Below are 57,671 nucleotides of genomic sequence, written 5' to 3' on the forward strand. Positions count from 1 at the left end.
GACGCTGAAGAAAAAGAAATGGCTAAAAGAATTCAACGAATGGTACAATACACAGAAAAATATGAAAATAGTTTATTAATTCATCACAATAATATTTATAATCCTTCAACAGAAGATTTAAATCTAGATACAGGCAATATCTTAGTTATTAATGATAATTTTAAGCAACTTTATGGAGATGTTTTTAACCAATATCCTTTAAACTCAACAGGTAAAGATGAGGTGGATGTTCTACTACCCCCTGAAACGCTAGAAAGTCAAAATGATATAGAAAATAATATTAAAGAATGGATAAACATTCAACAAGATAATGGAACAGTATCTAAATCACTCAATGTCACACGGGCGAAAGAAGATTATTCTATTTATAATTATGATATAAGAACAGAATTAACAAATAGCTTTAGTCATAATCCTTTAGTGATCAAACTTAAAGCTGAAGATTTAGGTTATTATTTCCATTATGGTGCTGTTTCACAAGCTAAAGTTTTATTTAAAGATTTCCAAAAGGTAAAAGACAACTTAAAAGAATTTGATCTTGAAAATAGCGTGAGTGGCATTACTAATTATATAGATTATGTTAATAAAACATTCGAAGAATTGCGTACAAAGAGTATATATGTTTCTTTATCCATGTTTTTAGGTATTGCAACGTTGATATTCATGGTTTTATTCGATGTTCAACAGTACTTTGAGCAAAATAAGAAAAAATTATTAGTGCAAAAAATGCACGGATTTAGCATCATCAACAATCATATTTATTACTTACTGATTAGTAACGGATTAGTATCTGTAATCGGTATAATACTAACGATTATATTTCGTAATGAAATGTTAATTATGTTATTTTTAATCATTTTACTAGTACAGTTCATCCTTCAACTTATTTCGATATATTATATTGAGCAAAAATCATTAATTTCAATAAAGGAGACTGAATAATGAAAAAATTAGTAGCTGTTGTTACTGTAGGACTTTTAATATTAGTCATCATAGGCATCCTTACAGTAAATAAATTCTTCGTATTAGACTATTTCAACCCTGTATTGAAAGAAAAGGTTTCTTATGCGGTCGTAGACACTGGTACACAGCAATATGACGATGTTACAGTTTATTCTAAAGACGGAAAGAAACGTAACTATACTTTAACATTCGGAGGTTACGATCCTTCTAAAAAATATGTTGAAATTCATCATAAAGGTCAATACGTGAGACAAATTTATTATATAGACAAATCCAAGATGCCCAAAAATGTAGGTGATTGACATGATACAAATTGATAATTTAGCGATTAAAAAATCTGACAAGTTCATTTTTGAAGATTTTAGTTATACGTTTGAAAGTGGTAAATCGTATGCCTTGATGGGTCATAGTGGGTGTGGTAAATCAACGTTACTCAATGCGATTGCGGGTTTCGAGAAGTATCAACAAGGAGAGATTAAGGTTAATGGTAAAAAGCTTAAAGCCAATACCCAATATTATAGAAAAGTCTTAGGTTATTTATTCCAGAATTTTGCCCTTATTGATAACGAAACCGTCTCACATAATTTAGATATTGGACTAGCTTTTCAAAAAGGTTCCAAAGCTAAAAAAGAGGCTAAGAAAAAATCATATTTAGCAGCTTTAGGTTTAGCTGATATTGATTTAAAGAGAAAGGTTTCTACGTTAAGTGGTGGTGAACAACAACGACTGTCTCTCATTCGGATGCTGATGAAAGATCCTAAGATTATCTTAGCGGATGAGCCAACTGGTTCACTAGATAAAGACAATGGTGAGGTCATTTTACATCAATTACTTGATAGTTTAACTGATCAAAAAGTGATTATTATCGCAACTCACGATTTAGATATAGCCAAACAATGTGATACGATTGTAAACTTAGAACAACATGTCTCTACAAGATAACAATTGAATGCTTCGTTTTTAAACAAGACATCTGCTGATTACTTCGTCGTAATAAGCGATGTCTTATTTTTGCTTTCATTATTTTAATATTCGTATATGACTCACTAAACTCTTGTGAAAACGTATTCTTTCGCTGTATTGATTAAGCTAAGCTTTGGTATGTGATAAAATAGAAATAATTGATTTTAACCCATTGAGAACGGAGTGAGTTCAATGAGATTTTTAACGTCTGGTGAATCACATGGTCCACAATTAACCATTATTATTGAAGGTGTCCCAGCAAATGTTGCTTTAAAAGCGGAAGATATCAATAAAGAAATGTTTAAGCGCCAGGGTGGTTATGGTAGAGGACGTCGAATGCAAATTGAAAAAGACGCGGTAGAAATTGTATCAGGAGTACGTAACGGCTATACGTTAGGGAGTCCGATCACTTTGGTCGTAACAAATGATGATTTCGTACATTGGAAAAAAATTATGGGCATTGCGCCTATCAGCGAATCTGAACAAGAAAATATGAAACGGACAATCACTAAGCCTCGCCCTGGTCATGCTGATCTTGTCGGAGGAATGAAATACAATCATCGGGATTTACGCAATGTATTAGAACGCTCCTCAGCACGTGAAACGGCAGCACGTGTGGCAGTAGGTGCAGTATCTAAAATATTATTAGCACAATTGGGAATCCAATTTTACAGTCGAGTTGTTGAAATTGGAGGCGTGAAAGATCAAGATTTATATGATTTAGAAACGTTTAAAGCGAATGTTGATAAAAATGATGTCCGTGTCATCGATGAGCACATTGCACAACAAATGCGAGATAAAATCGATGAAGTAAAGCAAGCTGGAGATTCCGTTGGCGGCATCGTACAAGTCGCTGTTGAAGGTGTCCCAGTCGGTATTGGTAGTTATGTGCATTATGATCGAAAACTGGATGGACGTATCGCACGCGGTATTGTGAGTATCAATGCTTTCAAAGGAGCAAGTTTTGGTGAAGGATTTAAAGCTGCTGAAAAACCAGGTAGTCAAATCCAAGATGAAATTTTATATGATGAAGCTGAAGGTTATACACGTGGTTCTAACCATTTAGGTGGATTAGAAGGCGGCATGTCAAACGGTATGCCAATCATCGTTAACGGGGTTATGAAACCTATTCCTACACTTTATAAACCATTAAACTCTGTGGACATTAATACGAAAGAAACATTTAAAGCATCAGTGGAACGTTCTGATAGTTGTGCAGTACCCGCTGCAAGTGTTGTTGCAGAAAATGTAGTCGCATTTGAAATTGCCAGTGCATTATTAGAAGAATTTCAATCCAATCATTTAGAACAATTGCAACAGCAAGTTGAAGAACGTCGTCAACTCAATATCGAATTTTAACTGACGAATCAGTAAAGGTGATAACATGAAATTAGAAACCACATATACATCTGATAATTATCCGATTATCATAGAACATGGTGCAGTAAACTCTATCGTAGATAAAACAAAGTTTTACAAGCACGTCATTTTTGTCATAGATGAAACAGTCGCAAACTATTGGCAACAAAAGTTAGAACCTATCATTAATCAAGTAGATGGATACCAACTCGTTGTGCCACCAGGTGAACAAATTAAAACACTAGAATTTTACACACAAACTATCGAACATTTATTATCACTGCAGTTAACTCGCTCAACCTGCCTCGTAGCTGTCGGAGGTGGGGCGACTGGTGATTTCACAGGCTTTTTAGCAGCCACATTATTAAGAGGTGTAGATTTCATACAAGTTCCTACTACTATTTTGGCACATGACTCGAGTGTAGGTGGTAAAGTGGGTATCAACTCACAATATGGTAAGAACTTAATCGGAGCTTTTTACCGCCCAACTGCTGTGTATTATGACTTAGATTTCCTCAATTCACTATCTTATGAGCAAGTGCTTAGTGGTTATGCAGAGGTGTATAAACACGCGTTGTTGAATGGAGAAGCTGAAACCCAAGCAATAGAACAACACTTTGATAACCAACAGCGCCTTGCTTCACTACGAGGCTTAGATCATTATTTATTTAAAGGAATTGAAACGAAATTAGCTATCATCGTTCAAGATGAAACGGAGCAAAATCAACGTAAATATCTCAATCTAGGCCACACATTTGGACATGCCATTGAATATCATTACAAACTCCCACACGGACATGCGGTGGCAATCGGTATAGTTTATCAATTTATTGTAGCTAATCTAATGCTCGATAAGGATTACGACATTCATCATTACATTGATTATCTAGACGGATTAGGTTATCCACTCAAAAATATTCCAACGTATGATTTTAACACCATCTTATCCTTGATGATGAAAGATAAGAAAAATGATTATTATGGTGTCCAAATGGTATTGTTAAAAGCATTTGGAGAACCAGGTGTGTATCATGTTCCAAATCATATTTTACAACAGGCCTTTGAGCAATTTGCGCATGACTTAACAAGGTAGGTGCTACAAATGAACACAACTGAAACGATAGATTTAAAAGGGCCTTTAAAGGGAGAATTAACTGTCCCTGGCGATAAATCGATGACCCATCGTGCGATCATTTTAAGTGCATTGGCCAAAGGGACATCGACGATTTATGAACCCTTGTTAGGCCAAGATTGTTTACGTACGGTAGATATTTTCAGAACCTTAGGTGTAGATATAACGATTGAAAATCAAAAAATCATTGTGCGTTCACCAGGATACCAGCATTTTAAAACGCCTCATCAAGTGCTTTATACAGGTAACTCAGGAACGACAACACGTTTACTATCAGGTGTCTTGTCTGGCTTAGGTATCGAAAGTGTAATATCTGGAGATGCCTCTATTGGCACAAGACCTATGAATCGTGTTATTGAACCGTTAACTTTAATGAATGCCGATATTTCTGGTATTGAAGGTAACTATACGCCATTAATCATACGCCCTTCAAAAATTAAAGGCATCAATCATGAAATGAAAGTAGCGAGTGCACAAGTTAAGAGTGCGTTGTTATTTGCGGGTCTTTTTGCGGATGAAAATACGGTTATTAGAGAGAAGGAAACGACGCGTAATCACACTGAAACGATGTTGAAGCATTACCACGTACCGGTTCAAGTAGAAGGTAATCAAATCACGTTACCACCCAAAGCCATTCAACATATCAAGCCAGCTGATTTTTATGTACCAGGAGATATCTCTTCAGCGGCTTATTTTATCGTTGCTGCTTTAATTACGCCGGATAGCGACATTACAATACACAATGTTGGCATCAATCCAACTCGTTCAGGTATCATTGATATCGTAAAGCAAATGAATGGGAAGATTACGTTATTTAACGCATCGACAGGTGAAGAGCCGACTGCTTCTATTCGAGTCCAATACTCACCGCACTTAGTCGGTATGACGATAAAAGGGGAACTGATTCCTCGTGTGATCGATGAAATACCTGTCATTGCATTATTATGTACCCAAGGCAACTCTGATACGGCAATTCATGACGCAGAAGAATTGAAGATTAAAGAGACGAACCGCATTGATACAACTGCACAAATGTTGAATAAGCTCGGTTTCAAGTTAGAACCACTCCATGATGGTTTACACATTCAACCGTCAACATTGACTGAAACGACGACCGTTGATAGCTGTACAGATCACCGCATTGCTATGACGCTGGCGGTTGCTTCACTATTAACGACAGAAACAATTGATATTGAACGATTTGACGCAGTTGACGTTTCTTTTCCTGGATTCTTAAACACATTAAAACACTTAACAAATGAAGGAGATTAGTATGCAAGATATCTATAAATTAATAGATGATATAAAAATGCAAAAGCTACATCATCTAGATACAAGGGTGAATGATGTTTTAGACTCCTCAAATGACGATGCTTTATTCATACTTGGTGAAACGCTATATGATTTTGGCTTAACGCCGCAAGGGTTAGAAGTGTTCCGTACCCTTTACCAAAAATACCCTGATGAAAGTGAAGTGCTCATCTATTTCATTGAAGGTTTAGTGGCTGAAAATGAAACGGATGAAGCACTTGAATATTTAGCTGAAGTCGAGCTTTCACCAGAACGATTAATGTTAGAAGCTGATTTATATCAACAACTTAATATGTTAGAAGTTGCAGTTGATAAACTCGAAGAAGCGAAACAAATGGATCCTAGTGATCCGATTATTCATTTCGCCCTTGCTGAAATATTATATTATGATGGCCAGTATTTACGTGCGACACACGAATATGAAATCGTGTTAGATACTGGAGAATATGAAGTGAATGGTGTGAACTTATTCTCACGCATGGCAGATTGTAGTTTGCAAAGTGGGAATTATACAGATGCTGTTGAATGCTTCGATGAAATCAGTGAAGAAGAAATGACATCCGAAGATTATTTCAAAAAAGCCATCGCTTATGATAAAAACGATTTAACACAAGAAGCAATCAAATTACTAAGAACACTCTTATCTAAAGATCCTGACTTTATACAAGCTTATTATTACTTACAACAATTGTATGTGCATGAAAAAGAATACGATCAAGCGATTGAAATGGGTAATGAAGGCTTACGTTTAGACCAATTTTATAAAGAATTAATGACAAATACAGGAAGCATTGAGCTTGAACATGGAGATGCGAGTGATGGTGTGAAACACTTAATTCAAGCGTTAGAAGTCGATAATTCTTACCAACAACCTTTGCTTACATTAAGTGAATTTTATCGCGAACAAGAAGATTATGAATCACTCATCACACTTCTACAATATGTCGATGAAGAAGAGATTGATCCAGTGTTCGCTTGGCATCTCGCTTATGCATTTGGTCAAGAAGAACGAGACAAAGAGGCGCAACATTTCTTCGAACTCGCTTATCCAACGTTAAGTTCGCAATCTGCATTTTTAGCTGATTATTACTACTATTTAATTGAGATCGGACAAGTTGAACAAGCAGTCAAAATATTGAACCACTTACTTGAAATCGATCCAAGTAACGAAACTTGGCATGAGGAATATCAACGGATTCAAACGTTTTAATCTCGTTTTGTGGGAGGAACACGACATTGTCTAAGCATTTAATTAACGCAAAAATAAGCTTAATCGAATACTTATTATTTCATTACGAATTCAAGTCACGCATCAGTGTGTGGGTATTGAACTTATTAAAAGCTTCTCCAGACAAATTAGCACATCTCTATTTTGTGGACCATATTGTGCCTGAACACAATACGTTAGAAATTGCGACTCAATGGTCACATCATATTGGAATCGTATTTAAAATCAACGGAAACACTTTGATAGATAGTAATGAAATTTTTGAAGTAATAGCAAATGACAATGTCGATTTCGATATTAAAATACACTTTGAACGAGAAACACAACGGCCAATGCGCTATGACGAAGTGCTCATGAGCCAGTTGCTATATTCCCCAAGTTACAATGCTTATATTCAAGATATTAATGACTTAACATTCTCTCCACAACATGAAAAATTTATTATCAATTATCTCAAAGACAATATTGATCTCAGTTTACAATTGAATGATAGAGCCGTATTTTATCAACTAACGCATATCCTGAATCAATTTAAATTGAGAAATATGAATACATCGGATATTGGGGGTAACTATGACAATTAAATCCCTATGGCACATGTTACTTTATCATAAATGGGTTTTATGGTTTTTATTCATTTGTAATCTTATCGGCACAATTTATGGCTTCATTTGGTATGGGGGTCAATTAGAAAGAACGAGCTGGCAATTTTGGTTGTTCGTCCCTGATAGTCCAACGGCTTCATTATTTTTAACCATCGTTATTTTAAGTTATATTTTAAACAAACAATGGCCTGTGATTGAAGCACTAGCATTCGTTACTTTAGTGAAATATGGTGTATGGGCTGTGATTTTAAATATCTTGATGTTTATAAACATGGATCAAGTATCATTGTCAGGATTAATGTTAATTATGTCACACGGAATCATGGCCGTAGAAGCTTTTTTCTTCTATCCGAGATTCACATTTTCAATCATCGGTCTGATCGTAGCCATGTTATGGGTGTTCCATAACGATGTCATTGACTATGTTTTCCTTCAATATCCTTATTATCCAATCATTGAAGAAAATCTCGAAAGTATCGCTTATTTATCGTTTTGGTTGAGCGCCATTCCATTAATTCTTTATTATGCAATGGCACGATTAAATGTAAATAAAATATTTGACCCACGTTGAAGCACAGAGTAAAATGTAATAGTAAGGAGAGTGTTTTATGTCTTTAATATTTATGATTATATACTTTGTTATCCTGATGATTTTGCCTATGTGGGCACAACACAAAGTAAGATCTAACTACGAAAAATATTCACAAGTTAGATCTACAAGTGGAAAAACAGGTGAAGAAGTTGCCCTAGAAATTCTACATGCGAATGGTATTTATGATGTAGATGTTGTAGAAGGACGTGGTTTCTTAACAGACCACTACGACCCAAGTAAAAAAGTCCTTGTACTGTCACCGGCAAACTTTAACCGTCCATCTGTCGCTGGTACTGCAGTAGCAGCCCACGAGGTCGGACATGCGATCCAACATGCTGAAGGTTATTTCTTCTTAAGATTTAGAAATGCTCTTGTTCCATTAGCTAACTTAGGTAGTTCTCTAGGTTACATTGTCATTATGATTGGTATCATTACTACTGCAATGCAAATGGCAATCGGTTCAACAGCATTATGGATTGGTGCCGGATTAATTTCATTAGCTGTTCTTTTCTCTATCGTTACGCTACCTGTTGAATTTGATGCAAGTAGTAGAGCGATGAAACAAATCCAAAGCTTAAACATTGTAAACGAAAAAGAACACAAACACGCAAGAAAAGTATTATCTGCAGCTGCAATGACTTATGTCGCTTCTACAGCAGTTGCACTTGCAGAGCTTGCACGTATTATTCTTATCGCTAGATCAAGTGATAATTAATCAAAGGCGATGTTTAACCCTACCTTTTATGGTAGGGTTTTTTATTTATAGCAAATCATGGCATCATGAGACACGTGATTACGACAGGGCATAAACAAACCAGTTTGTTACAGTATTAATTTAAGCTATACTAAATGAGAAATCGGTTAAAGGAGTTTGGCACGAAATGGAACAAAAAACAAATAAATCGATGCTTGAAATGCAACAAGAAGTCGATGAATATATCAGTCAGTTTAAGGCGGGCTATTTTTCACCCTTGGCGAACTTAGCGAGATTAACTGAAGAAGTGGGCGAATTAGCAAGAGAAATTAACCACTATCATGGCGAGAAAAAGAAAAAAGACTCCGAGGCAGATAACACGATTAAAGCTGAATTAGGAGATAATTTATTTGTACTTTTGTGTATTGCAAATTCATTAGATATAGACATGACAGAAAGTTTTAATGAAACGATGCACAAGTTTAACACGAGAGATAAGCATCGTTTTGAACGTAAATAACTCACATCAATTTTTAGAAAGGTCTGATCACCTTATGAAAATAGGAATTACATGTTATCCATCAATGGGGGGGTCGGGTATTATCGCAACTGAACTAGGAATTAAGTTAGCTGAACGTGGACATGAAGTTCATTTTATCACCTCAAATCTTCCTTTTAGAATACGTAAACCGTTGCCGAATATCTTTTATCATCAAGTTGAAGTCAATCAGTACGCTGTCTTCCAATATCCGCCGTACGACATCACATTAAGTACGAAAATTGCAGAAGTCATCAATGAACATCAATTAGATATCTTACATATGCATTATGCGGTACCGCATGCGATTTGTGGTATTTTAGCAAAACAAATTTCTGGTAATGACGATATTAAAATAATGACGACACTACACGGTACAGATATCACTGTACTCGGCTATGACCACACGCTAAAAAACGCAATTAAATTTGGGATAGAACAAAGTGATATCGTCACAAGTGTCAGTCACTCATTAGCAAAACAAACAAATGAAATCATAGAAACATCTAAAGAAATCATCCCAATTTATAATTTTGTACGTGAACAAGAATTTCCGACAAAACGAAATGACAAACTGAAAGATACATATGGCATTAAACCCGAAGAAAAAGTCTTAATCCATGTTTCTAATTTCCGAGGGGTTAAACGTATTGATACGATCATAGATACGTTTGAAAAAGTTCAACAACAAATTCCTTCGAAACTGATTTTGCTTGGTGACGGTCCAGAGCTCATGGACATGAAACAAAAGGTGCGAGACTTAGATCTTGAGAATCATGTCTTATTCTTAGGTAAACAAGATTGGGTGAGTGAATTCTATCAAATGTCAGATCTCGTCTTATTGTTAAGTGAAAAAGAAAGTTTCGGCTTAACATTGATCGAAGCCATGAAATCTGGTGTTGTTCCTATCGGTTCCAATGCGGGTGGTATCAAAGAAGTGATACAACACGGTAAAACGGGTTATATCGTTGATGTTGGTGATAGTGATAAAGCAAGTGAATATGCAATTCGTTTACTGACAGACGACGCATTATACGAACGTTTTCGAGAAGCGATGTTAGAAGATATTGCCGAACGTTTTAATTCTGATCTCATCGCTGATCAATATGAATATTACTATAATAAACTCATTGAAGGTAATCATGATGAATACTCTATTTGAACAGGCAAAACCAGTGTTAGAGACAATTAAACAACACGGCCATGATGCTTATTTTGTAGGTGGGGCCGTCCGAGATTATCTCATGCAACGTGAGATACATGATGTAGATATTACAACAAGCGCTACACCAGATGAAATTGAACATATTTTCCCGAAAACGGTGCCTATAGGTAAAGAACATGGAACGATTAATGTCGTGATGGAAGACGGTCAATATGAGGTGACGACTTTTCGGGCAGAAGGTGATTATGATGATCATCGTCGCCCGAATGAAGTGTATTTTGTTCGTGATTTATATGAAGACGTAAAACGACGGGATTTTACAATGAATGCGATTGCGATGGACAGTGACTACCAATTACACGATTATTTTCACGGACAAAAAGACATTGAGCAAGGCGTGATTAGAACGGTAGGACCAGCGACAGAACGTTTCGATGAAGATGCACTTCGTATCTTACGTGGCTTGAGATTCCAGGCACAACTTGGATTTTCAATCGACCATGATACATATGAAGCGATGGAGGCGCTTATCAATCAACTCGCCTATTTATCTGTCGAACGCATCGTCGTTGAATTACAAAAGCTCATAGCGGGTAAACATGTAGGAGAAAGCTATCAATACATGCGTAAACTGAAAGCATTTAACTATATGCCATTTTTCGAACACTTCAATATGGACGCCTTCACGGTAGATCGTCCTATCGAGTTTAATGATTTTATTGCGCTTTTAATCGTACAACAATCACCATTAGCAGCAACTTCAGTGCTGAAATTAAGTAATAAAGATAAACAATATATCAGTCGTTTAAGTGAAGTGATGCATCAACTTCCTGAGATTTCTCAAAAAACGGTGTTCAGACGTTTGATTTATGATTACGGAGCAGACCTCATTCTCCATGCGCTCAGTTTAAATGACATGATGGAACGTAATGAGATTGCTACGCCAAATCCTCTCGTCATCAATACGCAAACGGTTGCTGAAACAGCACAACAGTTACCGATACGAAATCGTCAAGATTTAGCAGTGACGGGTAAAGATTTACTCGATCATACCGATAGAAAAGGTGGTCCTTGGGTCAACGAGGCATTGTACAAGTTAGAAAATGGTGTCATAAACAATCAAGTGCCCAATTCAAAAGATTTATTGTTAGAATGGATGGATAAACATGTCGAAATACAATAATAATGTGATACAAATGCTCTATCAATATGCGCCAGATTATGTTTCTGGAGAATTTATAGCAAATCAACTACATATTTCACGTACAACCGTGAAGAAAAATATCGATAAGCTGAAAGAAGAAGGCTGCGAGATTGAATCGCTCAACCAAAGAGGTCATAGACTATTATCACTACCTGATAAATGGTATCACGGCATCGTGACGTCTGTGTTACCTGAAGATATCTATTTCAATCATATTGAAGTGTTTGATACGATTGAATCGACACAGTTAGTCGCTAAGCAGAGACTCCTAGGTAACCAAGATCACTTTTTAATTTTAAGTAATGAACAGTCTAAAGGAAAGGGTCGCTTTAATCGACCGTGGAATTCGGCAAAAGGTAAAGGTTTATGGATGTCTTTAGTTGTGCGCCCTCACGTTTCGTTTGAAATGATTACAAAATTCAACTTGTTTATTGCCTTAGGTATCAGAGATGCCATCCAGCAATATTCAAATGATGAAGTCAGCGTAAAATGGCCAAACGATATCTACATTGGAGACCAAAAGGTTTGTGGCTTTCTATCTGAAATGGTCGCAAATAACGATGGTATTGAAGCCGTAATCTGTGGGATTGGTATCAACATGAATCATCAAGCTGACGACTTTGATGAAGCACTTCAATCTATCGCAACAAGTATACGTTTGCACGCTGATGAGAAGATCAATCGATACGCCTTTTTAGCTACACTGATAGAACAGTTTGATAAACGTTACCAACAATTTATGACACAGCCTTTTTCTACTATTAAAGAAGAATACAAAAAAGCTACAAACATGTGGCATAGAAAGCTTAGATTTACAGAAAACTGTACACAATTTGTAGGCCAAGCATTAGACATAGACGATTCCGGCTATCTTATCGTGGAAAACGAACAAACAGGTGAACTGAAGAAATTGATGAGTGCGGATATCGATTTATAGTACCAAAGGAGGGTAAGAAATGTCTAAACTTTGTTATGCAGTAGTGGACTTAGAAACGACAGGTAATCAAATCGATTATGACGAAATTATTCAAATTGGTATCACGTTTGTCCAAAATAACCAAATTATTGATTCTTACCATTCCATGATTAATACTGACGTTGAAATACCTCCATTTATTCAAGCTTTAACTTCAATCGAAGAAAATATGCTGACACAGGCTCCATATTTTCATGAAATTGCAGACGAAGTATACGACTTACTTAAAGACTGTATCTTCGTCGCCCATAATGTGGCATTTGATCTCAACTTTATCCAAAAAGCATTCGATAATTGTCACATTCGTTTTGAACCAAGAAAGGTTATCGATACACTCGAACTATTTAAAATCGCATTCCCAACAGACAAAAGTTATCAACTGAGTGAACTCGCAGCTACGCATCAAATTCCTTTAACTAATGCACATCGTGCGGATGAAGATGCGACGACGACAGCGAAACTCATGATTCTCGCTTTTGAAAAATTTAATGCGCTACCGTTAGATACATTAAAACAGTTATATTACTTAAGTAAAACACTTAAATATGATCTATCAGATGTACTCTTCGAAATGGTCCGTCTTTTCGATGGAGAGGCTATGCCTAAAAATTTCAGTCGCTTTGAACAGTTAATTTATAAAAAACAAAAAGATTTCAAAGCGCCGACATTAACATATGATGGAGACCTTAAAGATTTATATACTACGTTAACTGATGCACTCGATTTAACATATCGTCCTCAACAATTATATCTTGCTGAAATCATTCTTGAGCAATTAATGCACAGTGAGAAAGGGATGATTGAAGCTCCATTGGGTAGTGGGAAATCCATCTCTTATTTACTCGCAGCATTAATGTATAATATTGAAACTGGCAAACACGTGATGATTTCTACCAATACGAAATTGCTACAAAATCAATTATTGGAAAAAGATATTCCAGCTTTAAAATCAGCACTTAATATGAAAATCAATGCAGCATTAATCAAAAGTAAGAAAGATTACATATCATTAGGCCTCGTCAGTCAAATACTAAAAGAAGATGCGACGAATTATGAAGTCAATATTTTGAAAATGCAGTTACTCATCTGGCTTACTGAAACAGAAACAGGCGATATCCAAGAGCTTAACTTAAAAGGCGGGCAAAAAATGTACTTCGAACAAAAAAGTGAAACGTACGTGCCTGACCCTAATGACATTCATTATTACAATTTCTTAAAACGTAATGCGCAAAATATACAAATTGGTATTACTAACCATGCACATTTGATTCATTCTTCTAGCGATAGTTCCATTTATCAATTATTCGATGATTGTATTATTGATGAAGCACATCGATTACCTGATTATGCGTTAAACAGCGTGACAAACGAATTGAGCTATTCTGATATCAAGTACCAATTAGGCCTTATTGGAAAGACTGAAAATGAAAAACTGTTGAATGACATTGACCATCTTGAACAACAACGGATATTAGAACGTTTAGATATACCACCGATAGATGTCTTTGGTGTGAAAATCAGTGTGAACGAAATCCATGATGATGTTGAAAGACTGTTTAATACGATGTTTAATATCATCCATCATTCAACGATTCATGACGACGAAGTGAAGAAAATACATTTCGTATATCAATTTGAGACCGATGACATTATCGCAAACATTAAATCAATTATTCATAAACTCAACATCACATTAGAATATTTTAATGGCATGAGTCATAAAACAGTGAAAACGATTCGGAAACAATTGTTATATATCAATGATTCTTTTAAAGCGATCGAACAAAGCTTATTAGCCGGTCATATATGTTATCTATCTATTAAAAATTTAAATCAACAATCTACAATTAAACTACACGTCAAAGATTACGATGTAAAAGATGTATTGACAACACAAGTTCTTGATAAATTTAATGCACTGACATTTATTTCTGGTACATTGACCTTTAATCATTCCTTTGATTATTTCAAGAACTGGTTTAACAAAGATATTGAGTTCAACACGGTGAAAATTGATAGTCCGCCGATGTCTTCAAATCAAACGACGGTATTCACTCCAAATGATATCGAGACATATAATTATAAAAACATTACAGAATATGTAAACAGCATCGTTAATTATTTAATTGCATATATTAACGAAGTAGAATCCAAATGTTTAATGCTTTTCACAAGTTATAAAATGATGTACATGGTACAGGAATTAATCAACGATTTACCTGAATTTGAAGACTATGTTGTACTCACACAACAACAAAATCAAAACTATAAAATTGTGCAGCAATTTAATCATTTTGATAAAGCCATCTTACTCGGTACAGGTACATTCTTTGAAGGCTTTGACTTTCAATCGAATGGTATTAAATGTGTCATGATCGCAAAACTACCGTTCATGAATCAAAATAATACGAAATATTGCTTAATGCAGTCTGAATTCGAAAATCCTTTTAAAGAGTATGTATTACCAGATGCTGTGACACGTTTTAGACAAGGTTTAGGACGACTCATTCGAAATGAAAACGATAAAGGTATCATCGTTTCGTTCGATGATCGACTCATTCACAGTCAATATAAACAATTCTTCACACAAACATTAGAACAATTTAAACGACAAAAAGGGAATATCAAGCAATTTCGACATACGTTACAGAAATTAAAAAAAGATAAATGATCTTTTTGAAGAGGCAACACAACTGTGATGAATCTTTCTTAGTCTCTAGAAGTTAGGTCTCTAGTTTGTTAAAATAATAAGGGATTACATTACTATATAATAATTAATAGGAGTATGGTTATGAAAACAACGATAAAACAAGCAAAACAACATATTGGCCAAGAAGTCACTATTGGCGCTTGGTTACATAATAAACGTTCCAGCGGTAAAATTGCTTTCTTACAACTTAGAGATGGTACTGGATTTATGCAAGGGGTTGCTGTCAAATCAGAACTTGATGAAGAAACATTCCAACTTGCGAAAGATCTAACTCAAGAAACATCTTTTTATATTACCGGTACAATTACTGAAGATGACCGTTCAGATATCGGTTACGAAATGCAAGTTAAATCAATAGAAGTGATCAGTGAATCACATGATTATCCAATCACACCGAAAGATCATGGTACTGAATTTTTAATGGATCACCGTCACTTATGGCTTCGTTCTAGAAAACAACATGCCGTGATGATCATTAGAAATGAAATCATTCGTGCAACTTATGAATTCTTTAATGAACATGGTTTCACTAAAATCGATCCACCTATTTTAACTGCAAGTGCACCAGAAGGTACAAGTGAACTTTTCCAAACAAAATATTTTGATCAAGATGCTTACTTATCTCAAAGTGGTCAATTATACATGGAAGCAGCAGCGATGGCATATAATAAAGTATTCTCATTCGGACCTACTTTCCGTGCTGAAAAATCTAAAACACGTCGTCACTTGATCGAATTCTGGATGATTGAACCAGAAATGGCTTTCTGTAATCACGAAGAAAGCTTAGAAGTACAAGAGCAATATGTAACTCACATCGTACAGTCTGTACTTAAAAATTGTGAGTTAGAATTAAAAGCATTAGATAGAGATACGACGAACTTAGAAAAAGTTACGACACCATTCCCACGTATCACATATGATGATGCCGTTGAATTCTTAAAAGAACAAGGATTTGAAGATATTGAATGGGGCGAAGATTTTGGTGCACCACATGAAACTGCTATCGCAAATCACTTTGATTTACCAGTATTTATTACGAACTATCCAACTAAAATTAAACCATTCTATATGCAACCTAACCCAGACAATGAAGATACAGTACTTTGTGCTGATTTGATTGCGCCTGAAGGTTATGGTGAAATTATCGGTGGTTCTGAACGTATCAATGACTTATCACTACTTGAACAACGCATCGATGAATACGGTTTAGATGCTGATAGTTACGATTATTACTTAGATCTTCGTCGTTATGGTAGCGTACCTCATAGTGGTTTTGGTCTTGGATTAGAACGTACTGTGGCTTGGATTTCAGGGGTAGAACACGTACGTGAAACATCACCATTCCCACGTTTATTAAATCGTTTATATCCTTAATATCTTTAATAAAAAAGCACAAACGAAGGCTGAGGCGTCTTGATGTCTCAGCCTCTCTTTCATTTTAAAGAAATACGGTGGAGTGGCCACAAAATTGAAACCGTGAAACGTAGTGATGCAAGATTATGGTCTAAGCATGATAGAAAGTGTAAAATATTGAAAACGAGAATGCATGATTCAAAAAAGTAGGAGGCGAACACGTATGAATATCGAACAGTTAAAACAACGGCCAGTCGTACTACACAAATCTTTGTTAGATCATTATAGTGACTTATGCATCAATGAAACGGAACTGGTTATCTTAATTAAACTGATTTATGCCTCTGAACAATCTGACAAACAACCTTCAATAGAATCATTACAACAAGGAAGCACGTTAGATGCACGCGATATTTCAATCATTATTCAAAATTTAATCCAACGAGATTTACTTCATCTTCAAGTCAAAAAAGATGAAGAGGGGAAATTTACGGAATATATGGATTTAGATCCATTTTATGAGCAATTTAATGACATTCTCACACATTTAGATCAGCAAAACGATACAGAACAACAACAATTAGAATTTAAACAGTTATTTCAACAAATTGAACAGACATTTGGACGCACATTATCTCCATATGAAATTGAAACACTAAATCATTGGATAGATGTTGATCAACTTGATTTTTCACTGATACAAGCGGCGCTGAATGAAGCTGAAAGTAATGATAAACTCAGCATGAAATATATTGATCGCATTTTGCTCAACTGGAAAAAACACAATGTGAAAACAGTCGAAGAAGCAAAACCTATCCGTGAAAAATTTGATCATAAACAACCGAAAAAAACGCAACAAGTGACGCATGTCCCTAAAATCGATTGGTTAAATGGAGGTGACACGACAGATGGTAAGTAATAAAAAAGCGCTAGAAATGATTGACGTCATCGCGGATATGTTTCCAGATGCGCATTGCGAATTAACGCATGATAATCCGTTTGAACTGACAATCGCGGTATTACTCTCAGCGCAAACCACTGACCGTTCTGTAAATAAATTAACTAAACATTTATTTTCTAAATATAAAACGCCTGAAGATTATTTAGCAGTCTCACAAGAAGAACTAGAAACTGATATTAAACAAATTGGTCTCTATCGTAATAAAGCGAAAAATATCATGAAATTATGTCGTTCTCTGTTAGACAAGTTTGACGGACAAGTACCTTCTACTCATAAAGAATTAGAAAGTCTCGCAGGTGTAGGGCGTAAAACAGCTAATGTCGTGATGAGTGTCGCTTTCAATGAACCATCACTCGCTGTAGATACACACGTAGAACGTGTATCCAAACGTTTGGGTATTTGTCGCTGGAAAGATAACGTGGGACAAGTCGAAGATAAATTAAAAAAAGTGGTACCAAAAGAACGTTGGAGTAAAACACACCACCAACTTATATTCTTTGGTCGATATCACTGTTTAGCACGTTCGCCTAAGTGTGATGTGTGCCCGTTATTTGATGATTGTAGAGAAGGGCAAAAACGATATCGTGCTCAATTGAAAGAAGCGTGAGACAATGATTACAAAAGACACACTCAACGAATTAGAACAACAAATTATGCCATATGTTCATGACCGAAAGTTAAAATCAGCAGAAGCAAAAGCGCTGCTCGATCAATATTGGTCAGCAATTGAACAATTTTTTAAACAATGTAATCATCTTGAAGAGGAAACATTAAGTAGCATATCTGATGAAACACTAGATACGTTACCTGTTGTACCGATGAACTTTAAAGAACGGTATGACTATATCTTGCAGCAAAAATATCATTTTATGGGATTCAAACAAATGCAAACGATGAAAAATGAATTGATTAAAATGAACGCTGCTTATTTAATACGTACCAAACATCAACAAAAGCGTTCGTAAAATGAATAATTAGGAAAAGGTGACGCAATGTCATCTTTTTTTATATACAAATAGCCCTCTCAATAGCGTTGAATGCTATAGAGAGGGCTATGTTTGTGCTTATCATATTTAAGAAGCTTGTTGATCATCAAATATCATATTCACATTAAACAATCTACCTAATGTACCAGTGATGGAATTGCCATTTTGTTGTTGCTGCTGTTGCTGTTGTTGATTACCATTTTGTTGGCCTTGTCCATTTTGTTGATTATTTTGCTGTGTACCTTGTTGATTGTTATTGTTGTTGCTTGAAGATGAATTTGATGATGAACTACTATTTGATGAACTACTGCTTGGTTGACCATTTGGTGTACTTGTTGTTGTATTGTTATCTGAATGACCTGCAACAGATAAACTATCTTTGCTGCTACCATTTACAGAATCAGGTTTCTTGAAGTCTGCATTATCTCTAGGTGAAATTTCTGTCATGACGTCATCAAATAAGAATTGTGGGAAGTCTTGTTCTTGGTGACCTACGAATGAGTTTGTTCCGCCTTCTTTAACAGAACTGAAGCCCATCCATATTGCCATACTGTATTTAGGTGTGAAACCGCTAATCCAAACATCTTTGGCTGCACTATCTGGTAAGTTATATTCTTGGTAAGTTTCATCACCATAAGTACCTGTACCTGTTTTGGCTGCCACATTTACGCCATCAATGTCATGACCGTAAGCAGAACCATAAGGCTCAAATGTACCTTTTAAGATTTCAGCTAACATGTAAGCTGTATAATCTTCCATCGCTTTATGACTTGTATGGTCGTATTCGATTGTTTCACCATCATCTTTAACAACTTTTTTAATAGAATGTGCGTTGTTATATTCACCGCCGTTTGCGATAGCCGCAAATGCTGATGCTAATTGAGTAGGTGAGAATTCAGAAGATGAACCACCGAGTACTTCAGAAGGTCCAATATCTCCTTCATATTCTAAACCTACTTTTTTGGCGAAATCTTTCGGCGCGTCATTACCTGCGTTTTCACGTGTTTGTTGCCATGTTTTAAGTGCAGGGATATTGAAACTTTGACGTAAGGCATCATAAATTTTCACCGTACCGTGACCTTTTTGGTCATAGTTTCGGAATGTCACACCGTCGACTTGATAAGCAGATTCATCTTGAATGGCATGGTTTGTAGCCCATTGCATATTTTCAATTGCTGGTCCATATGCAAGGAATGGTTTTAATGTAGAACCTGTTGGATGTGGGTCAGTGGCTTGGTTACGCGTAACCACATCTTTATAATTTCTACCACCAGAAATTGCTGCAAGTGATCCTGACTTACTATCTACAATTGTCGCACCGACTTGTTGGTCATCATTTTTATAATAACTACCATTGTCTATACGATCTTGTAGTGTTTCTTGTACGTCTTTGTCCATGTTTGTATAAATCTTAATACCACTGTTAAGTACATCGGCTAAGTCTTGGCCTTTAAACTCTTTGTTGTTCATGAGTTCAGATTTTACAAAGTTGACATATGACGCATATTCAGGATTTTCATCTTCAGGTGAAATTTGTCGTTCTTCCTGAGTTCGATCAACAAGATTTTCTTCGATAGGTGTATCTTGCGCTTCTTTTTTCTGTTTGTCTGTGATTCTATCATGTTTATTCATTAAATATAGTACTGTATCCTTACGTGATTCTGCTTTTTCTGGGTTGTTATAAACATTGTTTACTTCAGGCACTTGTGGAAGTCCGGCTAAATAAGCACATTCGGCAAGATTTAAATCCTTAAGATCTTTATCGAAATAATATTTAGCTGCGGCTTTTACACCATAAACGCCATCAGAATAGTAAATTTTGTTGAGATACATTTCAAAGATTTCATCTTTACTATATTCTTGTTCTAAACGATATGATAGGTAAGCTTCTTGTGCTTTACGCGCTATCGATTTCTTGTCAGTTAAGAACGAACGTTTAACAACTTGTTGTGTCAGCGTTGATGCACCTTGTGAACCAAAACCACCAGTCACGTTTTTAACTACCGCACCGGCTAAACGTTTATAGTCCAGCGCACCGTGGTTATAGAAACCATTATCTTCTGTAGCTAAGACGGCTTCTTTCATCGTTTTAGGGACGTCGTCAATTTCTACGTGTTCCCGACGCTGTCCGTTATCCATTGTCTTAACTAGTTCTCCATCCTTGTCATATATCTTTGCTGGAATAGGGTCTTTTAATTTTGACTCATTAAATGCTGGTGCTTTCCACGCATAATATGCAAATAAGAGTATTCCTACCAAAGCTAAAATGATACAAGCGATTAAGATAAAGCCAATAATTTTAATTATTGTACGCTTGACATTTCTATTCTTTTTTTGATTGGACTTTCCGTTGTTATTACGAGAAGTCCCTTTACTTTCCGTCATACGCGGTCCTCACTTTCATCTAATATCAACTTATCAACGGCCTTGAGGTAATTCAATCGTGGTTGATATTGATAAGGAATATAGTAACCATTTTTTCTTAATTCTTCAACCGTAATTGATTTTTTAACATTATTTTTGTGTCTTTGCCAAAAATATTTGAAATTGGAATAAGGAAGTAAGTAAACCTCATCTAATGATTTAAGTCGTATCACAAGAAAAACGATACCTGCCTGTTCATAGCACGCATCCATGTGTTCCACTTGATGATCGTGAATATTATTTAAAGGAAAAGACGTCTTATTTTTCGTTTCTTTTGCCTCAAAATCAATGTAATACCCTTTATAAATTCCATTGTAATCAGTGGTTGAAGGTGTCCGAAAATAAGCCTCATTAATGACAGCTTTACTTCGTTTTGGATAATGCACATTCACGATTTGAACGGGCGTTGGTTTTTTATGTATAACCGCTATATTATTCCGTAAGTAGTGTGCATTAGACTGTTCTAAATCAGATTCTAGTGACATACCACGGCCACCATGATCTATCTTACTAGATTCATCATCCTTTGTACGTCGGACTTGAGACTTATTTCTTTTAAATGGTTTGCCATTTGGATAATTCATAAATGTCACCACTTTTGTTTGGATGTAAAAACCTCATTAATTATACCTAAAATGAGTAAAATTTCCAACCATCGATATCGGTTTTCTCATTTTAATCAAAGGAAAACGAATTCACCTTAACGCTATTTTAACGCGATTTGTGTAAATAAACAATGTTTCACATGCGTAAGCGCAAGTAGAAACAAGGTTCTTGAGTAATATAACATAAACATGCGTTGTGTGACCTTACAGTATTGTAATCTTGCATGTGCTCCATCTTTTACACAATACTAACATGATACCACTTTAAGCCCGATATTAACCAATCCCTCAACTTCAATTTTAGAACAAAACAATTTTGCTCGTTCATACATTGTGATACATTATGCATGGAGGTAAACTATGATTGAAACCTTAGATCAACTGCTCGCATTATTAACAACCATGTCCCATACGTATGAAAGAGCTAAAAAAGAGGGTGACTTTGATTTCTTTGAAGTCGTGCAACCCTTCGCTGAAAAAGTAGATCAAACCTTAGATCAGTTTAAAACATTTAATAAGGAAGTTGTTCGATTACCTTATATGAATCAGACCAAATTTGACCTTCTCATTGAAAATATCAAAGCACTTTCTGTAGAGTGTCATTTTCAACGCACGAGTAGAAAATTATTTACAGAAAAACTCAAAGCGACACATTATGATTTAAACTATATTAAAAGAAACGAGTTATAATATGGTAAAAACAATTTATATTACAGGCTATAAGTCATATGAATTGAATATTTTTAAAGACGATGCCCCTCAAGTCTACTATTTAAAACAATTTATGAAACATAAGATTGAACAACTCATCGATGAAGGATTAGAGTGGGTATTAATACAAGGTCAAATTGGCGTTGAAATGTGGGCTGGAGAAGTCGTAGTTGAACTAAAAACACAGTATCCTGATTTAAAATTCGGGATTATTACCCCATTTTTAAATCATACTGCGCGATGGAACGAAAACAACCAAGCTAAATACGTCTCGCTTGAAAAACAAGCTGATTTTGTGGACAGCGTGTATCACAGCGAATATCAAGGCCCATTCCAATTTCAACGTACTGACCAGTTTATGCTAGATCATACTGATATGACAATACTGATTTATGATGAAGAGCAAGAGGGTAGTCCCAAGTACTTCAAAAGGAAGTTAGTTGATTTTATGAATAAAACAAATTATACTTGTGACAATGTGGAATTTGATGAACTGACAGAATTCATCAATGATTTACAATGGTCTCAAGAACAAAGTTTCGAATGAGGTGAAAATAATGGCAGATGTTTCATTAAAATTATCAGCTAAAGAAATCTATGAAAAAGATTTTGAAAAGACCGTTGCGCGTGGCTATCGTAAAGAAGAAGTCGACGCATTTCTTGATGAAATTATAGCTGACTATCAAAAAATGGCAGATTTAAATAGTGAAGTTGTAAAACTCTCTGAAGAAAATAAAAAATTAAAAAAAGAAGTTGAAGATTTACGCTTACGTGTCGCATCATCACGCCCACAAGAAAACAAAAACTTCTCTTCTAATTCAAGCAATGTAGATATCTTGAAACGTATTTCAAATCTTGAAAAAGCAGTTTTCGGTAAACAACAATAATAAATACATTGCGTAAGTGAAATTTGTATATAATGAAAGCTCAAATACTTAATTAGGCTCAATGTTTATGATAAAAATCGTCGCATTGAGCTTATATTTGATTTGTACATGACGTAAAATAGTGCTATAATTTAAAAGATGGTGTTTTGGGTAATCGCTATAGCAATATAGAGGAAAGTCCATGCTCACACAGTCTGAGATGACTGTAGTGTTCGTGCTTGACGAAACAATAAGTCAAGGCATATTAATGACGGCAACGAAATAACCTAAGTTTAATTAATACGGTTAAAATAGTTTGAAAGTGCCACAGTGACGTAGCTTTTGCGGAAACGTAAAAGGTGGAACGCGGTAAACCCCTCGAGTGAGCAATCCAAATTAGGTAGGAGCACTTGTTTAGCGGAACTCAACGTATAAACAAGACGTTATTTTTACGTAACGAAATAACGTAGACAGATGATTACCACCAGCGTACGAGTGTAGCTAGGACACGTTCGCAGTACAATGGAACAGAACATGGCTTACATAAACATCATTACTAGTTACAAGCTCTCCTAAAATAGGAGAGCTTTTTTATTTGAATCAACGTATTACACTTTCAACCACAAATAGTAAAAAAGTATTTATGTGTTTTTCTAAAATTCTTCACATTTAAAGAGTAAAATTTAGTATTATAAATAAGTAAGTAGTAGTAATAAAAGGAGAAAGTTTAATGTTTCAATTATTAGCAGTATGCCCCATGGGTTTAGAAGCAGTCGTAGCAAAGGAAATCCAATCATTAGGTTATGAAACCACAATTGAAAACGGCAGAATTTTCTTTGAAGGTGATGAAACTGCCATTGCTAAAGCCAATTTATGGCTCAGAACGGCAGATCGAGTGAGAATCGTACTCGGGCAATTTCATACCACTTCATTTGATGATTTATTTGAGCAAACATTGGCCTTACCTTGGGAGACCATTATCTCTGAAGATGGCCAATTCCCTGTACAAGGTCGCAGCGTAAAATCAAAATTATATAGTGTGCCAGACTGTCAATCGATCGTCAAAAAAGCCATCGTAGAACGACTCAAACGTAACTATCAAGTGTCAGGTTGGTTAGAAGAAACAGGTGCTAAATATCCTGTTGAAGTTGCAATCCATAAAGATGAAGCGTTACTTACAATAGATACATCTGGCTCAGGCTTAAACAAAAGAGGCTATCGAATTGCACAAGGGGAAGCACCCATCAAAGAGACACTTGCAGCAAGTTTAATTCGCCTTGCAAACTGGAACGGCAATACACCATTGATTGATCCATTCTGTGGTTCAGGAACGATTGCAATCGAGGCTTGTCTCATCGCGCAAAATATTGCTCCTGGTTTTAATCGTGACTTTGTTTCAGAAGCGTGGGATATCATGCCAGACGATTTATATGAAAAATTAAGAGATGAAGCTGATCAACAAGCTGAATATGACAAACCGATTGAAGTTCATGCATCTGATATCGATCCAGAAATGGTAGAGATAGCTAAACGCAACGCAGCGGAAGTTGGCTTGTCCGATATCATACAATTTAGCGTTAAAGATGTTAACACGCTTTCACTGCCTGATGATCAAGCCATTGCGCTCGTCGGTAATCCGCCTTACGGTGAGCGGATTGGAGACCGTGAAGAAGTAAACGAAATGTATCGCTATATTGGTAAACTGATGAAACAACATCCTTATCTTTCTGCTTATATTTTAACGAGCAATAAGGAATTTGAGTATTTAGCAAATCGAAAGGCTACAAAACGAAGAAAATTATTTAATGGTTATATTGAATGTACGTACTATCAATATTGGGGAGAACGACCACAGTAATTTTGTGTTTTAAGACAATTTAAGGGGATGGGAAATATGCAACAAGAAACAAACGAAATGAAAGCTGGCATATTGTTTTCGATTATTGCCTATATTTTATGGGGAATTTTGCCTATTTATTGGGATCTCATTCATGGATTTGATGCGTTTGAAATTTTAGCCTATCGCATCATTTTATCTATGATATTTATGCTTATGGTCGTATCCATTGGTCATTATAGACGGCCATTTTTTGAAGATGTAAGATTTTTATTTACGACACCGACTAAACTGTTCGCATTAATTATTGCTGCCTATGTCATTACACTCAATTGGGGAACCTTTATTTGGGCTGTCACAAATGGTCACGTTCTTCAAACCAGTTTAGGATATTATATTAATCCTTTAGTCAATATCGTGCTGGCTTATATTTTCTTAAAGGAACGGTTTAATAAACCGGAATGGCTCGCAATCATCTTAGCTTTAATTGGCGTGCTTTATATGACAATTCAAGTCGGCGTGTTTCCGATCGTTTCACTATTACTCGCCTTTACATTTGGACTCTATGGGCTAATTAAAAAGCTTGTGCCCATTCATGCGATCAGTAGTATCACGATTGAGTGTATCGTAACAGCACCTGTGGCACTCATTTATATTGGTTATTTATTACAACAACATGAAAGTGCCGTCGGTCTAAATATATCTACGTTTTTACTCTTATTCTCTGGTGCGTTAACAGCGATACCACTCATTTTGTTTTCTGCTGGTGCACGGCGGATTCCATTATCATTAATGGGCTTCATCCAATACATAGGACCGACCATCATGTTCGTGCTTGGTATCTTCGTGTTCGGGGAGCCATTTGATATGAATCAATTGATTACATTTATCTTTATCTGGTTAGGCATTCTCATCTATAGTTTCTCTCAATATTTAAAATTGAAACACTATCGACGTGCGCTGATTAAATAAATAGAGGGTGTCATTTGTTATTATATTTTAAATTTATGTAAATACTGGGCAAATCTCATCATTGATAGGATAGAAATATGTTATCGTGAAGTAAATGGAGTCGAACATTTTCACCTTAAAAATGCGCTAAGTCATTCATACAATAAGATAGATAAATATTAAATATTGGAGTGATTATATGAGAAGAGTACTCATATTAGGAGCAAACGGAAACATATCTAAAGCGGCAATCAATTCATTTTTAGAAAATACCAACTACACACTACGTTTATTTTTAAGAGATGCCAATCGTTTACCTGATTATGCTTCAGACCGTATCCGTGTAAGAGAAGGAGATGCGACAAACATTGATGATGTGAACGATGCAATGCAAGACGTTGACATCGTCGTTGCAAGTCTTTCAGGTGAACTCGATAAAGAAGCAGAGATTATCGTGAAAGCAATGGAGCAAAATGAAGTAAAACGACTCATTTTTGTGACAGCATTAGGCATTTATAATGAAGTACCTGGCGCATTTGGTAAATGGGTAGAAGATAAATTAGGTGAAAAACTAGCTGTTTATAAATGTGCAGCAGATATAATTGAAGCATCTGATCTCGATTATACGTTATTGAGACCTGCTTGGTTAACTAACTTTAATGAAATTGATTTCGAAACAACAGAGAAAGATGAATCATTTAAAGGTACAGAGGTTTCACGTAAGAGTGTGGCAGCGGTCATTGTAAACATCGCGAAAGATCCAGAACTCTTTTTGCGTGAAAATATCGGCATTAACAAACCGAAAACAGATGGTCCAAAACCGAAACACGGTGAAAGAACATTTAATCATGAATAACAATTAAAATCGCATAACTCACAGCCTAAAAGTCATATTTTGATAACTTTTAGGCTTTTTTGTATGTGATGACTATTATTTTCTGAAAAATCTTAAGATATCCTTTTTCGTTAGGACAATTTATTATACAATTAGTTTTATTAATAACAATGCAATAAAAAAGGGGATTGCAGATTATGTCCAACACTGAACACCTTGATATTTTATATAAATTAAAAAAAGAAGTGGAAAAATCTAATAACCAAACTTTGGTCCACAGCATTAATCAAATGATTAAAAAGGTATACTTAAATCAATATACTGGCACATTTGTCGGTCATTTTTCAGCTGGGAAATCAACGCTAGTAAACTTTATTTTAGAACAAAATATTCTCCCAAGTTCACCTGTTCCTACTACGAGTAATACAGCAATCGTTTCTGTGGCAGATGAGCCTGGTATTGTTGCGAATTTAGATCATCAACGCTATACCTTATTGGATAACTACGAACAAGTAAAACAAATGAATCGAGAAAACGTCAATGTCGAATCTGTCGAGATTAAGTTTACTTCTGACAAATTCAATAAAGGGTTTACCCTCCAAGATACACCTGGCGTAGACTCGAACGTGTCGACACACCAATCGAGTACGGAACAATTTATGTATACGAGTAATATCATCTTTTATACTGTCGACTATAATCACGTGCAATCCGCACTGAATTTTCAATTTATGAAACGATTAAACCAAAACGGGATTCCAGTAGTATTTGTCATTAATCAAATCGACAAACACAGTGATGATGAGCTATCCTTTGAAGCGTTTCAACAAAGAGTCGAACATTCGATTCAAGAATGGGATTTGTCACTTGATCGTATATTTTATGTATCGAAATTTGATCATCCTCATAATGAAATCAATGCTTTATCTTCATACCTCATAGAAAGAGATCAAAATAGAGAAGCGATGGATGATTACGTTGCGCGCATGGTTCAATTTATTACGTCTTCCCAACTTGCATATATTCAAAATGAAATGCAACAATTACTTGATACACTAGATGTTGAAGCTTCAGATTTTAATCAAGCCTATTTGACATTTCAACAAAATCAACAAGTGAGTGAAGAAGCACAGTTACTCAATGACGAAGATAAGTTGGCTACTTTTTTAAAGAATAAACGCCAAGATATATTAGAAAATGCTTATGTGATGACACACGACATGCGCGAGCGATTACGTGTTTATTTAGAAAGTAGATCGCAGCAATTCAAAGTGAGCGGATTGTTTAATAAGAAGAAAAAATTACAAACTATCCAACATCAACGTTTAGATGACGCAGTCTCCTTATTACAAGAAAAGGTCGACCAACAAATACGTCAACCGTTAAGAGAAGACATGTCATTTTTAACGCGTTTCATTAATGACGCACGCACCACTGAAGCGATATTAAATCAACAATATGATATCGATCCAGCTATGATAGAAAATCGTTATCAACCACAAATTAGTATTTCTAACCAATATGTACTCACATTTTCAGATGATTTATTGAAAGCGGTCAAACAACAAATTAAAACTGAATCCGAACCACTTTTCGATGAAGCTGTCAAACACGCACAGGCAAAAGGGGTGCAGACAGAACAGGATCAAGATCAAGCACTATACGAACAATATGTTGAACTCAGAGATTTAAAACATTCTCTCACAACTGAAAATTATAGACACTATTATATTCATATAGATGATTCATTAGATAAACTGATCGACCGCACACCAATCACTTATACGCCTGCTCAAACACATACAAATAACCACTCTCATCAAGATAACGAGGAAACAACGAGCGAGGTTCAACAGTCAGGGCAATTAGATACAATTAAACATGCTCTGAACATGATTGATCCCGTCCCATTATTCGAACAAACGAAAATGGATATACGTGAAACACTTGATCGTCTAGACGAGAAAGTCATTAAAATAGGGGTATTCGGAACATTTAGTGCGGGTAAGAGCAGTCTCATCAATGCGCTACTGGGCGACCACTACTTAGTTAGCTCACCTAACCCTACAACTGCTGCGACCACTGAATTATCGTACGGCAATGAAAGTGCTATTACTTTGAAATCAGAAGCGCAACTACTAGAAGAATTAAACCATGTATTTGAAGTGCATAATGTATCATTTGATTCAATGACTCAATTTTTAACAAAAAATATCGATAAACTAAAAGCACAGTTAGAAAAAAATCAGCTCGCCTTTATACGTGCAATAGAAAAACACTACGATATGTATCAAGACATGTTAACGGAAGGGCAAACACACATCATTGACCAACAGGAAGTCAAAAAATGGAGTGCACAAGATGAGTATGCGACATTTGTGAAAACCGTACATCTCCAACTCCCATTAGATTGGTTGAAAGATAAAATTATCGTTGATTCACTCGGTTTGCACTCAAACAACCAACGTCATATAAACGAAACAGAAAAGATTCTCACATCTTCAGATTTAATCTTATATGTAAGCTATTTTAATCATTCATTTACAGATAATGATAAAAAGTTCATTGAGCACATGAAACAAATGAATCAATTAAATGAAAATCAGGCATTCAAAATGGTCGTGAATGCAGTAGATTTAGCAGAAAGTGATGAGGATAAAGCAGCTGTCATTGATTATGTTAAAGATGCACTGGATCAAGTGCAATTGCATTCAGACGTTTATGCTGTTTCTAGCCGCTCAGCCTTAGCTGCCTCTGATGAGGGTATCGATCAACTGCGAGAAAGCATCGATCATTTTGCAAATGTAACGTCAAAAGATATATTGCAGCAACAAATGATTCATCAATTGACACACATTAACCAAGCGTATGGTGATATGATTGAGGAATATCAAACAAATCGTGTACAAATTGAACAACGGAAGCAAAAATTAATGCACTATGCACAAAACGGAGTCATGTCTCTACAAACGATTCAAACAGTAGGCCAACGCAGTCAAAATGAAGTCGAAGATCAAATTTATCATTTAACTGAACGACTGAAATTATATTTACTCGACGATGCAAAGGCGTTTTATAATACGCAAATGACGCAAAATAGTGACTTTAACCAAGAGAAGAAATTGACGACGAAAGCGTACTTAGATCATATCCATCAACGTTTATACTTGGAACAGTCATTACTCGTCGAACGTACGAAAAAATATTTCACTTCAGAATTGAAAGATGAAATCGCGCCACTTAAACAAGCACTAGAACAGCTTCATGTATTTATTAATCCATCATTCAATGATTTGTCGTTAACACTGGATCGACCTTATGTGCATATCGAATTGAATGATTTATTGAGTCGCCTGCCAAAAGCACTTACTAAAAAGAATTTACTTAATAACAAAAAGCAACAAGCACTGCATGAAGAAATCGTACAGCACACTATGTTATTATTACAAGGTGGTATTGCACAATTAAGAACAGCATTAGTCAACGGGTTAACTTCCTTACAACAACAAAGTGAAGCATCCTTTGAAGCATTAGAACAAGATACACAATCACAAATCAAACAATTATTATCCGTAGATATTGATGCAACATTAATTACACAAATAGAATCGGCGCATCGCCAATTAAGCGAAACATTGCAAATATAGAAAGGTGTTTAACACATGACTGATAAATTATTACTCATCGATGGTATGGCGCTTTTATTCCGCCATTTTTACGCGACAAGCTTTCGCAATCAATTTATGCGTAATTCTGAAGGCATACCAACAAATGCCATACAAGGATTTGTTCGTCATGTTTATACGGCAATCAATGATATACAGCCGAGCCATGTCGCAATTTGTTGGGATATGGGACAAGCTACATTCCGCAATGACATGTTTAACGCATATAAACAACATCGTCCTGAACCGCCAGAAGAGTTGATTCCGCAATTTGATGATGTAAAAGACATTGCAGCTGAACTAGGTTTTCTTAATTTAGGTGTTAAAAATTACGAAGCTGATGATGTGATAGGTACGTTAGTCAAACAATTTTCAGAAGACATGCCTGTTTATGTCGTCACTGGAGATCGAGATATTTTACAGTGCCTCAATGAGAACACTGAAATTTGGCTTACTAAAAAAGGGTTCAGCACTTATAACCGTTATACAGAAGCTAAATTTGAAGATGAATACGGCTTGCACCCTGAACAATTGATCGACGTCAAAGCATTTATGGGCGACAGTGCAGATGGTTATCCAGGCGTTAAAGGTATCGGAGAGAAAACAGCGATTAAGCTCGTACAGCAACATGGTTCCGTAGAAGAAGTGGTCAATCATCTTGATGAACTGACACCTGCACAACAAAAGAAAATACAAGCCGATTACGATAACTTAATACTATCTAAACAACTCGCACGCATTTATACAGAAGTCCCACTCGAAACAGACAATCTGAAAGAACAAATGGCATATCAAGCAGAGCTATCACACATTTTATCTGTTTGTAATGAAAAAGAACTCTATGTATCAGCTAAATATCTAGTTACTCATTATAATAAATAAACGAAAAGGGCTATCCTTCTCACTCAGCTTAAATTGCGCATTTAGTCGCATGAAACTGGGCAAGGAGTTAGCCCTTTATTTATGTTTATGTTGTTTTGCTTGTTTGTACAACGCTTGTTGAGCGTGATGATTTGCCTCTTTATTTTGTGCACGTGGCACCCATTTTACAAACATGAGTGCAAACGCATCAGAGTAACTTAATGCCTTTTCAAGATAAGGTTTAAATCGATCATTTTTTACATTTTCTTGATTGATACTATCTTCAATTAGTTTAGAATCAGTAAAGATGAGCGCGTTGTCAACGTTCATTTCAGAAGCTAAGTCTAAAGCTCGCAGCAATGTTTCCCATTCTGCACTGTGATTATCTAAATAAGGTAAATCATACGTTTTAACTGTATGATTCTCTTCGGTAATGATGACCACTGCCCCAGAGCTTAAACCTGGATTACCTTGTGTTGCTGCATCAAAATATATTTTCGCCATATTTTCACCTTTCTCTTAAAACACATCCATCTTTGGCACTTTCTTCTATTATCATATAAACTGAAAAGTGGAAATTCAAGCGATGCTATTATAAACTGAACACAATACAGTGTATAAGGGAAAAGAATGAAATAGGTGATCTTACTATGAAAAAAATGTTTATCGTACATGGCTATCAAGCGACTTCAAGTAGTCATTGGTATCAGTGGCTCGCTGATGAAATGGAAGGGTATGGTTATGAAACTGAAGTAGTCGCATTACCAGACACAAACCAACCTGATTACAAGGCATGGTCAGCGACATTACAACATCTTATTCAAGAACAACTCGATAGCGAAACGATCATCGTTGCACATAGTCTAGGTGTTATAACGACGTTAGATTTTCTCACAAACTTACCAGAAATTCATCATATTAAAGGCTTATTTTTAGTCTCAGGCTTTGGCCAAACCTTGACCGATTTGCCAGAGTTAAACAGCTTTATCGATCAATGTCACATCCAATATCCTAGATTATCTGCTGAACGCATCATGTCTATCGCAGCCTCCGATGATCCAGTCGTAGATATCACTTATACAGATGAGTTATCACAATCATTAAAAGTTCCCACAAACATTATCGAACATAACGGTCACTTTCTAGCGCGTGATGGTTATGATCGATTCGATCGTTTAAAATCTTATATCGTCGGTTTTATTACACAAAATAACTCGGAAATTGGTAAATAAACCAATTCCCGAGCTTTTTTAATAATCTTCATCAATATGTTGAATTTTACCATTTCGGTAAAATGATTTGGCAATGTATCCAAATGGGACGTTAAAGATAGTAGAAATAATTTTAAGTACATAGGTTGTTATAAAGATTTCGAGTACTACGCCATTTGGCATCGTACCATAGAAAGCGATAAACACGAATAATGCGGTATCTAAAATATTACTTAAAATCGTACTTCCGTATGCACGGATAATAAACGTTTTATCTGAAGAGAAGATTTTCTTAATTGCTGAGAAGATAAGTACGTCAACTTGTTGCCCAATAATATAAGCGATAATAGAACCAAGTGCGATACGGGGAACAACACTAAATATCGTATCCATCGCATTTTGCGCTGTATCTTCTGCTGCTGGAATAAAGTGTAAGGACAACTGCATAACGATAATCATGATTAATGTCGAACTAAAACCAATCCAAATCGCGCGTTTTGCCATTTTTCGACCATAAATATCATTTAAAATATCAGTAGCAAGGTAGATTGAAGCGAACATCACGTTACCTAACGTGGCAGAAATCGTAAACAGATCAACTGTTTTTACAACTTGGATATTTGCGATAATCGTTCCAATTGCAACCCACGCAATGAGCCCGTGTTTACCAAACAGACGATACATGAGTATGAGTAAGATAAACGTTACAAAGAACGTTAATATACCAAATAAAATATTAAACATTGTTTTTCCTCCTAAATTTTGATCAAGCGGGTGTTTAGAAACCGCAATCATACAACTTATCTATTGTAATCCTAATGCATTTAAAATTCAATAAGGTAATTATCTTTTTAAAACGGCTGGTTAGATAGAACGTCATCAATTATGATACGATGATAAAGTTAAATCTTAAGGTTAAACAAGTCATAGATTCCATTGTGAAACATTACACATAAAACCCTCGTTTCACAATGGCTTCCACTAAGAGAAACGCTATGAAAATGTTATAATATAGTCATAGAAAAACCAACGAGCTAATGAGGAAGGTGAGTCAATGTTAACTTATTCTGAGAAAGCAGCATTAGCGCAAATCGATCATTTAATGAACACGTATTGCGATGACTGTTTATTAAAAGCGCACATCAGAAAAACACAAGGTAAAACACAAGCTCATCACTTTTGTATTAGTGAGTGTTCAGTTGGGAAACAAATCAAACAATTAGGAAATGAATTGCAATAAGGAGGACTTCACATGGAGATTTTGCGCGTTGAACCCACACCCAGTCCTAATACAATGAAAATTGTATTAACGGAAAAAAGAACGGATAATGCACCGAACACATATACTGAAATTAAAGACGATCAGCCTCAATTTATTAATGATGTTTTAAATGTTGAAGGTGTCAAATCGATATTCTACGTTATGGATTTCCTTGCTGTCGATAAGGAACCTAAAGCAGACTGGGAAGAAGTTTTACCTCATGTAACTGCAACACTCAATAATGAGTTACAAACAGATGAACCGTTACCAGATGAACACTACGGTGAAGTTAAAGCAGAAGTGCTCATGTTTAAAGGCATTCCTTATCAAATCAAATTAACTTCTGGGGATGAAGAAAAACGTAAACAATTACCAGAAGCCTATATAGATAGTATGTTAGCAGCACAAAAAGATGACGATAACATCGTCTTTCTACGTAAATGGGAAGACTTCGGTATTCGTTATGGTGAACTAGATGAAATTATGTCAGAGGTTTTCGAAGAAGTGACTGCACTTTACCCTGAATCACAACTCGAAAGTCAAGTTCAAGAAGCGTTGTCTACTGATATTGTAGTACCTGAGAAACATTATGAACGTGTGTCACTTGAAACGTATCAAGCAACAGATGATTGGAAGACACGTTTACGCATGCTCAAACAGTTCCCCACGCCGACTGAAGCAGATTTACCATTACTTGATACAGTATTGAGAGAAGAAACAAAAGTACCTTTGCGCCGTGAAGCCATTGTACTTATCGGTATGATAGAAGATGAGATTGCTTTACCTTACTTATATAAAGGCTTACATGATAAAGCACCGGCTGTAAGACGTACGGCAGGAGATTGCTTAAGCGATCTTGGCTTTAAACAAGCGCTACCTGAAATGGAACAAGCGTTAGATGATCCACAAAAAATAGTGAGATGGCGTGCTGCGATGTTCATCTTTGATGAAGGTGGACCTGAACAATTAGGTACATTGAAAGCACACGTCGATGATCCTGCTTACGAAGTCAAACTTCAAATTGAGATGGCGATTTCAAGAATAGAAAAAGGCGACGAAGCATTAGGATCAGTATGGAAACAAATTGCAAACCGAAACAACAAATAAACAATGGAGGTGGGAATACAAATGAACGCTTATGAAGCTTATATGAAAGAATTAGTCACTCAAATGCGCGATGAATTAACATCACACGGATTTGAAAGCTTAGAATCTGAAGATGCAGTGACACAATATATGGAAAATGTTAACGACGATGACACGACGTTTGTCGTCATTAATTCAACTTGTGGTTGTGCAGCTGGCCTTGCTCGTCCCGCTGCTGTAACGGTAGCAGAACAAAACGATGCAAAACCAACAAATAAAATCACTGTTTTTGCAGGACAAGATAAAGCAGCAACCGAACAAATGAGAGATTATATCCAACAAGTACCGTCTAGTCCTTCTTATGCTTTATTTAAAGGTAAAGAACTTAAACATTTCATGCCACGTGAACATATTGAAGGACGAGACGTTCAAGATATATGTATGGATATTAAAGATGTATTTGATGAACATTGCTCATAATGGCATATGTCTGACTCATTATGCATCATTTAATCTTAGCATCATCCACATACATTGAACTCAAAAATATAGAAACGGAGGTGGCATGATGCTCAATCCATTTGATCAATCATACCACGAATTATGTGAAGAAATACTAGCACATGGTCAGACACGTGATGACCGTACCCATACAGGAACTATTTCAAAGTTTGGTCATCAATTGCGCTTTGACCTAACAAAAGGCTTTCCACTTTTGACGACTAAAAAAGTCTCTTTTAAATTAATTGCGACAGAATTAATCTGGTTTATTCGAGGAGATACGAACATACGTTATTTACTACAATATAATAATAATATTTGGAACGAATGGGCCTTCGAAAATTACATCAATTCAGATGAGTATCATGGTCCAGATATGACAGACTTTGGTCATCGTTCACTAGAAGATGAAGAATTCAATGAACAGTATCAAGCTGAAATGAAAATATTCAAAACACGCATTTTAGAAGATGATGCGTTTGCGAAACGATTTGGTAATTTAGGCAAAGTATACGGTAAACAATGGAGAGACTGGGAAGATAAAGATGGCAATCACTTTGACCAACTTAAAACAGTGATTGAACAAATTAAAACGAATCCAAGTTCAAGACGTCATATTATCACCGCTTGGAACCCAGCAGAAATTGATGACATGGCATTACCTCCTTGTCACACGTTATTCCAATTTTACGTGCAAGATGGTAAATTAAGTTGCCAACTTTATCAAAGAAGCGCTGACATTTTCTTAGGTGTACCATTTAATATCGCAAGCTATAGTTTATTAACACATCTCATTGCGAAAGAATGTGGCTTAGAGGTAGGCGAATTTGTGCATACATTTGGTGATGCTCATATTTATAGTAATCATGTGGATGCGGTACGTAAACAACTCGAACGTGATAGCTACGAACCACCACAATTACGTATTAACTCTGACAAATCAATCTTTGATTTGGAATATGAAGATTTAGAAATTGTTGACTACCAATCTCATCCGGGTATTAAAGCACCCATTGCAGTATAAAATGATGCTTTAACTTAAGAAGTACAGTGATTTATTATATAATAGAGTATAAATAATGATAGGGGGTAATTTTATGACACTTTCCATTCTCGTTGCGCATGATCAGCAACGTGTGATTGGTGTAAATAATCAACTTCCATGGCATTTACCGAACGATATGAAGCATGTTAAACAATTATCAACTGGCAATACGCTTGTAATGGGTAGAGCTACTTATGAATCTATTGGTAAGCCATTACCCAATCGTCGTAACATCGTGTTAACCCGCAATGAATCATTTAATCCAGAAGGTGTAGATGTGATTCACTCACTCGATGAAATTTATGATCTACCAGGACAAGTATTCATCTTTGGTGGTCAATCTTTATTTGAAGCAATGATCGATGAGGTGGATGACATGTACATTACACTCATCGAAGATAAATACCAAGGCGATACATTCTTTCCACCTTATACATTTGAAGATTGGAAAGTTGAATCTGCAGTAGAAGGAACATTAGACGAAAAAAATACAATACCGCACACTTTTTTACATTTAGTTCGTAAGTAATCCTTATATTGAAGATAGAGAACAAGGGTGAATATGAAATCAATCGCAACTGCAACACGCAAGTTTAAGATTTTATTTTAAATTGTAAGCTCTAATGATTTATGGTACATTACTAAAAATGAAAAAAGGTTCAACCTGTAGAAGTTGTTTTAATATTGAAGAAGGGAGAAGCCTTTAGATTGAATTTATAATAACGTTCACCCACTTATGTTTTCAAAAATCTATCGGCATATAAACTATGACTAAATTTAAAATTGTTACAGATTCCACATCTGATTTATCGCATGAATATCTCGAGGAACATGATATCCACGTCATACCATTAAACTTAACCATAGATGGCAAGTCGTACGAAGATCAAGTTGACATAACTTCAAAAGCGTTCATCGAAATGATTGAAGCTGGCGCAGATGTTAAAACGAGTCAACCCGCGATTGGTAAATTTATTGAATTGTATGATAAGTTGGGTGCGGATGGTTCACATGTAATCAGCATACACTTAACTTCTGGGTTAAGTGGCACATACCAAACTGCTGTTCAAGCGAGTCAAATGACCGATAGCCATGTTACCGTATTTGATTCAAAATCAATTTCGTTTGGTCTTGGCTATCAGATTCAACACATTGTTCAGTGGGTTGAAGAAGGTCATGATATTGAAACGATTACGACAAAACTCGCTGACTTACGCAAAAATATTAAAGTATTTGTCGTGATCGGTCAGTTACAACAATTAATTAAAGGTGGCCGTATCGGAAAAGCAAAAGGCTTTATTGGTAACATGATGAAAATAAATCCAATTGGTACGCTTAAAAATGGTGAAATTGATCTCATGCACAATGTGCGCACACAGAATTCTGCAATCAAATTTCTCAAAAAAGAAATTGCTTCTTTTGTTGAAAACCATCGTATTCAATCGATTGGGCTCGCGCATGCGAATATCATCGAATTTATAGAGAAAGTTAAGAAACAGTTTTCAGAAGAATTTGATGTGCCTCATTTTGATATGAATGTAACGACGCCAATCATTTCGACGCACACAGGCCAAGGCGCAATCGGTGTCGTCATCTTACGATCTTGATTTGTTTTACCTCACACAAATATAAAAAACAAATCATTTCTATATAAAAGCTTATTTACTATATTGTTAAATCAAACATATTAATAGCAAATATAACCTCTAAGTGGTAAATTTGTTACAATAAATATGTAAGGAGAATAAAATATGGCTTATGCTACATTAGCTGGCGGTTGCTTTTGGTGTTTAGTTAAACCTTTTGCATCTTATCCAGGTATTCAAGATATTGTTTCTGGCTATAGTGGTGGTCACGTCGCTAATCCAACATACGAAGAAGTATGTTCAGATCAAACGGGCCATGTAGAAGCTGTCCAAATCACTTACGATGATCAAATTACATCGTTTGAAAATATTTTAGACGTCTATTTCAAAACGTTTGATCCTACAGATAACGGCGGCCAATTTTTCGATCGTGGTGAACATTACGAACCAGTTATTTTCTATCATGATGAAGAACAGAAAAAAGCGGCCGAGGTTAAGATACAAGAACTAAATGAACAAAATATTTTTGATAAACCAGTCATCACACCAATCAAACCGTATAAAAATTTTTATCCTGCTGAATCTTATCACCAAGACTTCTATAAAAAAAACCCTCATCATTATGAACAGTATCAACGCGGTTCTGGACGAAAAGCATTTATTGAAAAACACTGGGGGGAATCAAAATGATTAAAAGAGATAAAAACGAATTAAATGAAATGGAATATCTAGTTACACAAGAGAATGGGACTGAGCCCCCATTCCGTAACGAATATTGGAATCATTTTGACAAAGGTATTTATGTCGATAAAATTTCAGGTAAACCACTTTTCACTTCAGAAGATAAATTTGAATCTGATTGTGGATGGCCTAGTTTTTCAAAACCTATCGACGATGAGTCGCTTGTAGAATTAGTTGATAAAACACATGGGATGGTACGTACAGAAGTGCGTTCCGAAGATGCGAACAGTCACTTAGGTCACGTGTTTAATGATGGGCCTAAAGAACGTGGCGGTTTACGTTATTGTATCAATTCTGCAGCAATTCAATTCATTCCTTATGATAAATTAGAAGAATTAGGGTATGAAGATTTAGTAAGATATTTCAAAGATTAGGAGTGAACTCGATGTTCAAGAAATTATTTGGCAAAGGGAAAGAAGTTAACAAAGATATAGAAATCGTAGCACCTTTTACTGGAGAATTTGTAAAAATAGAAGATATTCCTGATCCAGTATTTGCACAAAAAATGATGGGTGAAGGTTTCGGTATTAAACCATCTGAAGGACAAATCGTTTCACCTATCAACGGTACAGTGGATAATGTATTCCCTACAAAACACGCGATCGGTCTTAAAGCAGATAATGGGCTAGAATTGCTCATCCATATCGGTTTAGATACCGTTCAATTAGACGGGGAAGGCTTTGAGGTTTCTGTACAAAGTGGCGATGAAGTGAGTGTCGGAGATCCACTCATCGAAGTGGATTTAGATTACATTAAGCAAAATGCTAAATCTGAAATTTCACCAGTCATTGTTACAAACTCTGATCAATCGTCATCTATCAATATTGCAGACGTAGATCATGTCGTTAAAGGCGAAACTAAAGTCGTTGATGTGACTATGAACTAATGAAAGATCACTCATTTTATCAATTTATGTTAACGGTTCGAGATCGTAAAGGCGATGAAGGTATACTTGCCGATGAGATATACCATGATTTGTCTTTTCCAAAATACGAAAAGGACTTTGATACGATTTCCGAATATATAGAAACACAAGGCACATATTCTGTACCCATGTCGATTTTTGATAACCTGTATGAAGAGTATACAGAATGGCTTAAATTCTAGTATGCTTATGAGTTATTTTTATAATCGTTTTAAACTAATGAGATCATATAATAGCTGGGGTGAATCAATAAGATGAATCCCAGCTTATTTTATTTTCAGACCAATTCAATCCAAACCGGTTTTCATGTTGTGATAAATACATAAAACAACTATGATTTAAAATTTCTTGTCACAATAAGTGATGAATGGGGTCATATTTTGATAAAATGAACTCACGTTAGTTCAAAAATGAGGAAGTGATAATTTTGACGCAAACTGAGCACCAACAAGATGAAAGCAATCAAGATCAAAATGAAAATAAAAATAAATCTGGCATACATACATTTAAAACATCTCAACTGTGGTTATCAGCACTCGTAATCATCCTGATTACTGTGATGCTCACAGTTGCTGCTACACTCTTTATCAGTCACAAACTGACTGGTTTAGACGCCAATCAAAGAGATGATATTTCAAAAATTGAAAATGTCTACAAAACGTTGTCTGATGATTATTACAAAGGTACGACATCCAATCAGTTAACTGAAAGTGCGATTAATGGCATGGTCAAATCCCTCAAAGACCCGTATTCAGAATATATGACTAAAGATGAAACAGAGTCATTTAATGAAGACGTTTCAGGTGACTTTGTAGGTATTGGTGCAGAAATGCAGAAAAAAGATGATCAAATTCAAATTACGAGTCCGATGAAAGGTTCTCCAGCAGAAAAAGCAGGTATTCAACCTAAAGATGTCGTTGAAAAAGTAAACGGCAAAAGTGTCAAAGGCAAACCATTAGAATCCATTGTAAAAGAAGTCCGCGGGAAAAAAGGTACCAACGTAACCCTCACAGTTAAACGCGGTTCAGACGCTCACGACATTAAAATCAAACGCGATAAAATTCATGTGAAAAGCGTTGATTATGAAACTAAAAGCGATATCGCAATTTTAACGATCAATAAATTCCAAAATAGTACAGCAGCTGAATTAAAATCTGCAGTGTTAAAAGCACATAAAGCAGGGAAAAAAGATCTCGTACTCGATTTACGGAATAACCCAGGGGGACTATTAGATGAAGCTGTAAAAATGGCTAATATCTTCATCGACAAAGATAAAACAGTAGTGAAATTACAAAAAGGCAAACAAACTGAAGAAATTCCTGCTCCAAACGATAAAGTAAAAGAAACGAAAGACATGAACGTTTCAATCTTAATAAACGAAGGATCTGCAAGTGCTTCTGAAGTATTTACAGGCGCATTAAAAGATTATGGTATTGCAAAAGTTTATGGTTCCAAATCTTTTGGTAAAGGAATAGTACAGACTACCAAAGAATTCGACGATGGATCATTACTTAAATTTACAAATATGAAATGGTTAACACCTGAAGGACATTACATTCATGGTAAGGGGATTAAACCCGATGTGAAAATCGATCCTCCAGCTTATCAATCATTGAATGTCATCCCTAGTGATCAAACATTTAAACAAGGAGATCAAAGTAAACACATTAAAACCATGAAAGTTGGACTTAAGGCCTTGGATTATCAAATTGATAATCAATCTACACAATATGATGCTGAACTCGTAGCAGCAGTCAAAGATTTTCAACAACAACACGATTTAGATGTGACAGGTGAATTTAATAAGAAAACAAACGAAACTTTTACCCAACAATTAGTTGAAAAAGCAAATGATGACGATGTTGTGTTAGATAAAATGTTGGAACGACTTAAATAATGAATTTGATGGAGGGGAATTTTCATGATTAGAAAAGCAACGTTTCAAGATTTAGATAGTGTGCTAGATTTAGTTGAGGAAGCAAAAGCAAAAATGCGTGATAACAATAATACGCAATGGGATGATGATTATCCTTTAGATACACATTTTAAAAAAGACATCGAAACAGACACCCTGTTTGTGATAGATGATGATGGTGAGATTTATGGATTTATTGTTATCGATCAACAGCAAGCGGATTGGTATGATAAGTTAGATTGGCCTATAGATAGAGAAGGTGCTTTCGTCATTCACCGTTTAGCTAGTTCAAGCGATTATAAAGGTGGCGCTACTGAACTGTTTAATTTCGCTATAGATCACGCTTTAGAACATCAAATTCATGTTATTCTTACAGATACATTTGCATTGAATAAACCAGCACAAGGTTTATTTGAAAAATTTGGGTTCACAAAAGTCGGAGAAGCTGAAATCGACTATCATCCATTTGATAAAGGTGAACCTTTCTACGCTTACTATAAAACAATAGAGGAATAGAGGTTTTAACATATGGTAAAAATAGCATTCACTGGTGGAGGGACTGTAGGTCACGTCTCAGTCAATTTAAGTTTGATCCCCACCGCATTAGCCGATAACCACGAAGCGTTTTATATCGGCTCTAAAAACGGCATAGAACGTGAAATGATCGAATCTCGACTTCCAGAAATCGACTACCATGACATCTCAAGCGGTAAATTAAGACGCTATTTATCTTTAGAAAATATTAAAGATATGTTCAGAGTATTGAAAGGTATTGTAGATGCACGTAAAGTACTTAAAAAAGAAAAACCAGATTTACTCTTTTCTAAAGGTGGATTTGTCTCTGTACCGGTTGTTATCGCTGCTAAAACGTTAAACATTCCAACAATCATTCATGAATCTGATGTAACACCAGGATTAGCGAATAAAATATCTTTAAAATTTGCACAAAAAATTTATACGACGTTTGAAGATACAATTAACTATTTACCGAAAGATAAAGCAGATTTCGTTGGAGCAACGATTAGAGATGATTTAACTTCAGGTGACCCTGATAAAGGTTATGAAATGACACAATTTAGTGAGGATAAACCGGTCCTTCTTGTTATGGGCGGTAGTTTAGGCAGCAAGAAATTAAATGAAATAATTCGTGAAAACCTAGACGAATTGCTCAAACATTATCAAGTCATTCATTTAACTGGGAAAGGTTTAACAGATGAAGGTTATAAAAATAAAACAGGTTATGTTCAATATGAATTTGTGAATGAACCATTAACCCATTTATTAGCAATGACAGATACTGTAGTGAGTCGCGCAGGTTCAAATGCGATTTATGAATTCTTGACGTTACGTATCCCAATGTTACTCATTCCACTCGGTTTAGATCAATCACGTGGGGACCAAATCGATAATGCGAAATACTTCGAATCTAAAGGTTTCGCTAAAATGATTCAAGAAGACGGTCTCACTGGTGAAGCCTTCATGCAAGCTCTTGCAAATATTGAAAATCATAGAGATGACATCGTCAAAGAGATGTCTCAATATAAACAAAGCTATACGAAAGAAGAACTGTTTGATAAAATATTACATGATACAGATAATAAATAGAGAGGTTCAATCACTATGAATCGATGGAAACGTATTTCATTATTAATTATCTTCACATTAATATTTGGTGTCATTGCTTTCTTCCACGAGTCGAGATTAGGGCGATGGGTGGATAATGAAGTATATGACTTTATATACTCAACAGAAAGTTTAATTACTACAAGCTTCTTTATCGGTGTAACCCGCATCGCAGAAGTATGGGTGATGATTTGTCTTTCACTCATTTTTGTAGCTTATTTATTATTGAAACGCTACAATATTGAAGCGTTACTTTTTGCGCTTACAATGACTTTATCAAGTACACTCAATCCGTTGTTAAAAAACATCTTTGAACGTGAACGGCCTTCACTGTTACGTCTCATTGATATTTCAGGATTTAGCTTTCCAAGTGGTCACGCGATGGGCTCCACGGCATTTTTCGGTAGTTGTATCTATATAGCGAACCGATTGCTGAAAGGAAAAGCAAAAAGGACAGCAATCACCTTATGTGCTTGCTTAATTCTTTCAATTTGTGTTTCTCGTGTGTATTTAGGTATACACTATACAACAGATGTTGTAGCTGGCTTTTTAGGTGGTGCGTTCTGTCTGTTAATGACAACGCTCATCTTACGGAATCAATTACAGATTTAACTAGGAAAGTGAACCTCTCTATATATAGTAGTAGACGCAGTTTGAAATTATAATTAAATGAAGATAAGCGGCTAGAACTACGATCGTTCTAGCCGCTTATTGTGTCAAAAAGTCTTTTGTTTATTATAAAGACCGTTTTACATTCGTAAAAACGGTCTTTATCTCACACGTTGATTTACAACGTTAGTCTTTTACGGGCATATAAAAGGGGGATATTGATGAAAATGATCAATCCAATGAGAACATATAAGTGTGGGGGAAAGATCTTACTTGGTATTGATAATCATTTTCAACTACATTATACATGACTGAGAATTATTGTCAATTAAATCCTGCAATTTTCTTTTCACTTTTTTTGCTATACATTTATTTGAGATAATTTATAATGAAGAGTGAACATGCAACTAATTAAAAATATAGAGGTGCAATCGATGATCAATATATTAATTGTCGAAGATGAGCAGAATCTCGCTCGTTTTATTGAATTAGAACTGAATCATGAAAATTACCATGTGGATATAGAATATGATGGCGAAACTGGCTTAAATCGTGCACTCGACACAGAATATGATCTGATTCTACTCGATTTAATGCTTCCCAAGCTCAACGGACTAGAAGTATGCCGCCGCATTCGTCAAGAGAAGTCAACACCCATTATTATCATTACTGCCAAGGGCGATACGTATGATAAAGTAACTGGATTGGATTACGGTGCAGATGATTATATCGTGAAACCGTTTGATATCGAAGAGTTATTAGCTCGTATTCGTGCAATGCTCAGAAGACAACCTCAGAAAAACTTTATAGATATGGATGGTCTAGTCATTGACGTAGATGCGTTTATTGTTACTGTAGATGGTCAAAAACTAGACTTAACTAAAAAGGAATATGATTTACTTTATTTACTCGCAACAAACCGAAACCGCGTTTTACAACGTGAACAAATTCTAGATGATGTATGGGGATATGATAGTGAAGTGGAAACGAACGTTGTCGATGTGTATATTCGTTATTTAAGAAATAAATTAAAACCGTTCAATAAAGACAAATATATCGAAACCGTGCGTGGTGTAGGATACGTGCTTAGAAAATGAAGCAGCGTAAATTAAGAACTAAATGGATGGCCATCACAACGACCATCACTTTTTCAACCATTTTCGTCTTTACATTAATTATTATTTTATTCTTAAGTAGTGCTTTGAGATATAATGAAGTGCAAGAAGCCAAAAGAAGTGCGAGTGACATCAACAATTTACTTCATCGAGAACCCATCGAAACGATTACAAGTTTGGATTTAAACGCCTCTCTCGGTAACTTCCAAAAGGTTGTATTATACAATCAAGATGGTAAAAAATTAACTGAATCATCCAATGATAATACAGTCGAATTCTCACCATCGCTGACTGACATTGACAACAAACACATTTCAGTGATGTCCGATGGCACTATAGACTATCTCATTGTGACTTCACGTATTGACGATGAATACTTCCACGGTTACACTGTCATCATCCATTCACTCGAAGTCTATAATCGTCTTGTGAATTCACTCTATATTTGCGCATTGATATTCGGTATTGTCGCAACATTAATCACTGCGTGTGTCAGCTATATTTTCTCTTCACAAATCACTAAACCTTTAATTACGATGTCTAATAAAATGACACAAATCAGACGTAACGGGTTCCAAGAAAAATTAGAACTTAGTACGAACTATGTCGAGACGGATGATTTGATTGATACGTTTAATGAAATGATGGAGCAACTCGAAGAATCATTTAACCAGCAACGTCAGTTTGTCGAAGATGCTTCCCATGAATTACGTACACCGCTCCAAATTATTCAGGGTCATTTAAATCTAATTCAGCGGTGGGGTAAAAAAGATCCAGCAGTGCTAGAAGAATCACTAAATACGTCACTTGAAGAAATGACACGGATTACAAGCTTGGTTGAAGAACTATTTATGTTAACGAAAGAAAACAATCAAATCCAAACCAATGAACAAGTCAATGTCGATGTGAATGCTGAAATCGAATCAAGAATTAAAGCGTTAGAACATCTTCATACGGATTACACATTTGAGTTCAAGCCGTCCCATAAACCACTCAAATTACGTATGAACCAACACCAATTTGAACAAATACTTGTCATTTTTATTGATAACGCGATGAAATACGACCAAATAGAAAAACAAATCCATATTGAAACAAGATTAAAAAACAATCAAATCTCTATAGAAATTACTGACCATGGTGTCGGTATTCCTAAAGAAGATATCGACTTTATTTTTGATCGTTTCTATCGTGTTGATAAATCACGTTCCCGCAAACTCGGTGGCAATGGTCTTGGGTTATCCATTGCACAAAAAATCATCGAACATAATAATGGCTCAATTTCAGTTGAGAGTGAAGTCGGTGAGTACACAACATTTAAAATTATTTTCGCTCAATAAAGTAAATAAAACCTCTTTGCACATTGAGAAAGATATACAATCGAAAGCGAATTTTTTCGACTTCATCCTAAAAACACGGTGAAGTCGTTTTTGCTATGATATTCATTGCGTTATTATTTTCAGCACATTGCGTGACAATACTGTGACATTTAATCCAATTTAAGTAATTAACACATGCTAAAATTTTCACAAATAAATTTCTGTAATCGCTTAAAAAACCCCTGCATAATCCTATTTTTGCACTTTAATTTCCAGTCGTTTAATGCTATTATTTACTTGTAAGCGTTTTAACTATTTTGTGGAGGGTAAAACATGAGCGACAAAAAACAGGTTTCCGAAGCACCTGTCAATTTTGGTACAAATCTCGGTTACATCTTAGATCTGTACGACACGTATTTAGAAGAACCAAACAGCGTTCCTGATGATTTACAAATCCTTTTCAGTACGATAAAAAATGACGGGACGCACACACAAACTCAAACGAAGACTCAATTTTCCGAACAGGAATACAGCAGCACAATCAAACGATTGGTAAGATTAGTCGATAATATCCGACAGTACGGGCATCTTTTAGCTGATATTTATCCCATCAATCGTCCTGAAAGAGAGCATGTGCCAAGATTAACAATTGAAGATTTCGATTTAGATAGAGAGGTCATCGAACGTATTCCTGCACGCATTATTTCTGATCATTTTTCAGAAATATATGACAACGCGCTCGAAGCAATTGAACGTATGGAGCAGCGTTATAAGGGGCCAATTGCTTTTGAATACACACATATTAATAACAATAAAGAACGTACCTGGCTTAAACGCCGCATAGAAAGACCGAATCAAACACTTTTAGATAAAGAAGCTAAGTTAACATTATTCAAAATCCTAGCTAAGGTAGAAGGTTTTGAAAAGTATCTGCATAAAAATTTTGTCGGGGCAAAACGTTTTTCAATCGAAGGTGTTGATACGCTCGTTCCAATGCTACAACATGCGATTAAAATAGCTGCTGACGAAGATATTCAGAATATTCAAATAGGTATGGCGCACCGAGGTCGACTAAACGTGCTAACCCACGTGCTTGAAAAGCCATATGAAATGATGATTTCAGAGTTTATGCATACCGATCCAATGAAATTCTTACCTGAAGATGGTAGTTTACTACTCACTTCAGGTTGGACAGGTGACGTAAAATATCATCTAGGTGGTATTAAAACAACTTCTTCTTATGGTATTGAACAACGAATTTCTCTCGCGAATAATCCAAGTCATTTAGAGATTGTAGCACCAGTCGTACTGGGCAAGACTCGCGCAAATCAAGATACGACGAACGAAGCTGGGCAGCCACAAACGTCATTCAGCAAGTCAATGCCGATTCTCATTCACGGTGATGCAGCTTATCCAGGAGAAGGTATTAACTTTGAAACGATGAACTTAGGTAACTTGAATGGTTTCTCAACTGGAGGTACGTTGCATATCATAACGAATAACCGTATCGGATTTACGACAGAACCAGAAGATGGTAGATCTACGACTTATTCAACTGATGTGGCTAAAGGTTACGATGTACCGATTATGCACGTTAATGCAGATGATGTCGAAGCGACGATTGAAGCGATTGATATTGCGATGGAATTTAGAAAAGCATTCCATAAAGACGTCGTTATCGATCTCGTAGGATATCGTAGATATGGTCACAACGAAATGGATGAACCATCAATTACGAATCCACTGCCATATCAAAATATTCGTAAACACCAAACGGTCGAATTACTTTACGGTCACAAATTGATTGAGGAAAACATTTTAACTGAATCAGAAATGAATCAAGTTTTAGAAGATGTACAAAAATCAATGAGACAAGCCCATGACCGTATCGATAAAAATGTGAAAATGAACAATCCAGATATGAAATTACCTAATAGTATTTCAGAACCATTAAAAGGGGACCAACGCACATTCAGTTTGGAACATCTGAAAGAAATTAACGATGCGATGTTAAGTTATCCAGATGGTTTCACCATGTTTAAAAAACTAAATAAAGTATTAGAAAAACGCCGTGATCCATTCGAAAAAGAAGGTGGCTTAGTCGACTGGGCACAAGCTGAACAACTCGCTTTTGCGACAATCATGCAAGATGGCACGCCTGTCCGCTTAACTGGACAAGACTCTGAGCGCGGTACATTCAGTCATCGTCACGCAGTATTACATGATAGTGAAACAGGAGCGGAATATATTCCACTCACACATGTTCCACATCAAAAAGCAACATTTGATGTCCATAATTCACCGTTATCTGAAGCAGCTGTTGTAGGCTTTGAATACGGATATAATATTGAAAATAAATCTTGCTTAACGTTATGGGAAGCACAATACGGAGACTTTGCCAATATGTCTCAGATGATGTTTGATAACTTCTTAGTGAGTGCAAGCGCAAAATGGGGCGAACAATCTGGCCTCACGTTGTTATTACCACACTCATTTGAAGGCCAAGGACCTGAACATTCATCAGCGCGTTTAGAACGATTTTTACAACTAGCAGCTGAAAATAATATGACAATCGTCAATTTATCTAGTTCAAGTAATTATTTCCATTTATTACGTGCACAAGCAGCGAGTCTCAACACAGACGCTATGAGACCACTAGTAGTGATGTCTCCGAAAAGTTTACTGAGAAATAAAACAGTGGCTGATCCTATCGATAAGTTTACTGAAGGTACTTTTGAAGCTATTTTAGCTGAGCCTCACGACAAAGAGCAGGTCACTAAAGTCATCCTTGCTTCTGGCAAAATGTTTATTGATCTTAAAGAGAGATTAGCGAAAGAACCTGACCCGTCCATTCTGCTCATCGCAGTAGAAAGATTGTATCCATTCCCAATAGATGAAATCAAAGCGATCATAGAGACATTACCGCAATTAAAACAAATTGCTTGGGTACAAGAAGAACCTAAAAACCAAGGGGCATGGTCATTTGTTTATCCATATCTGAAACATCTGACGCAAGATCAATATGATTTAAGTTATCACGGTAGAATCCACCGTGCTGCACCTGCTGAAGGTGATGGAGAAATACACAAACTCGTACAAAACATTATTTTAAATCAAAGTTTAAACTAACTTAGGGGGAAAATTTATATGCCAGAGGTAACAGTTCCGGAATTAGCAGAATCAATTACAGAAGGCACCATTGCTGAATGGTTAAAGCAAGTGGGAGATAGCGTAGACAAAGGGGAAGCTATCTTAGAATTAGAAACCGACAAAGTCAATGTCGAAGTGGTTTCAGAAGAAGCTGGCGTCTTACAAGAGCAATTATTTAAAGAAGGCGATACTGTTGAAGTAGGCCATACCATCGCCATCGTTGGAGAAGGTAGCGGTGAATCAAGCAATCAAGAAAGCACTGATCAACAAAATGATTCAAAACCGTCTCAGACAACTGAAGAATCAGCTCAATCAAATGATAAGTCATCATCAACTGATGTTTCTGAGGAAAAATCAGCTTCATCTTCAGAAAGAATTAAAGCGACACCATCTGCGAGAAAACGTGCACGTGAAAAAGGTATTCGTTTAAGTGACCTCGCACCTAAAGAAAATGATATTTTGAGAAGAGAAGATGTACAATCACCGAAAGCTCAGCAACAAGAAACGCAATCTTCATCTACTCAAACAGAAGAAAAGCCGAAAAAAGCTGAATCTAAAACGATTAATAAACCAGTCATTAGAGAAAAAATGTCGCGTCGCAAAAAAACAGCTGCGAATAAATTGTTAGAAGTATCTAATCAAACAGCTATGCTGACAACATTTAACGAAGTAGATATGACTAATGTGATGGAATTACGTAAGCGTAAGAAAGAGCAGTTTATGAAAGATCATGACGGAACGAAACTCGGCTTCATGTCATTCTTTACAAAAGCTGCGGTAGCTGCACTGAAAAAATATCCTGAAGTGAACGCAGAAATTGATGGCGATGAAATGGTTACAAAACAATACTATGATATTGGAGTTGCAGTCTCTACAGATGATGGATTACTCGTACCTTTCGTCAGAGATTGTGATAAGAAAACATTTGCTGAAATCGAAGCAAATATTGCTGAACTTGCAGTAAAAGCTAGAGAGAAGAAACTATCACTCGATGATATGGTAAATGGTTCATTCACGATCACGAACGGCGGTATCTTTGGCTCAATGATGTCTACTCCAATTATTAACGGCAGCCAAGCAGCAATTCTAGGAATGCACTCTATCATGACACGTCCTGTTGCTATCGATCAAGATACAATTGAAAACCGCCCAATGATGTACATCGCATTAAGTTACGATCACCGCATCATTGATGGTAAAGAAGCAGTAGGATTCTTAAAAACAATTAAAGATTTAATAGAAAACCCAGAGGATCTATTGTTGGAATCTTAATTAAACACAAAACACAGATAGAAATAAGAATACAACGGCTTTTTCAGTCGTTGTATTTTTATCACTTTTACAGTTTGACGAACATTGATAGTGGGAAGATAATATTTCGGGATTTTCAGTATAAGTTAGTGGATATGCAGTTCAAATCGAAAAGTATTTTAATTTAAATGAATTTAATCGAATATTCTGTAAAATCAATGTAAGTCAAAATCCTACATTTAATGATTTCAAGTAAATGGGACGCAAAAGTACTTATATAAATAATTAATCATCATTAAGTGAACAATAGTTTAACAAATTATGAAAAGCTACACTTAAATATATGTCATCTAGGAGGTCACATATTATGGAAAATCAAGAAAAAAGTAAACATAGACAGTATTCAATGCTTGAAAGATGGAAAATGGAGGCGGAACAATTTGAAAAAATGAGCAACTCTACTAAAGAAGAAAGAGAAAAACGAATTGAAGAATTTATAAAATTTATAAACGATGAGAATGATGACACAAAAAAGTGAATTCAAGAATATCAGCAATATCATCAAGGAGGGCAAACAATGAAAGAAAATGAAAAACGTAGACGCAAACCTTTAACATTACATGATAAATGGAGAATAGATGGTGAGATTTGCCAAAGAGATAATAACCTTACTGAAGAAGAAATAAATCAGAACATAGAAAAACTTATAAAAATTGTAAATAACAATAATAAAAAAGGTGAACAACACTGAAGTAGACGGTGACATGAACAAATCACTTTACAGGAAAAATGGATAAGAGAAGGGAAATCATTACACAAAATAAAAGGAATGGTTCATTATGACATTCATGAATTCGCTTAGATTTGGACTCATTTATATTTTGGTTTTAAGTACAGCGTTTTATTTTGTACCTTCACCTGATGGTTTCATGCCTAAATTTGTATATGTTCTAATTGTAACTGTCATGCATGTGGCTGTTAGTTATTTCTTACTCGGAAAAGAAAAATTGAAGAAAAGAAAAAATATAGATAAATAACTTTAACCCACGCTTCATACACGGAGCGTGGGCTCTACTATTTCTTAGTATATTAATATATCGTATTTTACTTCGCTTTCTCTAAAATTTGTTGTTTCAAGTATTCACGTAATTTTTCTAATGTGAGCGGATCAGTAAACCAGTAATCTTCCGCTTTGTACTCGATGACTTTATCTTGCTTAACTGCAGGTAGTTCATTCCAAAGATTGCTTTTTTCAAACTCTGTATTACCATAGCTTGGTTTACTTAAAAATATGTAATCACCTGCATAGCGATTAATATTTTCTTTTGAAATAGGAGCGTAACCTTCATTTTTTTCATTTAATTTCTCTTTATACGCGGCAGGCTGCTCCATACCAAAAGCATCATTCACAATATCTGTTCCACGTCCCCAGTTCGAAGCGAAAATGGTTAATCCTTTTTCTTCTACTTCAAAAATGGATGCAGTCGCTTTTGTTCCAACAGCTTGTTTTATTTCTTTTTGATCTTGTTTCGTTTTTGAGTCCCAATCTTTTAACCATTCATTGGCTTGATCTTCTTTATTGGTTAACTTTCCAATTTCTTTCATAATTTCTTTATGAGTATAATCATTGTACTCAAATGGAACAGTAGGCGCGATTTTTTCATATTTTTGGATGTTTTTATCCATTGCATCCACAACGATTAAATCAGGTTTTGCATCGGCTACTTTTTCTACATCATCTTCTCCAATCAATGGTACATCTTTGATATGTGGCTTGATAATGCTAGAATCAGCGGCAAAATCAGCTACCGCAACTGGTTTAATACCTAATTTTATGAAGTTACCAACGTAAAAAGCTTGAAGTACCGCCACCCGTTGTGGATGTTTAGGTACTTTATAAGACTTTCCACCCACTTGATATGTTGTCATTTCCTTACTTGATGCCTGCTTTGAGCTTGATTCTTTTGAACCACCACAAGCTGTTAAAACGACAGTCAGACTTAATATTAAAATTAAAATAATCCATTTCTTCAATTGAAACACCCCTTTATTATTTGAAGTTATTATACCTTAACTGATAACCATTATCAATTAAATTTTAGAAATTGCCTTTTACGATACAAAATAAAAGATATTATTCTATCGTTTAAGTGAAGATACTTTTTAAAAATCAATTAAGCGATCTTAGTTATCCTTGTATAAACAAATATAAAAGCAACCATTTAGTTAACGAGGGGAGTCGAAACTGATAATAAAATCATCTTTTAATTAAAAGCACCATTAAAATTAAAAGGTTTGATATAATAACTTTGTAAATTGGAGGTGCTGTTTTGAAGAAGGATACGATACAGCTCATTATTACTGTTGCTGTCACTTTAATCATCATTTTATTAATCAATCGTTTCTTAATTTCGAACTACACGGTACATGGCGAGTCAATGTATCCTACATTTGAAGACAAAGATCGTGTTATCATTAGTAAAATATCTAAGTCGCTGGATCATCTCGATCGAGGTGATGTCGTCATTTTCCACGCAAATGAAAAAAAGGATTACATCAAACGTTTGATCGGTAAACCTGGCGATGAGGTACGTTATCGTTCTGATCAATTATACGTCAATGGTAACGAAGTGAAAGAACCTTATTTAAAAGAGAATAAAGAAAACGCGATAACTCAATTAACAGAGGACTTTAAAGTCAGTGACGTTAAAGGTGCCAACAGAAATCTGAAGATACCTGAAGATAAGTATTTAGTGCTTGGAGATAACAGACAAAATAGTATAGATAGTAGAGCAGATGAAGTCGGATTGGTTTCCGATGAACAAATGGTTGGCAAGGTCGTCTTACGTTACTGGCCTCTGAGTGACTTTACGATTAAATTTAATCCTGGAAGCGTAATGCTACCAGGATTTTTTATGGCTTCAATGGTATAAACTTTTGCTTTCATGATTCGCTAATCTTATCTCACATAAAATAATTCAATTAACGCTACAATGACAAATACGACAAAAATAATACCATATAAATTGTTTTTATCACTTGTTGCAGATTTCTTGTCTTTATCTTTATTCCATAAATTAGTAAAGAATACGATACCAGTATAAACTGCAACTAATACTGTAAGTGCAAAGATTATCCAAAATCCTAACATCATTAACAGCCTCCTTTAAAAACTCAATCTATCTGATTGATTGCATTTCCAACTTAATCTATTCAATTATAATTTTAGTATAGTTCACTCATCTTGAACAATAATGAATTTGAATAATTTGTTACGGTTCATTAATGAGACAGCTACGCATACAAAATTTGATAAAAATACGTTATAATGAACTAAATGAGAGATAGAGGTGTTGTAAATGAATGGGCTTAGAAGTGTCACGATAGGTACAAATAATATGGATGAAACAAAGAAATCGTTTCATGATATTCTCGGTTTAAACTATCAAGATAAAGGGGAGGGCGTACGCTTTGGAGATACGAATCTAGCTTCTGGAACACGACTCCACTTTATGGAAATTCCCAATTATGATAGTAGTGTAGTCCATATTGATAGTATAGGGTTGCGCGTGCCTACGGATGAAAGCTTAAATGAATACCAAACGATTTTAAAACAAAATGACTTTACATATGGTGATATCACTGAACTAAATGGAAACAAACATTTTGCATTTACAGATCATAATGGTCAACGCTTTGATATCTATTCTAATGAACAAAATACAGGTACACCTCTTGGTACACCTTCATTTGATAGTCCTGTACATCCACTATATCAGATTCAAGGATTAGGGCCCGTTATTTTAAAAGTTAATCAACTTGTACTGACTATTTCAGTATTGTCTCAAGTGCTGGGATTGGAGCACTTTGCGCAATATTCTCCTTCAACTAAAGTCACTGACAACATCCAAGTATTCAAAATTGGCGATGGTGGCTTAGGAGGCGAATTACATCTCTACAATTCGGATGAAACGATTCAAGTACCTGAACATGGGTTGGTGGAACAAGTTGAATTTGCGACGGATGATGTAAAACAATACCAAAACGCCTTAGAACAACTCGAAACAATAGGTATGCCATATCAAAGACTTAAACAAGATGATAGTCAATCCGTTAGAATCAATGAAAATAGTGGTATTTCATTTATCTTAACTTTAGAACAATCATAATTTTACATAGAAGAAAGGATATTTATTTATGTTACACGAAACTTGGAAAACAAAAACACCCATCAAGAAAGTAGAAGTCGTGCACACAGATGCGGCTAAATTTACAGTTTCTGATATGCTCACAGTAGGGAAACAATATAATGTTGTCAATGAAACAGAAGAATATTATCAAATCATTGATAATTCTGGTCTTGTGGGTGGTTATTACAAAACATATTTTAAAGAAGTTTAACTTCAACATGACTATACAAAACTAAATGAATAAGCTATACATCTTAGCAATAAATAGAAGTACTAGTATGAAGAAAAGGGGCATGTGCGTCGTACTTTTTAATGATATGGGGAGTATTGTATGTTCTATATCTGTATTTCATTCTTTAGTGCTTCTTTAACTTTGTTTACTTATTTTAAATATTAATTATTTTGCAACTGATGGGACACGAAACAACACTACAAAAGGAGTATTTTCATGGTACAAGGACAATATATCAATACTGATGAAACCGTATTTAATGATGCTAAATCGCTGATGACTTTAAATAAAAACATTTTATTAAAAGGACCAACAGGTTCAGGTAAAACCAAACTAGCTGAGACTTTAAGTCAAACGGTCGATTTACCAATGCATCAAGTGAACTGTTCAGTGGATTTAGATGCAGAAAGCTTACTCGGTTATAAAACAATCAAAACCAACGATGACGGTGAACAAGAAATCGTATTCATCGATGGTCCAGTCATCAAAGCAATGAAAGAAGGACATATCCTCTATATCGACGAAATTAATATGGCTAAACCTGAAACATTGCCAATTCTGAATGGGGTGCTTGACTACCGTAGACAACTCACTAATCCATTTACTGGAGAGGTCGTACACGCTGCATCTGGCTTTAATGTCATTGCTGCAATTAATGAGGGCTACATCGGTACACTTCCAATGAACGAAGCGTTAAAAAACCGTTTTGTCGTCATCGAAGTTGATTACATTGATGGTGACATTTTAAAACGCGTGATCAAAGAACAAAGCCAATTACAAGATGACACGATGATTGAAAGTATCATCAAATTTAATGAAGATTTAAGAACGATGTCTAAACAAGGACAGATCGCTGAAGAGGCTTCAAGTATCCGTGCACTCATTGATTTAAGTGACCTCGCTACGATCATGCCAATCGAACGCGCCATCAAACGTACAATTATTGATAAATTAGAAGACGAACGTGAACAACAAGCGATTTTAAATGCAGTCGAATTAAATTTTTAGTAAGGAGCAAATACGATGAGCGATCGCTACATCAAATTTAATGACGAACAACTCAATGCAAGACAAGTGATGATGCTTCAAGATTTAGCTCGTTTATTATTAAAAAATGAACAAACACAAGTTAAAATACAAAAATTCCCATATTACGATCCTGTGCATAATATGGTGAGCACGAGCAGTTTCTGGTCGCATCGTCCTGAAGAAATTGAACGTACAGGTCTTAAGACAGACGTGCTATTAGCTGCTTATGGTTATCATTTAATGGATGAAGCTATCGTCAATGAAGTATTAGATGAAGATGAGTTTGCGCATCCTAGTTTTTATCAACAGTTGTTTAAAATGCTAGAAGATCGCCGTGTCCTCAATGCGATTGTGAAACATCGTCCAAGTACGCAATCTGCAATTGAAACGTGCAATCAAGTTCGATTGAATTATACTAAAACTCAAATCAACGTCTATAGAACGAAAACGACATTCACGGACTTATTATTTTTATCTCTAGAATACTCATTCTTAACTGAGAACTTCTTTGATGTACCTGAAATTCATCCTCAGGTAAATGATATATTAATTCAAATGTATCAATATCTACCTAACTTTTTCTATAATGAAACGTCTGAAGACAATATGTATTTGGCTCAACGCATCATGTATCAAATTGATGATCTGTTAAAAGAGGATATGTTAAACGAATACTATCATATTCCAAGAAAAGTTTATGAAGCGATTGAACAACTTTCACTTTCTGATATCAAACGCACAGATGCGAGCCAAGTCGATGAAGAAAATGAAGAGAACACTGAAGATATCGCAAACGAAGAGATTGAATCTAAAACAGAAGACAGTAAATCCCAAGGTGGCGCGTATCTTGAAATGGAACTCAATGAAGGCACGAATTGTGATGTGCTCTCTGATAATGATACAGCTAGAGAAGGCGATAGTTCCGACGATATGACAGAAATGCAAGCGAAAAAAGGTAAAGGAACAAACGATACATTAGATCGTGAAGGTGGAGACAATACAGGTCTTCATGAAGCGTTCCAATTAAAAGGTATTAATAAAAATGTAGAAATTCAATGGAATGTACCTGATATTTTACCGGAAAATATACAAGCATATCGTGAAGTGAAACAACAAGTTGAAATTGAAACAAAAGATTTAATCAAAATCATTCAAAAAACGATTGAACGTGAACGACAAGATGAACGGCATAATTTAACGAAAGGGCGATTACAAAAAAATCTCCTCAATTGGTTTATTGATGATCAATATAAGCTATTCTATAAAAAAGAAGATGCGAGTCGTTCATTTGATGCGACGTTTACATTGCTCATAGATGCTTCAGCAAGTATGGACGATAAGATGGAAGAAACAATCAAAGGTGTCGTATTATTCCACGAAACGTTGA

The 57,671-nt window shown here is 35.5% G+C and carries 59 protein-coding genes and 1 other RNA gene (1 of these 60 only partly in view); 54 read left to right on the forward strand and 6 right to left on the reverse strand.

All coding sequences use genetic code 11. The features are described 5' to 3' along the window. Positions 1 to 18 precede the first annotated feature (18 nt). From ACSBRB_RS01775 to ACSBRB_RS01865, 19 genes are all read left to right on the forward strand, one after another. On the forward strand, positions 19 to 942 hold the full coding sequence (locus ACSBRB_RS01775) for a DUF1430 domain-containing protein (RefSeq protein ID WP_435031341.1): 924 nt from the start codon (positions 19 to 21) through the stop codon (positions 940 to 942). Then, positions 942 to 1,265 (forward strand): YxeA family protein, encoded by a 324-nt coding sequence (locus ACSBRB_RS01780; RefSeq protein WP_435031342.1) that lies wholly within the window; start codon positions 942 to 944, stop codon positions 1,263 to 1,265. The genes ACSBRB_RS01775 and ACSBRB_RS01780 overlap by 1 nt, the downstream gene beginning before the upstream one ends. Position 1,266: 1 nt before the next feature. Then, positions 1,267 to 1,905, forward strand: a complete 639-nt coding sequence (locus ACSBRB_RS01785; RefSeq protein ID WP_435031343.1) for an ATP-binding cassette domain-containing protein — start codon at positions 1,267 to 1,269, stop codon at positions 1,903 to 1,905. A 213-nt stretch (positions 1,906 to 2,118) separates the two neighbouring features. Then, positions 2,119 to 3,285 (forward strand): chorismate synthase, encoded by a 1,167-nt coding sequence (gene aroC, locus ACSBRB_RS01790; RefSeq protein ID WP_435031344.1) that lies wholly within the window; start codon positions 2,119 to 2,121, stop codon positions 3,283 to 3,285. 25 nt (positions 3,286 to 3,310) lie between these two features. After that, positions 3,311 to 4,378 carry a 3-dehydroquinate synthase gene (gene aroB, locus ACSBRB_RS01795; RefSeq protein WP_435031345.1) on the forward strand — a complete coding sequence of 356 codons (1,068 nt, stop codon included), beginning with the start codon at positions 3,311 to 3,313 and terminating at the stop codon, positions 4,376 to 4,378. A 9-nt stretch (positions 4,379 to 4,387) separates the two neighbouring features. Continuing rightward, positions 4,388 to 5,689, forward strand: coding sequence for a 3-phosphoshikimate 1-carboxyvinyltransferase (gene aroA / locus ACSBRB_RS01800; protein WP_435031346.1), 1,302 nt, complete (start codon positions 4,388 to 4,390; stop codon positions 5,687 to 5,689). 1 nt (position 5,690) lies between these two features. Then, positions 5,691 to 6,938, forward strand: coding sequence for a tetratricopeptide repeat protein (locus ACSBRB_RS01805; protein ID WP_435031347.1), 1,248 nt, complete (start codon positions 5,691 to 5,693; stop codon positions 6,936 to 6,938). A gap of 26 nt (positions 6,939 to 6,964) precedes the next feature. Next, positions 6,965 to 7,540 (forward strand): YpiB family protein, encoded by a 576-nt coding sequence (locus tag ACSBRB_RS01810; protein ID WP_435031348.1) that lies wholly within the window; start codon positions 6,965 to 6,967, stop codon positions 7,538 to 7,540. Then, positions 7,530 to 8,132, forward strand: a complete 603-nt coding sequence (locus ACSBRB_RS01815) for a DUF1405 domain-containing protein (RefSeq protein ID WP_435031349.1) — start codon at positions 7,530 to 7,532, stop codon at positions 8,130 to 8,132. Before ACSBRB_RS01810 ends, ACSBRB_RS01815 begins: the two co-directional genes overlap by 11 nt. Positions 8,133 to 8,169: 37 nt before the next feature. Next, positions 8,170 to 8,868 carry a zinc metallopeptidase gene (locus tag ACSBRB_RS01820; RefSeq protein WP_435031350.1) on the forward strand — a complete coding sequence of 233 codons (699 nt, stop codon included), beginning with the start codon at positions 8,170 to 8,172 and terminating at the stop codon, positions 8,866 to 8,868. Positions 8,869 to 9,034: 166 nt separating this feature from the next. Continuing rightward, on the forward strand, positions 9,035 to 9,367 hold the full coding sequence (locus tag ACSBRB_RS01825) for a nucleotide pyrophosphohydrolase (protein WP_435031351.1): 333 nt from the start codon (positions 9,035 to 9,037) through the stop codon (positions 9,365 to 9,367). A 34-nt stretch (positions 9,368 to 9,401) separates the two neighbouring features. Next, entirely contained in the window at positions 9,402 to 10,547 is a 1,146-nt protein-coding gene (gene bshA / locus ACSBRB_RS01830) for an N-acetyl-alpha-D-glucosaminyl L-malate synthase BshA (RefSeq protein ID WP_435031352.1), read from the forward strand. Beyond that, entirely contained in the window at positions 10,528 to 11,733 is a 1,206-nt protein-coding gene (locus tag ACSBRB_RS01835) for a CCA tRNA nucleotidyltransferase (RefSeq protein WP_435031353.1), read from the forward strand. Before bshA ends, ACSBRB_RS01835 begins: the two co-directional genes overlap by 20 nt. After that, a complete protein-coding gene (locus ACSBRB_RS01840; protein WP_435031354.1) occupies positions 11,717 to 12,691 on the forward strand; it encodes a biotin--[acetyl-CoA-carboxylase] ligase in 975 nt (324 codons plus the stop codon). Before ACSBRB_RS01835 ends, ACSBRB_RS01840 begins: the two co-directional genes overlap by 17 nt. A 19-nt stretch (positions 12,692 to 12,710) precedes the next feature. Next, positions 12,711 to 15,401: a helicase C-terminal domain-containing protein gene (locus ACSBRB_RS01845; protein ID WP_435031355.1), complete on the forward strand. Its 2,691-nt coding sequence runs from the start codon at positions 12,711 to 12,713 to the stop codon at positions 15,399 to 15,401. A 120-nt stretch (positions 15,402 to 15,521) separates the two neighbouring features. Beyond that, positions 15,522 to 16,814 carry an asparagine--tRNA ligase gene (gene asnS / locus ACSBRB_RS01850; RefSeq protein WP_435031356.1) on the forward strand — a complete coding sequence of 431 codons (1,293 nt, stop codon included), beginning with the start codon at positions 15,522 to 15,524 and terminating at the stop codon, positions 16,812 to 16,814. 202 nt (positions 16,815 to 17,016) lie between these two features. After that, complete coding sequence (locus tag ACSBRB_RS01855; protein ID WP_435031357.1) at positions 17,017 to 17,712, forward strand: DnaD domain-containing protein; 696 nt, start codon at positions 17,017 to 17,019, stop codon at positions 17,710 to 17,712. After that, the gene (gene nth / locus ACSBRB_RS01860; RefSeq protein ID WP_435031358.1) at positions 17,702 to 18,361 is read left to right on the forward strand and encodes an endonuclease III; all 660 of its coding nucleotides are present in this window, start codon (positions 17,702 to 17,704) and stop codon (positions 18,359 to 18,361) included. Before ACSBRB_RS01855 ends, nth begins: the two co-directional genes overlap by 11 nt. A 4-nt stretch (positions 18,362 to 18,365) precedes the next feature. Beyond that, positions 18,366 to 18,719 carry a YpoC family protein gene (locus ACSBRB_RS01865; protein ID WP_435031359.1) on the forward strand — a complete coding sequence of 118 codons (354 nt, stop codon included), beginning with the start codon at positions 18,366 to 18,368 and terminating at the stop codon, positions 18,717 to 18,719. A 108-nt stretch (positions 18,720 to 18,827) separates the two neighbouring features. On the opposite strand, the gene ACSBRB_RS01870 is transcribed toward ACSBRB_RS01865, so the two are convergent. Continuing rightward, positions 18,828 to 21,125, reverse strand: a complete 2,298-nt coding sequence (locus ACSBRB_RS01870) for a transglycosylase domain-containing protein (protein WP_435031360.1) — start codon at positions 21,123 to 21,125, stop codon at positions 18,828 to 18,830. Continuing rightward, on the reverse strand, positions 21,122 to 21,748 hold the full coding sequence (gene recU, locus ACSBRB_RS01875) for a Holliday junction resolvase RecU (protein WP_150887521.1): 627 nt from the start codon (positions 21,746 to 21,748) through the stop codon (positions 21,122 to 21,124). The genes ACSBRB_RS01870 and recU overlap by 4 nt, the downstream gene beginning before the upstream one ends. Positions 21,749 to 22,129: 381 nt before the next feature. Here recU and ACSBRB_RS01880 point away from each other — a divergent pair, with 381 nt between their 5' ends. The 9 genes from ACSBRB_RS01880 to ACSBRB_RS01920 all read left to right on the forward strand — a co-directional run bounded on the left by ACSBRB_RS01880 (position 22,130) and on the right by ACSBRB_RS01920 (position 31,516). Beyond that, positions 22,130 to 22,459, forward strand: coding sequence for a DUF1798 family protein (locus ACSBRB_RS01880; RefSeq protein WP_435031361.1), 330 nt, complete (start codon positions 22,130 to 22,132; stop codon positions 22,457 to 22,459). A gap of 1 nt (position 22,460) precedes the next feature. Further along, positions 22,461 to 23,027 (forward strand): SLOG family protein, encoded by a 567-nt coding sequence (locus ACSBRB_RS01885; RefSeq protein WP_435031362.1) that lies wholly within the window; start codon positions 22,461 to 22,463, stop codon positions 23,025 to 23,027. Positions 23,028 to 23,037: 10 nt separating this feature from the next. Further along, positions 23,038 to 23,367 carry a cell division regulator GpsB gene (gene gpsB, locus ACSBRB_RS01890; protein ID WP_435031363.1) on the forward strand — a complete coding sequence of 110 codons (330 nt, stop codon included), beginning with the start codon at positions 23,038 to 23,040 and terminating at the stop codon, positions 23,365 to 23,367. Between the two features lie 142 nt (positions 23,368 to 23,509). Beyond that, positions 23,510 to 23,893: RNase P RNA component class B (rnpB, locus tag ACSBRB_RS01895), an RNA gene on the forward strand. 183 nt (positions 23,894 to 24,076) lie between these two features. After that, a complete protein-coding gene (locus ACSBRB_RS01900) occupies positions 24,077 to 25,204 on the forward strand; it encodes a THUMP domain-containing class I SAM-dependent RNA methyltransferase (RefSeq protein WP_435031364.1) in 1,128 nt (375 codons plus the stop codon). Between the two features lie 36 nt (positions 25,205 to 25,240). Then, complete coding sequence (rarD, locus tag ACSBRB_RS01905; protein WP_435031365.1) at positions 25,241 to 26,155, forward strand: EamA family transporter RarD; 915 nt, start codon at positions 25,241 to 25,243, stop codon at positions 26,153 to 26,155. A gap of 178 nt (positions 26,156 to 26,333) precedes the next feature. Continuing rightward, positions 26,334 to 26,990: an SDR family oxidoreductase gene (locus ACSBRB_RS01910; RefSeq protein ID WP_435031366.1), complete on the forward strand. Its 657-nt coding sequence runs from the start codon at positions 26,334 to 26,336 to the stop codon at positions 26,988 to 26,990. A gap of 176 nt (positions 26,991 to 27,166) precedes the next feature. Continuing rightward, a complete protein-coding gene (locus ACSBRB_RS01915; RefSeq protein ID WP_435031367.1) occupies positions 27,167 to 30,616 on the forward strand; it encodes a dynamin family protein in 3,450 nt (1,149 codons plus the stop codon). A 15-nt stretch (positions 30,617 to 30,631) separates the two neighbouring features. Next, positions 30,632 to 31,516 carry a 5'-3' exonuclease gene (locus tag ACSBRB_RS01920; RefSeq protein ID WP_435031368.1) on the forward strand — a complete coding sequence of 295 codons (885 nt, stop codon included), beginning with the start codon at positions 30,632 to 30,634 and terminating at the stop codon, positions 31,514 to 31,516. Positions 31,517 to 31,591: 75 nt separating this feature from the next. On the opposite strand, the gene ACSBRB_RS01925 is transcribed toward ACSBRB_RS01920, so the two are convergent. Further along, positions 31,592 to 31,999, reverse strand: coding sequence for a ribonuclease HI family protein (locus ACSBRB_RS01925; RefSeq protein WP_435031369.1), 408 nt, complete (start codon positions 31,997 to 31,999; stop codon positions 31,592 to 31,594). A 146-nt stretch (positions 32,000 to 32,145) separates the two neighbouring features. On the opposite strand from ACSBRB_RS01925, the gene ACSBRB_RS01930 reads away from it, so the two are divergent. Then, positions 32,146 to 32,727, forward strand: a complete 582-nt coding sequence (locus ACSBRB_RS01930) for an RBBP9/YdeN family alpha/beta hydrolase (RefSeq protein ID WP_435031370.1) — start codon at positions 32,146 to 32,148, stop codon at positions 32,725 to 32,727. A gap of 18 nt (positions 32,728 to 32,745) precedes the next feature. On the opposite strand, the gene ACSBRB_RS01935 is transcribed toward ACSBRB_RS01930, so the two are convergent. Continuing rightward, complete coding sequence (locus ACSBRB_RS01935; protein ID WP_435031371.1) at positions 32,746 to 33,450, reverse strand: queuosine precursor transporter; 705 nt, start codon at positions 33,448 to 33,450, stop codon at positions 32,746 to 32,748. Between the two features lie 310 nt (positions 33,451 to 33,760). Here ACSBRB_RS01935 and ACSBRB_RS01940 point away from each other — a divergent pair, with 310 nt between their 5' ends. The 20 genes from ACSBRB_RS01940 to ACSBRB_RS02035 all read left to right on the forward strand — a co-directional run bounded on the left by ACSBRB_RS01940 (position 33,761) and on the right by ACSBRB_RS02035 (position 51,584). Beyond that, the gene (locus ACSBRB_RS01940) at positions 33,761 to 33,946 is read left to right on the forward strand and encodes a zinc-finger domain-containing protein (protein WP_435031372.1); all 186 of its coding nucleotides are present in this window, start codon (positions 33,761 to 33,763) and stop codon (positions 33,944 to 33,946) included. 12 nt (positions 33,947 to 33,958) lie between these two features. Beyond that, positions 33,959 to 35,074, forward strand: coding sequence for a conserved virulence factor C family protein (locus ACSBRB_RS01945; RefSeq protein ID WP_435031373.1), 1,116 nt, complete (start codon positions 33,959 to 33,961; stop codon positions 35,072 to 35,074). Between the two features lie 21 nt (positions 35,075 to 35,095). Next, the gene (brxA, locus tag ACSBRB_RS01950) at positions 35,096 to 35,533 is read left to right on the forward strand and encodes a bacilliredoxin BrxA (RefSeq protein WP_435031374.1); all 438 of its coding nucleotides are present in this window, start codon (positions 35,096 to 35,098) and stop codon (positions 35,531 to 35,533) included. A gap of 88 nt (positions 35,534 to 35,621) precedes the next feature. Further along, a complete protein-coding gene (locus ACSBRB_RS01955; RefSeq protein WP_435031375.1) occupies positions 35,622 to 36,578 on the forward strand; it encodes a thymidylate synthase in 957 nt (318 codons plus the stop codon). 73 nt (positions 36,579 to 36,651) lie between these two features. Next, a complete protein-coding gene (locus tag ACSBRB_RS01960) occupies positions 36,652 to 37,128 on the forward strand; it encodes a dihydrofolate reductase (RefSeq protein ID WP_435031376.1) in 477 nt (158 codons plus the stop codon). Positions 37,129 to 37,366: 238 nt separating this feature from the next. Beyond that, complete coding sequence (locus ACSBRB_RS01965; protein ID WP_435031377.1) at positions 37,367 to 38,206, forward strand: DegV family protein; 840 nt, start codon at positions 37,367 to 37,369, stop codon at positions 38,204 to 38,206. Between the two features lie 144 nt (positions 38,207 to 38,350). Further along, on the forward strand, positions 38,351 to 38,875 hold the full coding sequence (msrA, locus tag ACSBRB_RS01970) for a peptide-methionine (S)-S-oxide reductase MsrA (protein WP_435031378.1): 525 nt from the start codon (positions 38,351 to 38,353) through the stop codon (positions 38,873 to 38,875). Next, complete coding sequence (msrB, locus tag ACSBRB_RS01975; protein ID WP_435031379.1) at positions 38,872 to 39,300, forward strand: peptide-methionine (R)-S-oxide reductase MsrB; 429 nt, start codon at positions 38,872 to 38,874, stop codon at positions 39,298 to 39,300. The genes msrA and msrB overlap by 4 nt, the downstream gene beginning before the upstream one ends. Before the next feature lie 11 nt (positions 39,301 to 39,311). Continuing rightward, the gene (locus tag ACSBRB_RS01980) at positions 39,312 to 39,812 is read left to right on the forward strand and encodes a PTS sugar transporter subunit IIA (RefSeq protein WP_435031380.1); all 501 of its coding nucleotides are present in this window, start codon (positions 39,312 to 39,314) and stop codon (positions 39,810 to 39,812) included. Continuing rightward, on the forward strand, positions 39,812 to 40,033 hold the full coding sequence (locus ACSBRB_RS01985) for a YozE family protein (RefSeq protein WP_107392987.1): 222 nt from the start codon (positions 39,812 to 39,814) through the stop codon (positions 40,031 to 40,033). The genes ACSBRB_RS01980 and ACSBRB_RS01985 overlap by 1 nt, the downstream gene beginning before the upstream one ends. Positions 40,034 to 40,278: 245 nt before the next feature. Beyond that, a complete protein-coding gene (locus ACSBRB_RS01990; protein ID WP_435031381.1) occupies positions 40,279 to 41,748 on the forward strand; it encodes a S41 family peptidase in 1,470 nt (489 codons plus the stop codon). A 24-nt stretch (positions 41,749 to 41,772) separates the two neighbouring features. Further along, positions 41,773 to 42,282, forward strand: coding sequence for a GNAT family N-acetyltransferase (locus ACSBRB_RS01995; RefSeq protein WP_435031382.1), 510 nt, complete (start codon positions 41,773 to 41,775; stop codon positions 42,280 to 42,282). Between the two features lie 12 nt (positions 42,283 to 42,294). Further along, the gene (gene murG / locus ACSBRB_RS02000) at positions 42,295 to 43,371 is read left to right on the forward strand and encodes an undecaprenyldiphospho-muramoylpentapeptide beta-N-acetylglucosaminyltransferase (RefSeq protein ID WP_435031383.1); all 1,077 of its coding nucleotides are present in this window, start codon (positions 42,295 to 42,297) and stop codon (positions 43,369 to 43,371) included. A gap of 15 nt (positions 43,372 to 43,386) precedes the next feature. Continuing rightward, complete coding sequence (locus ACSBRB_RS02005) at positions 43,387 to 44,001, forward strand: phosphatase PAP2 family protein (RefSeq protein ID WP_435031384.1); 615 nt, start codon at positions 43,387 to 43,389, stop codon at positions 43,999 to 44,001. Between the two features lie 431 nt (positions 44,002 to 44,432). Then, positions 44,433 to 45,095, forward strand: coding sequence for a response regulator transcription factor (locus ACSBRB_RS02010; protein WP_435031783.1), 663 nt, complete (start codon positions 44,433 to 44,435; stop codon positions 45,093 to 45,095). Continuing rightward, the gene (locus tag ACSBRB_RS02015) at positions 45,092 to 46,453 is read left to right on the forward strand and encodes an ATP-binding protein (protein WP_435031385.1); all 1,362 of its coding nucleotides are present in this window, start codon (positions 45,092 to 45,094) and stop codon (positions 46,451 to 46,453) included. Before ACSBRB_RS02010 ends, ACSBRB_RS02015 begins: the two co-directional genes overlap by 4 nt. Before the next feature lie 312 nt (positions 46,454 to 46,765). Further along, positions 46,766 to 49,561 carry a 2-oxoglutarate dehydrogenase E1 component gene (locus ACSBRB_RS02020; RefSeq protein WP_435031386.1) on the forward strand — a complete coding sequence of 932 codons (2,796 nt, stop codon included), beginning with the start codon at positions 46,766 to 46,768 and terminating at the stop codon, positions 49,559 to 49,561. An 18-nt stretch (positions 49,562 to 49,579) separates the two neighbouring features. Continuing rightward, positions 49,580 to 50,854: a dihydrolipoyllysine-residue succinyltransferase gene (gene sucB / locus ACSBRB_RS02025; protein ID WP_435031387.1), complete on the forward strand. Its 1,275-nt coding sequence runs from the start codon at positions 49,580 to 49,582 to the stop codon at positions 50,852 to 50,854. Positions 50,855 to 51,200: 346 nt separating this feature from the next. Further along, complete coding sequence (locus ACSBRB_RS02030) at positions 51,201 to 51,371, forward strand: hypothetical protein (RefSeq protein ID WP_435031388.1); 171 nt, start codon at positions 51,201 to 51,203, stop codon at positions 51,369 to 51,371. A 39-nt stretch (positions 51,372 to 51,410) separates the two neighbouring features. Further along, entirely contained in the window at positions 51,411 to 51,584 is a 174-nt protein-coding gene (locus ACSBRB_RS02035; protein ID WP_435031389.1) for a hypothetical protein, read from the forward strand. A gap of 353 nt (positions 51,585 to 51,937) precedes the next feature. On the opposite strand, the gene ACSBRB_RS02040 is transcribed toward ACSBRB_RS02035, so the two are convergent. Continuing rightward, positions 51,938 to 52,867 carry an ABC transporter substrate-binding protein gene (locus ACSBRB_RS02040; protein ID WP_435031390.1) on the reverse strand — a complete coding sequence of 310 codons (930 nt, stop codon included), beginning with the start codon at positions 52,865 to 52,867 and terminating at the stop codon, positions 51,938 to 51,940. A 296-nt stretch (positions 52,868 to 53,163) separates the two neighbouring features. Between ACSBRB_RS02040 and lepB the strand changes: the two genes are divergently transcribed. Further along, the gene (lepB, locus tag ACSBRB_RS02045) at positions 53,164 to 53,766 is read left to right on the forward strand and encodes a signal peptidase I (protein WP_435031391.1); all 603 of its coding nucleotides are present in this window, start codon (positions 53,164 to 53,166) and stop codon (positions 53,764 to 53,766) included. A 26-nt stretch (positions 53,767 to 53,792) separates the two neighbouring features. Here the strand turns inward: lepB and ACSBRB_RS02050 are convergent, their stop codons facing one another. Further along, positions 53,793 to 53,987: a Mid2-like cell wall stress sensor domain protein gene (locus ACSBRB_RS02050; protein WP_370688023.1), complete on the reverse strand. Its 195-nt coding sequence runs from the start codon at positions 53,985 to 53,987 to the stop codon at positions 53,793 to 53,795. 205 nt (positions 53,988 to 54,192) lie between these two features. Between ACSBRB_RS02050 and ACSBRB_RS02055 the strand changes: the two genes are divergently transcribed. The 4 genes from ACSBRB_RS02055 to ACSBRB_RS02070 all read left to right on the forward strand — a co-directional run. Beyond that, on the forward strand, positions 54,193 to 55,002 hold the full coding sequence (locus ACSBRB_RS02055; protein ID WP_435031392.1) for a VOC family protein: 810 nt from the start codon (positions 54,193 to 54,195) through the stop codon (positions 55,000 to 55,002). Between the two features lie 28 nt (positions 55,003 to 55,030). Further along, positions 55,031 to 55,234 (forward strand): DUF6501 family protein, encoded by a 204-nt coding sequence (locus ACSBRB_RS02060; protein WP_435031393.1) that lies wholly within the window; start codon positions 55,031 to 55,033, stop codon positions 55,232 to 55,234. A gap of 237 nt (positions 55,235 to 55,471) precedes the next feature. Continuing rightward, positions 55,472 to 56,263, forward strand: a complete 792-nt coding sequence (locus tag ACSBRB_RS02065) for an ATP-binding protein (protein WP_059106811.1) — start codon at positions 55,472 to 55,474, stop codon at positions 56,261 to 56,263. A gap of 15 nt (positions 56,264 to 56,278) precedes the next feature. Beyond that, on the forward strand, positions 56,279 to 57,671 hold the 5' portion of the coding sequence (locus ACSBRB_RS02070) for a vWA domain-containing protein (protein WP_435031394.1). It continues 494 nt past the right edge of the window; 1,393 of the gene's 1,887 nt are visible here — the first part of the coding sequence; the start codon lies at positions 56,279 to 56,281; the stop codon falls past the right edge of the window.

Origin of the sequence: Staphylococcus auricularis (assembly GCF_051172115.1) — a bacterium.
Taxonomy (GTDB): domain Bacteria; phylum Bacillota; class Bacilli; order Staphylococcales; family Staphylococcaceae; genus Staphylococcus; species Staphylococcus auricularis_A.

Coding starts and splice junctions, on each gene's coding strand:
- ACSBRB_RS01775 (WP_435031341.1), top strand. CDS start 19: ATGGCTAAAAGAATTCAACGAATGGTACAATACACAGAAAAATATGAA.
- ACSBRB_RS01780 (WP_435031342.1), top strand. CDS start 942: ATGAAAAAATTAGTAGCTGTTGTTACTGTAGGACTTTTAATATTAGTC.
- ACSBRB_RS01785 (WP_435031343.1), top strand. CDS start 1,267: ATGATACAAATTGATAATTTAGCGATTAAAAAATCTGACAAGTTCATT.
- aroC (WP_435031344.1), top strand. CDS start 2,119: ATGAGATTTTTAACGTCTGGTGAATCACATGGTCCACAATTAACCATT.
- aroB (WP_435031345.1), top strand. CDS start 3,311: ATGAAATTAGAAACCACATATACATCTGATAATTATCCGATTATCATA.
- aroA (WP_435031346.1), top strand. CDS start 4,388: ATGAACACAACTGAAACGATAGATTTAAAAGGGCCTTTAAAGGGAGAA.
- ACSBRB_RS01805 (WP_435031347.1), top strand. CDS start 5,691: ATGCAAGATATCTATAAATTAATAGATGATATAAAAATGCAAAAGCTA.
- ACSBRB_RS01815 (WP_435031349.1), top strand. CDS start 7,530: ATGACAATTAAATCCCTATGGCACATGTTACTTTATCATAAATGGGTT.
- ACSBRB_RS01820 (WP_435031350.1), top strand. CDS start 8,170: ATGTCTTTAATATTTATGATTATATACTTTGTTATCCTGATGATTTTG.
- ACSBRB_RS01825 (WP_435031351.1), top strand. CDS start 9,035: ATGGAACAAAAAACAAATAAATCGATGCTTGAAATGCAACAAGAAGTC.
- bshA (WP_435031352.1), top strand. CDS start 9,402: ATGAAAATAGGAATTACATGTTATCCATCAATGGGGGGGTCGGGTATT.
- ACSBRB_RS01835 (WP_435031353.1), top strand. CDS start 10,528: ATGATGAATACTCTATTTGAACAGGCAAAACCAGTGTTAGAGACAATT.
- ACSBRB_RS01840 (WP_435031354.1), top strand. CDS start 11,717: ATGTCGAAATACAATAATAATGTGATACAAATGCTCTATCAATATGCG.
- ACSBRB_RS01845 (WP_435031355.1), top strand. CDS start 12,711: ATGTCTAAACTTTGTTATGCAGTAGTGGACTTAGAAACGACAGGTAAT.
- asnS (WP_435031356.1), top strand. CDS start 15,522: ATGAAAACAACGATAAAACAAGCAAAACAACATATTGGCCAAGAAGTC.
- ACSBRB_RS01855 (WP_435031357.1), top strand. CDS start 17,017: ATGAATATCGAACAGTTAAAACAACGGCCAGTCGTACTACACAAATCT.
- nth (WP_435031358.1), top strand. CDS start 17,702: ATGGTAAGTAATAAAAAAGCGCTAGAAATGATTGACGTCATCGCGGAT.
- ACSBRB_RS01865 (WP_435031359.1), top strand. CDS start 18,366: ATGATTACAAAAGACACACTCAACGAATTAGAACAACAAATTATGCCA.
- ACSBRB_RS01870 (WP_435031360.1), bottom strand. CDS start 21,125: ATGACGGAAAGTAAAGGGACTTCTCGTAATAACAACGGAAAGTCCAAT.
- recU (WP_150887521.1), bottom strand. CDS start 21,748: ATGAATTATCCAAATGGCAAACCATTTAAAAGAAATAAGTCTCAAGTC.
- ACSBRB_RS01880 (WP_435031361.1), top strand. CDS start 22,130: ATGATTGAAACCTTAGATCAACTGCTCGCATTATTAACAACCATGTCC.
- ACSBRB_RS01885 (WP_435031362.1), top strand. CDS start 22,461: ATGGTAAAAACAATTTATATTACAGGCTATAAGTCATATGAATTGAAT.
- gpsB (WP_435031363.1), top strand. CDS start 23,038: ATGGCAGATGTTTCATTAAAATTATCAGCTAAAGAAATCTATGAAAAA.
- ACSBRB_RS01900 (WP_435031364.1), top strand. CDS start 24,077: ATGTTTCAATTATTAGCAGTATGCCCCATGGGTTTAGAAGCAGTCGTA.
- rarD (WP_435031365.1), top strand. CDS start 25,241: ATGCAACAAGAAACAAACGAAATGAAAGCTGGCATATTGTTTTCGATT.
- ACSBRB_RS01910 (WP_435031366.1), top strand. CDS start 26,334: ATGAGAAGAGTACTCATATTAGGAGCAAACGGAAACATATCTAAAGCG.
- ACSBRB_RS01915 (WP_435031367.1), top strand. CDS start 27,167: ATGTCCAACACTGAACACCTTGATATTTTATATAAATTAAAAAAAGAA.
- ACSBRB_RS01920 (WP_435031368.1), top strand. CDS start 30,632: ATGACTGATAAATTATTACTCATCGATGGTATGGCGCTTTTATTCCGC.
- ACSBRB_RS01925 (WP_435031369.1), bottom strand. CDS start 31,999: ATGGCGAAAATATATTTTGATGCAGCAACACAAGGTAATCCAGGTTTA.
- ACSBRB_RS01930 (WP_435031370.1), top strand. CDS start 32,146: ATGAAAAAAATGTTTATCGTACATGGCTATCAAGCGACTTCAAGTAGT.
- ACSBRB_RS01935 (WP_435031371.1), bottom strand. CDS start 33,450: ATGTTTAATATTTTATTTGGTATATTAACGTTCTTTGTAACGTTTATC.
- ACSBRB_RS01940 (WP_435031372.1), top strand. CDS start 33,761: ATGTTAACTTATTCTGAGAAAGCAGCATTAGCGCAAATCGATCATTTA.
- ACSBRB_RS01945 (WP_435031373.1), top strand. CDS start 33,959: ATGGAGATTTTGCGCGTTGAACCCACACCCAGTCCTAATACAATGAAA.
- brxA (WP_435031374.1), top strand. CDS start 35,096: ATGAACGCTTATGAAGCTTATATGAAAGAATTAGTCACTCAAATGCGC.
- ACSBRB_RS01955 (WP_435031375.1), top strand. CDS start 35,622: ATGCTCAATCCATTTGATCAATCATACCACGAATTATGTGAAGAAATA.
- ACSBRB_RS01960 (WP_435031376.1), top strand. CDS start 36,652: ATGACACTTTCCATTCTCGTTGCGCATGATCAGCAACGTGTGATTGGT.
- ACSBRB_RS01965 (WP_435031377.1), top strand. CDS start 37,367: ATGACTAAATTTAAAATTGTTACAGATTCCACATCTGATTTATCGCAT.
- msrA (WP_435031378.1), top strand. CDS start 38,351: ATGGCTTATGCTACATTAGCTGGCGGTTGCTTTTGGTGTTTAGTTAAA.
- msrB (WP_435031379.1), top strand. CDS start 38,872: ATGATTAAAAGAGATAAAAACGAATTAAATGAAATGGAATATCTAGTT.
- ACSBRB_RS01980 (WP_435031380.1), top strand. CDS start 39,312: ATGTTCAAGAAATTATTTGGCAAAGGGAAAGAAGTTAACAAAGATATA.
- ACSBRB_RS01985 (WP_107392987.1), top strand. CDS start 39,812: ATGAAAGATCACTCATTTTATCAATTTATGTTAACGGTTCGAGATCGT.
- ACSBRB_RS01995 (WP_435031382.1), top strand. CDS start 41,773: ATGATTAGAAAAGCAACGTTTCAAGATTTAGATAGTGTGCTAGATTTA.
- murG (WP_435031383.1), top strand. CDS start 42,295: ATGGTAAAAATAGCATTCACTGGTGGAGGGACTGTAGGTCACGTCTCA.
- ACSBRB_RS02005 (WP_435031384.1), top strand. CDS start 43,387: ATGAATCGATGGAAACGTATTTCATTATTAATTATCTTCACATTAATA.
- ACSBRB_RS02010 (WP_435031783.1), top strand. CDS start 44,433: ATGATCAATATATTAATTGTCGAAGATGAGCAGAATCTCGCTCGTTTT.
- ACSBRB_RS02015 (WP_435031385.1), top strand. CDS start 45,092: ATGAAGCAGCGTAAATTAAGAACTAAATGGATGGCCATCACAACGACC.
- ACSBRB_RS02020 (WP_435031386.1), top strand. CDS start 46,766: ATGAGCGACAAAAAACAGGTTTCCGAAGCACCTGTCAATTTTGGTACA.
- sucB (WP_435031387.1), top strand. CDS start 49,580: ATGCCAGAGGTAACAGTTCCGGAATTAGCAGAATCAATTACAGAAGGC.
- ACSBRB_RS02030 (WP_435031388.1), top strand. CDS start 51,201: ATGGAAAATCAAGAAAAAAGTAAACATAGACAGTATTCAATGCTTGAA.
- ACSBRB_RS02035 (WP_435031389.1), top strand. CDS start 51,411: ATGAAAGAAAATGAAAAACGTAGACGCAAACCTTTAACATTACATGAT.
- ACSBRB_RS02050 (WP_370688023.1), bottom strand. CDS start 53,987: ATGATGTTAGGATTTTGGATAATCTTTGCACTTACAGTATTAGTTGCA.
- ACSBRB_RS02055 (WP_435031392.1), top strand. CDS start 54,193: ATGAATGGGCTTAGAAGTGTCACGATAGGTACAAATAATATGGATGAA.
- ACSBRB_RS02060 (WP_435031393.1), top strand. CDS start 55,031: ATGTTACACGAAACTTGGAAAACAAAAACACCCATCAAGAAAGTAGAA.
- ACSBRB_RS02065 (WP_059106811.1), top strand. CDS start 55,472: ATGGTACAAGGACAATATATCAATACTGATGAAACCGTATTTAATGAT.